This is a genomic window from Marinobacter sp. AC-23 (assembly GCF_001858325.1).
In the GTDB taxonomy this organism is placed as follows: domain Bacteria; phylum Pseudomonadota; class Gammaproteobacteria; order Pseudomonadales; family Oleiphilaceae; genus Marinobacter.
Genome location: NZ_MBPP01000078.1, coordinates 1 through 57,671 on the forward strand (window position 1 = coordinate 1; position 57,671 = coordinate 57,671).

Annotated in this window: 43 protein-coding genes, 1 rRNA gene and 14 pseudogenes (1 of these 58 running past the window's edge); 35 read left to right on the forward strand and 23 right to left on the reverse strand. The window is 53.9% G+C overall.

Annotation, left to right across the window (positions count from 1 at the left end):
- The first annotated feature begins 44 nt into the window (after positions 1–44).
- A 5S ribosomal RNA gene (gene rrf / locus BCA33_RS18105) occupies positions 45–160 on the forward strand.
- Positions 161–271: 111 nt separating this feature from the next.
- On the opposite strand, the gene BCA33_RS18110 is transcribed toward rrf, so the two are convergent.
- The 8 genes and pseudogenes from BCA33_RS18110 to BCA33_RS18145 all read right to left on the reverse strand — a co-directional run bounded on the left by BCA33_RS18110 (position 272) and on the right by BCA33_RS18145 (position 11,657).
- Complete coding sequence (locus BCA33_RS18110; RefSeq protein WP_071268063.1) at positions 272–952, reverse strand: sensor histidine kinase KdpD; 681 nt, start codon at positions 950–952, stop codon at positions 272–274.
- On the reverse strand, positions 949–2,598 hold the full coding sequence (locus BCA33_RS18115) for a tetratricopeptide repeat-containing response regulator (protein ID WP_175469836.1): 1,650 nt from the start codon (positions 2,596–2,598) through the stop codon (positions 949–951). The genes BCA33_RS18110 and BCA33_RS18115 overlap by 4 nt, the downstream gene beginning before the upstream one ends.
- Positions 2,595–6,113, reverse strand: coding sequence for a NahK/ErcS family hybrid sensor histidine kinase/response regulator (locus BCA33_RS18120; protein WP_071268065.1), 3,519 nt, complete (start codon positions 6,111–6,113; stop codon positions 2,595–2,597). The genes BCA33_RS18115 and BCA33_RS18120 overlap by 4 nt, the downstream gene beginning before the upstream one ends.
- A 52-nt stretch (positions 6,114–6,165) precedes the next feature.
- Positions 6,166–6,672 carry a hypothetical protein gene (locus tag BCA33_RS18125; RefSeq protein WP_071268067.1) on the reverse strand — a complete coding sequence of 169 codons (507 nt, stop codon included), beginning with the start codon at positions 6,670–6,672 and terminating at the stop codon, positions 6,166–6,168.
- 98 nt (positions 6,673–6,770) lie between these two features.
- Positions 6,771–8,537: a sodium:solute symporter family protein gene (locus BCA33_RS18130; protein ID WP_071268069.1), complete on the reverse strand. Its 1,767-nt coding sequence runs from the start codon at positions 8,535–8,537 to the stop codon at positions 6,771–6,773.
- A 3-nt stretch (positions 8,538–8,540) separates the two neighbouring features.
- A complete protein-coding gene (locus BCA33_RS18135) occupies positions 8,541–8,804 on the reverse strand; it encodes a DUF4212 domain-containing protein (protein ID WP_071268071.1) in 264 nt (87 codons plus the stop codon).
- A gap of 212 nt (positions 8,805–9,016) precedes the next feature.
- Positions 9,017–9,723 (reverse strand): annotated as a pseudogene (locus BCA33_RS18140) (PolC-type DNA polymerase III).
- Between the two features lie 18 nt (positions 9,724–9,741).
- A pseudogene (locus BCA33_RS18145) lies at positions 9,742–11,657 on the reverse strand (putative nucleotidyltransferase substrate binding domain-containing protein).
- Between the two features lie 144 nt (positions 11,658–11,801).
- Here BCA33_RS18145 and smrA point away from each other — a divergent pair.
- From smrA to BCA33_RS18190, 11 genes and pseudogenes are all read left to right on the forward strand, one after another.
- Positions 11,802–12,383: a DNA endonuclease SmrA gene (smrA, locus tag BCA33_RS18150; protein ID WP_071268073.1), complete on the forward strand. Its 582-nt coding sequence runs from the start codon at positions 11,802–11,804 to the stop codon at positions 12,381–12,383.
- A 75-nt stretch (positions 12,384–12,458) separates the two neighbouring features.
- On the forward strand, positions 12,459–12,650 hold the full coding sequence (locus BCA33_RS18155) for a membrane lipoprotein lipid attachment site-containing protein (RefSeq protein ID WP_071268075.1): 192 nt from the start codon (positions 12,459–12,461) through the stop codon (positions 12,648–12,650).
- A gap of 91 nt (positions 12,651–12,741) precedes the next feature.
- Positions 12,742–13,250 (forward strand): annotated as a pseudogene (locus BCA33_RS18160) ((2Fe-2S)-binding protein).
- A gap of 1 nt (position 13,251) precedes the next feature.
- A complete protein-coding gene (locus BCA33_RS22345; protein ID WP_254774596.1) occupies positions 13,252–13,803 on the forward strand; it encodes a molybdopterin cofactor-binding domain-containing protein in 552 nt (183 codons plus the stop codon).
- A complete protein-coding gene (locus BCA33_RS22350; protein ID WP_254774597.1) occupies positions 13,800–14,081 on the forward strand; it encodes a hypothetical protein in 282 nt (93 codons plus the stop codon). Before BCA33_RS22345 ends, BCA33_RS22350 begins: the two co-directional genes overlap by 4 nt.
- Positions 14,078–15,454, forward strand: coding sequence for a xanthine dehydrogenase family protein molybdopterin-binding subunit (locus BCA33_RS22355; protein ID WP_254774598.1), 1,377 nt, complete (start codon positions 14,078–14,080; stop codon positions 15,452–15,454). Before BCA33_RS22350 ends, BCA33_RS22355 begins: the two co-directional genes overlap by 4 nt.
- The gene (locus tag BCA33_RS18170) at positions 15,447–16,472 is read left to right on the forward strand and encodes an XdhC family protein (protein ID WP_083394824.1); all 1,026 of its coding nucleotides are present in this window, start codon (positions 15,447–15,449) and stop codon (positions 16,470–16,472) included. Before BCA33_RS22355 ends, BCA33_RS18170 begins: the two co-directional genes overlap by 8 nt.
- 3 nt (positions 16,473–16,475) lie before the next feature.
- Positions 16,476–17,102: a methylthioribulose 1-phosphate dehydratase gene (locus BCA33_RS18175; protein ID WP_071268077.1), complete on the forward strand. Its 627-nt coding sequence runs from the start codon at positions 16,476–16,478 to the stop codon at positions 17,100–17,102.
- Entirely contained in the window at positions 17,099–17,659 is a 561-nt protein-coding gene (locus BCA33_RS18180; protein ID WP_071268079.1) for an acireductone dioxygenase, read from the forward strand. Before BCA33_RS18175 ends, BCA33_RS18180 begins: the two co-directional genes overlap by 4 nt.
- A pseudogene (gene mtnC / locus BCA33_RS18185) lies at positions 17,656–18,347 on the forward strand (acireductone synthase). The gene BCA33_RS18180 and the pseudogene mtnC overlap by 4 nt, the downstream one beginning before the upstream one ends.
- Positions 18,348–18,386: 39 nt before the next feature.
- Entirely contained in the window at positions 18,387–19,442 is a 1,056-nt protein-coding gene (locus BCA33_RS18190; RefSeq protein ID WP_071268081.1) for a DUF3080 domain-containing protein, read from the forward strand.
- A 40-nt stretch (positions 19,443–19,482) separates the two neighbouring features.
- Here the strand turns inward: BCA33_RS18190 and BCA33_RS18195 are convergent, their stop codons facing one another.
- The 4 genes from BCA33_RS18195 to arsC are packed head-to-tail and all read right to left on the reverse strand — an operon-like array spanning position 19,483 to position 22,729.
- A complete protein-coding gene (locus tag BCA33_RS18195; protein WP_071268083.1) occupies positions 19,483–21,297 on the reverse strand; it encodes a GspE/PulE family protein in 1,815 nt (604 codons plus the stop codon).
- Between the two features lie 29 nt (positions 21,298–21,326).
- Complete coding sequence (locus BCA33_RS18200; protein WP_071268085.1) at positions 21,327–21,686, reverse strand: DUF2069 domain-containing protein; 360 nt, start codon at positions 21,684–21,686, stop codon at positions 21,327–21,329.
- A 53-nt stretch (positions 21,687–21,739) separates the two neighbouring features.
- Positions 21,740–22,345 carry an NAD(P)H:quinone oxidoreductase gene (wrbA, locus tag BCA33_RS18205; RefSeq protein WP_071268087.1) on the reverse strand — a complete coding sequence of 202 codons (606 nt, stop codon included), beginning with the start codon at positions 22,343–22,345 and terminating at the stop codon, positions 21,740–21,742.
- A gap of 30 nt (positions 22,346–22,375) precedes the next feature.
- Positions 22,376–22,729 (reverse strand): arsenate reductase (glutaredoxin), encoded by a 354-nt coding sequence (gene arsC / locus BCA33_RS18210; protein WP_071268089.1) that lies wholly within the window; start codon positions 22,727–22,729, stop codon positions 22,376–22,378.
- Positions 22,730–22,860: 131 nt separating this feature from the next.
- Between arsC and BCA33_RS18215 the strand changes: the two genes are divergently transcribed.
- The 18 genes and pseudogenes from BCA33_RS18215 (at position 22,861) to BCA33_RS18295 (ending at position 41,710) form a co-directional block, all read left to right on the forward strand.
- Entirely contained in the window at positions 22,861–23,265 is a 405-nt protein-coding gene (locus BCA33_RS18215; protein WP_139173059.1) for a TlpA disulfide reductase family protein, read from the forward strand.
- A 77-nt stretch (positions 23,266–23,342) separates the two neighbouring features.
- A pseudogene (gene dnaE / locus BCA33_RS18220) lies at positions 23,343–26,824 on the forward strand (DNA polymerase III subunit alpha).
- A gap of 158 nt (positions 26,825–26,982) precedes the next feature.
- Positions 26,983–27,936: an acetyl-CoA carboxylase carboxyl transferase subunit alpha gene (gene accA / locus BCA33_RS18225; RefSeq protein WP_071268093.1), complete on the forward strand. Its 954-nt coding sequence runs from the start codon at positions 26,983–26,985 to the stop codon at positions 27,934–27,936.
- On the forward strand, positions 27,920–29,134 hold the full coding sequence (gene tilS, locus BCA33_RS18230; protein ID WP_254774601.1) for a tRNA lysidine(34) synthetase TilS: 1,215 nt from the start codon (positions 27,920–27,922) through the stop codon (positions 29,132–29,134). The genes accA and tilS overlap by 17 nt, the downstream gene beginning before the upstream one ends.
- A 212-nt stretch (positions 29,135–29,346) precedes the next feature.
- A pseudogene (locus tag BCA33_RS18235) lies at positions 29,347–30,974 on the forward strand (CTP synthase).
- A gap of 2 nt (positions 30,975–30,976) precedes the next feature.
- Positions 30,977–31,820: pseudogene (gene kdsA, locus BCA33_RS18240) on the forward strand (3-deoxy-8-phosphooctulonate synthase).
- Between the two features lie 194 nt (positions 31,821–32,014).
- Positions 32,015–33,310, forward strand: a complete 1,296-nt coding sequence (gene eno / locus BCA33_RS18245) for a phosphopyruvate hydratase (protein ID WP_071268095.1) — start codon at positions 32,015–32,017, stop codon at positions 33,308–33,310.
- A 158-nt stretch (positions 33,311–33,468) separates the two neighbouring features.
- Entirely contained in the window at positions 33,469–33,741 is a 273-nt protein-coding gene (locus tag BCA33_RS18250) for a septum formation initiator family protein (RefSeq protein WP_071268097.1), read from the forward strand.
- 150 nt (positions 33,742–33,891) lie between these two features.
- On the forward strand, positions 33,892–34,593 hold the full coding sequence (gene ispD / locus BCA33_RS18255; RefSeq protein WP_071268099.1) for a 2-C-methyl-D-erythritol 4-phosphate cytidylyltransferase: 702 nt from the start codon (positions 33,892–33,894) through the stop codon (positions 34,591–34,593).
- A 27-nt stretch (positions 34,594–34,620) separates the two neighbouring features.
- The gene (gene ispF, locus BCA33_RS18260; RefSeq protein ID WP_071268101.1) at positions 34,621–35,100 is read left to right on the forward strand and encodes a 2-C-methyl-D-erythritol 2,4-cyclodiphosphate synthase; all 480 of its coding nucleotides are present in this window, start codon (positions 34,621–34,623) and stop codon (positions 35,098–35,100) included.
- Positions 35,101–35,213: 113 nt separating this feature from the next.
- Positions 35,214–35,602, forward strand: a pseudogene (truD, locus tag BCA33_RS22365) (tRNA pseudouridine(13) synthase TruD); the annotation flags it as partial.
- 250 nt (positions 35,603–35,852) lie between these two features.
- Positions 35,853–36,194 (forward strand): hypothetical protein, encoded by a 342-nt coding sequence (locus BCA33_RS22370; protein WP_254774624.1) that lies wholly within the window; start codon positions 35,853–35,855, stop codon positions 36,192–36,194.
- Between the two features lie 48 nt (positions 36,195–36,242).
- Positions 36,243–37,012: pseudogene (gene surE / locus BCA33_RS18270) on the forward strand (5'/3'-nucleotidase SurE).
- Positions 37,009–37,665 (forward strand): protein-L-isoaspartate(D-aspartate) O-methyltransferase, encoded by a 657-nt coding sequence (locus BCA33_RS18275; RefSeq protein ID WP_071268103.1) that lies wholly within the window; start codon positions 37,009–37,011, stop codon positions 37,663–37,665. The pseudogene surE and the gene BCA33_RS18275 overlap by 4 nt, the downstream one beginning before the upstream one ends.
- Positions 37,666–37,739: 74 nt before the next feature.
- A pseudogene (locus tag BCA33_RS18280) lies at positions 37,740–38,659 on the forward strand (DUF368 domain-containing protein).
- A 311-nt stretch (positions 38,660–38,970) separates the two neighbouring features.
- Positions 38,971–39,765, forward strand: coding sequence for a peptidoglycan DD-metalloendopeptidase family protein (locus BCA33_RS18285; protein ID WP_254774603.1), 795 nt, complete (start codon positions 38,971–38,973; stop codon positions 39,763–39,765).
- 154 nt (positions 39,766–39,919) lie between these two features.
- Positions 39,920–40,930, forward strand: coding sequence for an RNA polymerase sigma factor RpoS (gene rpoS, locus BCA33_RS18290; protein ID WP_071268107.1), 1,011 nt, complete (start codon positions 39,920–39,922; stop codon positions 40,928–40,930).
- A gap of 207 nt (positions 40,931–41,137) precedes the next feature.
- A complete protein-coding gene (locus BCA33_RS18295) occupies positions 41,138–41,710 on the forward strand; it encodes a chalcone isomerase family protein (protein WP_071268109.1) in 573 nt (190 codons plus the stop codon).
- Positions 41,711–41,779: 69 nt separating this feature from the next.
- Here BCA33_RS18295 and nth read toward each other — a convergent pair whose 3' ends face one another.
- The 8 genes and pseudogenes from nth to metG all read right to left on the reverse strand — a co-directional run bounded on the left by nth (position 41,780) and on the right by metG (position 50,008).
- Entirely contained in the window at positions 41,780–42,418 is a 639-nt protein-coding gene (gene nth, locus BCA33_RS18300; RefSeq protein ID WP_071268111.1) for an endonuclease III, read from the reverse strand.
- Positions 42,419–42,445: 27 nt separating this feature from the next.
- A complete protein-coding gene (locus BCA33_RS18305) occupies positions 42,446–43,159 on the reverse strand; it encodes an electron transport complex subunit E (protein ID WP_071268113.1) in 714 nt (237 codons plus the stop codon).
- Positions 43,160–43,161: 2 nt separating this feature from the next.
- Positions 43,162–43,862: pseudogene (rsxG, locus tag BCA33_RS18310) on the reverse strand (electron transport complex subunit RsxG).
- 3 nt (positions 43,863–43,865) lie between these two features.
- Positions 43,866–44,917: pseudogene (gene rsxD / locus BCA33_RS18315) on the reverse strand (electron transport complex subunit RsxD).
- Between the two features lie 22 nt (positions 44,918–44,939).
- On the reverse strand, positions 44,940–46,763 hold the full coding sequence (gene rsxC, locus BCA33_RS18320; RefSeq protein WP_071268115.1) for an electron transport complex subunit RsxC: 1,824 nt from the start codon (positions 46,761–46,763) through the stop codon (positions 44,940–44,942).
- A complete protein-coding gene (gene rsxB / locus BCA33_RS18325; RefSeq protein WP_071268117.1) occupies positions 46,763–47,341 on the reverse strand; it encodes an electron transport complex subunit RsxB in 579 nt (192 codons plus the stop codon). The genes rsxC and rsxB overlap by 1 nt, the downstream gene beginning before the upstream one ends.
- Positions 47,342–47,356: 15 nt before the next feature.
- Entirely contained in the window at positions 47,357–47,938 is a 582-nt protein-coding gene (gene rsxA, locus BCA33_RS18330; RefSeq protein ID WP_071268119.1) for an electron transport complex subunit RsxA, read from the reverse strand.
- A 36-nt stretch (positions 47,939–47,974) separates the two neighbouring features.
- Positions 47,975–50,008, reverse strand: coding sequence for a methionine--tRNA ligase (metG, locus tag BCA33_RS18335; RefSeq protein ID WP_071268256.1), 2,034 nt, complete (start codon positions 50,006–50,008; stop codon positions 47,975–47,977).
- Positions 50,009–50,147: 139 nt separating this feature from the next.
- On the opposite strand from metG, the pseudogene apbC reads away from it, so the two are divergent.
- From apbC to BCA33_RS18355, 4 genes and pseudogenes are all read left to right on the forward strand, one after another.
- Positions 50,148–51,247, forward strand: a pseudogene (gene apbC, locus BCA33_RS22375) (iron-sulfur cluster carrier protein ApbC).
- 184 nt (positions 51,248–51,431) lie between these two features.
- Positions 51,432–51,998, forward strand: coding sequence for a dCTP deaminase (dcd, locus tag BCA33_RS18345; RefSeq protein WP_071268121.1), 567 nt, complete (start codon positions 51,432–51,434; stop codon positions 51,996–51,998).
- A complete protein-coding gene (locus tag BCA33_RS18350; RefSeq protein ID WP_071268123.1) occupies positions 51,995–52,594 on the forward strand; it encodes a DUF416 family protein in 600 nt (199 codons plus the stop codon). Before dcd ends, BCA33_RS18350 begins: the two co-directional genes overlap by 4 nt.
- A 76-nt stretch (positions 52,595–52,670) precedes the next feature.
- The gene (locus BCA33_RS18355; protein ID WP_071268125.1) at positions 52,671–53,948 is read left to right on the forward strand and encodes a valine--pyruvate transaminase; all 1,278 of its coding nucleotides are present in this window, start codon (positions 52,671–52,673) and stop codon (positions 53,946–53,948) included.
- Here BCA33_RS18355 and BCA33_RS18360 read toward each other — a convergent pair.
- The 3 genes and pseudogenes from BCA33_RS18360 to purM form a co-directional block, all read right to left on the reverse strand.
- Complete coding sequence (locus BCA33_RS18360; RefSeq protein ID WP_071268127.1) at positions 53,945–54,697, reverse strand: DUF3108 domain-containing protein; 753 nt, start codon at positions 54,695–54,697, stop codon at positions 53,945–53,947. The two genes, BCA33_RS18355 and BCA33_RS18360, sit on opposite strands and share 4 nt — an antisense overlap.
- A gap of 84 nt (positions 54,698–54,781) precedes the next feature.
- Positions 54,782–55,443: pseudogene (purN, locus tag BCA33_RS18365) on the reverse strand (phosphoribosylglycinamide formyltransferase).
- Positions 55,440–56,504, reverse strand: a complete 1,065-nt coding sequence (gene purM / locus BCA33_RS18370; protein WP_071268129.1) for a phosphoribosylformylglycinamidine cyclo-ligase — start codon at positions 56,502–56,504, stop codon at positions 55,440–55,442. Before purM ends, purN begins: the two are co-directional and overlap by 4 nt.
- A gap of 140 nt (positions 56,505–56,644) precedes the next feature.
- On the opposite strand from purM, the gene BCA33_RS18375 reads away from it, so the two are divergent.
- Positions 56,645–57,671: the 5' portion of a DUF2066 domain-containing protein gene (locus BCA33_RS18375; protein ID WP_071268258.1), read on the forward strand. Its footprint extends 302 nt past the window's final position; only the first 1,027 of its 1,329 coding nucleotides appear in the window; its start codon is at positions 56,645–56,647; its stop codon lies off the right edge, out of view.

Genomic DNA, 57,671 nt, shown 5'->3' on the forward strand with positions numbered 1-57,671 from the left:
ATMAATCACAGCTCTATCTCATCCCCCAGTGATCAACCGTTTTGTCTGACGACCATAGCGGCTTGGAACCACCTGATCCCATCTCGAACTCAGAAGTGAAACAGGCCAGCGCCGATGGTAGTGTGGCATTTGCCCATGTGAGAGTAGGTCATCGTCAGACTCTTAATTACGAAAGCCCCGATAGCTTATGCTACCGGGGCTTTTTTTTGCCCCAAATTTAGCGCTTAAACGCGTATAGGAGCGTGCTCCTTAAGGCTATCGTTCGGCTATGTTATGGAAGCCAGATTTCAAATACACCGCCACCAAAGGGCCCACCATTGTGGAGCTTGATGTAACCCGTGCGTGCGCCCTCGCTGTGAAGGTCGGCGATCGCAGAGACAAAGAATAGGCCAAGGCTTGTACTGCCGGTGTTGAAATCCAAAGATTTGAAGCTAAACGTTCCCGTATGCTGCATGTTATCAGGGTATCCCTCGCCGTCATCTTCTACACCTATAACAAGATAACCGTCTCGTTTAGCAGCTGTTAGCCTGATTCTGGCTTTGGTGTAACGAATGGCATTATTGATTGTGTTATTCAGCGCGCCAGTAAGTAGATCGGCATCAAAAAAACCATTTATATCTTCTGCTTCAATGCACCAGTCGATTCCCAGTCCTTTGAGAAGCGGTGTGTGCCTAGCAATATGGTCAGATAGGAAGTCAGGTACAAAATGCTCTTCTATGTGTGCGGAAAGGTTGTTTTCACCCAATCTATAGATCCCAAGGAGTTGTACCAAATCGTTATGTATTCGCTCAGCTTCGTACTGGAGGGTGTTGAACTTGGAAGAATCGTTAAGTTTGTCTTCGTTCTCCATCCTTAGCTCATCCAGGGAGTTTAGTAACATCCCTAATGAATTTTTCATATCATGTACGGTTGATGCCAGAACCATGGAGAAGTCGATATTTCGATTTTTCATTGGTTCAGTTCCTTCAATTTACGTTGCAGGGCAAGATAACGCCGATATTGCCCATGTTGTTCAGGGAGGCCGGCTAACCGGTTTAGATGATACTGACAGAGCTCCTTTAGAGCCTTGTTTCCTGCGTTGACTTCATACTCTTTGATGAGCACTTGAACCTGGTTCAGGTTCAAAGCAGGGTGGTTCGGTATCATCTCCAAGGCATTAATGAAGATGTTTCGAGCCTCTTTAAGGTTACCTGATTCAAAGGCTGCTATGCCCTCCCGGTTAAGGCGACGGGCTTTGATTTTTGTGCGGAAGCTAACGGGTTCATCAAGCAAACTTTCTATTTTTCTGACGGCGGCAGAGTTGTCACTAAACTCGTCGGCCATCTCTCCAAGCAATGATTTTGCTTCGCTTCCGTAACCAAGGCTGTAGAGTGTCTTCGTGTAATCAAGGCCCGTCTCCAGGCCTACCGAACGAATATTGTTTAGTTGCGGCCGAACACTTTCCAGCACTTTTTCCGCTTCTTGTAAGTTTTCTTGGCCTGCGTAGATTCGGCATTGAGTAATCCTGCTGCGAAGTTCAAGAATGTGGTTGCCGGGAAATCGCTTTTCTAACTCGGCAAGAGTTGAGAATGCTTCTTTGGCAATTGCCTTACCTTCTCTACTCGTATTGCCATCGCTCAGTTCGCACAAAGTGTTACTCAGGGAAAGGTAGTGGTCTGCACTGTCATGAATGGAGTGTGCCCCAAGGTTGACGGTTTTCCGCCATGCCTGCACAGCGGTTTCCATGTCCTGATTTGACTCTGCCAATTCAGCCAAGTGTTTCTGGCGAGGCAATGCGTTGGGCGAATAACGGGTGGCCTGTTCTAGAATTTTTTGAGCCTGTGCTGGGCGATTCTGACACTCAAGGCCTTCTGACAAGAGGTCATAGGCTTCCATGTAGTCAGGATGGTCGGCTACCAGTTGTCGTAAACACTCCACTGCTTCCTCGTAATGGCGGTTGGCCAGTAATACTTTGCTACGGCCGTGCTTGGCCCAGGGCAACTCACGTTGTGAGAGAATCTCATCATAAATCTTAATGGCATGGGAAAGATCGCCTAGCTGGAAATAGAGCTCTCCAAGCGTTTTCATAAGCCATGTTTTATAGCGTGGAAGTCGGGGCAGGGCGTTTATACAGAGTGAGATGGCTTCCGGATAATTTTCTCGATCGATTTCCCGGTTGATCGGAAGTAAAGCATTACGTTGGTTGATCAGACTACCGAGACGCTTCTCAAGCATGGCTAAATTAATCGGCTTTGTCAGATAGGCGTCGGGTTGGTTTTCGCGGGCCCCCATAACCATCTCTCTGGAGCTCTCTGAAGTCACCAATAAAAAAAGTGACGTTCGTTTGAGAAGCTTCTTGTGGCGGAGTTCTTCCAGAATATGTTGGCCATTCATGCCGTCACCTAAATTGTAGTCGCATAGCACTACGTCAACATGATTGTAGGTGCAGTACTCAACGGCAGGCCTAGCATGGGCAACCAGTTCAATATTGTCAGCACCACAGCCGCGAAGCATATGGCGCATTGAGAGTCGGAAGTTCTCAAAATCGTCGATCACGAGATAGGCGAGACTCCCAAATACGCCGCGGTCTGAAGCGGAATTTGTCACGACGGTATTCATGAACGTTTTTGTTTAAGCAGTTTGTTTACCATAGCTCTTAAAGCTGCAGGTTTAACCGGCTTATAGAGGATCTGATACCCGCGATCAATCGCGTCGTCGCGGACTTCGGGAGCCATATACCCGGTTATCAATATGCCCGGCATGTTGTACCCGAAGGTCTCTCGTAGAGCGTCCATTGCATCCAGCCCATTCTTGTCATTATCAAGTTGATAGTCTGCAAGTATAATATCGGGTTGCCTACCTTGAAGTTGCAATAGGGAGTCTTCCAGGCTTTCAGCCGCAGTGACATCGCACTTCCAGTTCCCCAAAAGCGCGACCATACCCTGCAAGATAGCGGAATCGTTGTCGATGCATAATACGTTCAGGCCGCCAAGGCTAGAAACGCGTCGTGCGCTAATACTCGAAGTTTCTGCAGTTTGGTACGTCTGATCGGCTTGAGCCAGGGGAACTGTTATGCCAAAAACGCTACCTTTACCCTGAACCGATTGAACGGTTACAGGGTGGTTTAGCATGCCACTGATTCGGTCGACGATCGCGAGACCCAGGCCTAGGCCTTTTTTGTCCCGGCCGTGTTGGAAGCGCCGGAACTCTTCGAAAATAAATGTCAGTTGATCGTCTGGAATGCCAGGGCCTGTATCCCATACTTCTATTCGCAGATATCCTTTCAGGCGGCGGCAGCCCAGCAATATTTTCCCGTCTGGGGTGTAGCGTATGGCGTTGGATAGAAAGTTTTGCACAACCCGGCGCAGCAGTTTGGAATCTGAGTGAATCCAGGCGCTGCTTGGTACCACATGAAGTTTAAGACTCTGATCTTCCGCAATGGCAGTAAAGTCGTTGGCCAAGTGGCGCATAATATCGTTAACCGGAAATGCGCTAAGATCCGGCGCCAGCGCTCCTGCATCGAGTTTGGAAATATCGAGAAGGGTGCTGATAATTTCTTCTGCTGCACCAAGTGAGCTGTCGATATGATCCACAAGATCTTTCGTCTCTGTGTTATTAGCCTTGCCTGCAAGAGCCGATGTAAACAAGCGTGCGGCATTCAATGGCTGCAGCAGATCATGGCTCGCCGAAGCTAGAAAACGAGTCTTGCTCTGGTTTGCCTGCTCAGCAACGGACTTGGCTTTGAGCATTTGTTCATTGATAACCTGCAGTTCTTGTGTGCGCTCTTTAACTCGCTGCTCCAAATAGGTATTGGTTTCTTTAAGCGCCTGCTCAGTACGGCGCATCGCTGTAATGTCCTGGAATGTGGTGACATAGCCGCCACCTGGGATTGAGCTTCCGTCGACGCGAACCACCGTTCCGTCTGGCCTCTGGCGCTCATAAGAAATAAGCTGACCTTCACGCATGCTGGCGTAATGATTGGAAATAATTTCATCGATACGTCTGGCCGGCAGGTTGGCATTGGTCAGGTTATAACGCATCAGCTCTTCTGCCGGGCGCCCGACTCTCACAAATCCCTTGGGGTAGGGGAAAAGCTCCAAGTAGCGTTGATTCCAAACCACGAGTTGTTGCTGTTGATTAACCACGGATACGCCCAGGCTTATGTTCTCTATAGCCGATTGCAGCAGCTCACGGCTGAAGGTCATGGCTTGTGAGGCCTCATCAACGATGCTGACCACGTCCTCAATCTGCATGTCTCGGCCGGTGAGGGTCGATTCCAGCACTACCCTTGCGGTAGAAGCTCCAATCACCGATGCCAACTGGCGCTCTATGTATTTCATCAGGTGAGAGGACGCTGGGCGGTGCGGGTGCAATCTTGTAGCATTGCGCCGCTCATAATTTCGGAAAACAACTTCTGAGCGTTCTTCCCCCATGAATCTGTCAGTGAGGGCTTGAAGGTCCGATGTCAGTATCTCGCCCTGCCAGCTTTGATGCTGAACTGTATCCGCCTTCGGGTGGGGATCCTGAAAAAACGAGGCAATCTGAATTTTTTCACGTACTCGCTGACGAGTTATCAGTGAAAGCACAATGTAGACTAGCGTATTGATGCCCAGGCTCCAGATAATGCCGTGGCTGGTCTGGTCGAGATCCAGTCCGAATAGCGCGGTTGGCCTTGTCCAGTGAAGTCCCCAGACACCTTGGTTGATCAACGAATCGGTAAACCAGCCAGTGGATGCCAGCGCAGGCAAAAGCAGTGTGTAGCACCATAAGAAAAAGCCGAGCCCCAGACCCCATGCTGCTCCTGTGGCATTGCCGCGACGCCAGAGGATGCCGCCAACTAACGCCGGCCCAAACTGTGCTGCTGCCGCAAACGACAGAAGCCCGAATGAGGTTAGGCTGTAATCTTCTCCTGCCATCCGATAAAAGCCGTAGGCAGTCAACAAAACCACAAAGATCGCGACCCGACGAATGCCTAGTAATAGAGAGCTGAGGTCAGCTTGTCGGTTCATCCGTGGCCGAAAAAATTTGAGCAAAGCTGGCATAATTATTTCATTGCTTACCATCGTAGCAATGGCGACAGAGCAGACGATAACCATAGCCGCAGCTGCGGAGCCACCGCCCAAGAATACAAGAATGGCTAGCCATTCTTTGCCAGCCATAATGGGCAATTGAAGGATAAGGATGTCGGGATTGCTGGCCATGGTTTCTGGAGCCAAAAGACCAGCGGCGGCAATAGGTAGCACGAATGCGCTGGCCACAATAAGATAAATCGGCATGGCCCACCGGGCAACTTCGAAGTCCCGGTGATCCGTGTTTTCTACCACCATTACGTGAAACTGTCGTGGTAGGCAGATAATAGCCAGCATCGCAACGAGGGTTTGGGTTATGAACGCAGGCGCCTCAATGGCATCGGTTGTAAGAATGCCGGTCAGATCTGCCTGCTTTACGTTTTGGAGCAGATCGCCAAAGCCGTTGTAAAGCCCGTATCCAACAAACAGTCCCACGGCGACAAAGGCAACAAGTTTGATCAGTGATTCGAAGGCCACAGCTTGAATCATACCGCGATGGTGTTCCGTAGATTCCAAATGGCGGGTACCGAAAAGCACGGTAAACGCTGTCAGCGCCAGAGTGATGTACCAAGCCGCATCGTTCCAGGCTGCGGTACTCAGTTCTTGGGAACCAGTGCCTGTGCTGGACAGAACACTGAAGCCCATGGCGATCGCCTTTAGTTGCAGGGCAATGTAGGGCACGCTGCCAATTAAAGCGAAGGCTGCGATCATGGCAGCCAGCAGCTGGGATTTTCCATACCGGGATGCAATAAAGTCAGCGATGGAGGTGCTGTTGTTGCGCTTGCTTATATAAATAATCCGACGTAGCAATGGCGCGCCGAAGACAAAAACCAGTAAGGGGCCAAGATAAATGGGGAGAAAGCCTAAACCTTCCTGAGTGGCCCGGCCCACTGCGCCGTAGAAAGTCCAGGAAGTGAAATAGACCGCCAGTGACAGTGAATAGACATGCGTTCGCGCCAAGCGGCGCCGATACAATCCGGGATGTTTATCCCCCGCCCAGGCGATGACAAACAGGACCGAGATGTAGGTGATGGAAATGAGAACCAGCAGCCAGACACTAATCATATTTATACACTTCCGTCAGGTGGGCGGTTTACCTGGCCTTGTTACCGGAATATCAGTACACGCATACACTGGATAAAAGCGGATCGTTCAGGTTCAGAACTTTGAGGTTGTCTACCCGGGGTGTTCCATCAGAGCCAAGAGGAACCACCTCTTGGGAAACACAATTAATAATGTGAACCCGGTGTGAAACTGTGTCCGTTAACTTCTGTTCAAAGCGGTAGAGGGTGAACCTGATTATATCCGGGTTGTTGGTGTCCCGGGCGATGCTGTCCGTGTCCACAGTGGAGAATGCGGTTACGTACGGGTAAGCCAAAGACCAAGGGCGCCAAAAAATCCCTTTGCTCTCTGTGCTCACGACCACAGCCTCTTCGGGCAAGCGTGACTGTTTATGGTCATACCACGTGTACTCTCCGTGGATCAGGTAGCCAAGCATACCTGCACCGGCAAAGACGGGAATAATCCATTTGGGCGCCATGTTGCGGGTGACAGCCCGGATTCCCAGAGCGATGCCAGCGGCGCCCAGCCCGCAAAATACAGTGGCGACAAGAGTCCAGAACATAAATGCGTTTCCTTAAAAAAAGAACGGGCTCCCTCATAGAGGAAGCCCGTTCAGTAACAACCTGTCCACTCAATCAGTGAAGCAGGCTGGATTGTTGCTTAGTGGTCTTGGGCTTGTCCAGCACCACGAGGGTAACGGACGCTTTCAACCAGCTCCTGAATCTCAACGGGCGGCTCTTCAGTTGCATTGGATACAGCAAAGGCTACCGCAAAGTTGACGACGGCACCAATTGCACCGATAGACAGTGGAGAGATACCGAGTACCCAGTTGGCAGGGGTGTCAGCAAGGTTTGCGGTGCCTGGGATGAAGAACCATCCTTTGTACACGAAGATGTACGAAAGGGTGAAAACCAAACCACACAGCATGCCCGCAACCGCGCCGGTGTTGTTAACGCGCTTGGAGAAAATGCCCATCATCAGGGTTGGGAACAACGAGGCGGCTGCGATACCAAACGCCAGAGCTACAACCTGAGCTGCGAATCCTGGCGGGTTGGCGCCAAGGTATGTCGCTACAACAATCGTAACGGCCATCGCGATACGGGCTGCCATCAACTCTCCCTTCTCCGTAATACCCGGATTAATCGAGCCCTTGATCAAGTCGTGACTGATTGCCGAAGATATAGCCAGCAACAGGCCTGCTGCTGTCGATAGTGCGGCTGCCAGACCACCTGCGGCAATTAACCCGATAACCCATCCTGGAAGATTGGCAATTTCGGGGTTAGCCAGTACCAGAATGTCACGGTTTACGTCCAGCTCATTGCCTTTCCAGCCGCGAGTGTCAGCTTCAGCTTGGAAGGAAGGGGCATCGTTATATAGCTGGATGCGACCATCTTCGTTTTTATCAACGAATTTGATCAGGCCCGTGACCTCCCACTCTTTAACCCACTGCGGGCGGTTGTCATATTCAATGGGCTCGGCGGCAGTGCCGTCCGGGTAAATGGTTGTCATCAGGTTCAGTCGAGCCATGGACGCAACAGCCGGAGCTGTGAGATACAGAAGCGCGATGAATACCAAGGCCCAGCCAGCTGACCAGCGAGCGTCGGCAACTTTGGGAACGGTGAAAAAGCGGATGATGACGTGAGGAAGACCAGCGGTACCGATCATCAGCGTCAACGTAAACAGCACCATGTTCAGGTGGCTATCGACGTCTGCGGTGTACTCGTTAAAGCCTACATCGGTAATGACCTGGTTCAGCTTGTCGAGAATTGGCATTCCAGAATCGATGTGGGTGGAGAACAGACCCAACGCTGGAATCGGGTTGCCGGTTAACTGCATTGAGATGAACACCGCCGGAATGGTATAGGCAATGATTAACACAACGTACTGAGCAACCTGTGTATAGGTGATACCTTTCATGCCACCAAGCACGGAATAGATAAAGATTACGACAGCGGCGATCATTAGGCCTGTGGTGGAATCAACTTCCAGGAAGCGGGAGAAGGCGACACCAGCACCAGCCATCTGGCCGATAACGTAAGTCAAAGATGCAACGATAAGGCAGATAACAGCCACTAGTCGGGCTTTCTTGCTGTAGAAGCGATCACCGATAAATTCCGGAACCGTGAACTTGCCGAACTTGCGCAGGTAGGGCGCCAAAAGCATGGCCAACAGCACGTAGCCACCGGTCCAGCCCATCAGGTAGGCTGAGCTTGCATAACCACTGGTGGCAATAATGCCCGCCATAGAGATAAAGGAAGCCGCAGACATCCAGTCGGCACCAATCGCCATACCGTTGGTGATAGGGTGAATACCGCCGCCGGCCACATAGAAGTCTTTTGTACTTCCGGCTTTGGCCCAGATAGCGATAAGGATGTAGATGAGAAATGATCCACCTACAAATAGGATGTTGATTGCAAATTGACTCATATGCTACTCCTCGTCCACGCCGAATTGCTTATCAAGCCTGTTCATGCGCCACGCGTAGTGGAAAATCAGTGCAATGAACGTGAGAATAGAGCCCTGTTGAGCGAACCAGAAGCCTAGATCCGTGCCGCCGATGGGAATACCGGATAGCATTGGGCGCAGAACGATTCCGAAGCCATAAGAAACCAAAGCCCAGACAATCAGGCTCCCAAATATCAGGCGAAGATTCGCCTTCCAGTACTTTTCAGCATCGTAGCTATGACCTGACATAGGATTACTCCTGTCTTGTTGTTGTTGAACTATGGTGGTTTTCCGGTGAGCTGAGCGAGTCAGAGAGTTTATTATTCATATTAGTACTTCTCCTACTTGTTCTCTTCTATGACTCTACCCATCGATCGATTTATAGATATTGGCAAAAAGTCTAATTCTGGGTTTTTTTTGGTGGGAGGCGTCTTTTTTGTGATGCAGGTCAGCTGGTTAGGCTACATTCGGTGTATGTTTTTTAGCCGGCGGTGGTAACGTAATTTATCGTGCAATTCCCTGAGGGTTTTTAGGCCACCCTTGTGAGCTTTGTTTAAAGCAATCAGTGTCAGTTCTGCGGTCGCAAGCGCATCGGAAGCCGCGTGATGCCTTGCACTGACCTCAAGACCAAAGAAATCAGCCAGTGATCAAGTCCTTTGCCACCTGTGGGAGCATTCGGAAAAAACGCGGGTAGCAGGTCGGCTACATCCAGCCAGGTATGGTTCGCGGTGTATCCAAGCTCAGTTTTCAGGGTTTTTTCCAGAAACTTCTGATCGAATGCCGAATGATATGCAAGAACCGGGTCGCCATTCATCCATTCCAAAAGAAACAGCAGCGCATCTTCGGTTTCATGGCCCTGGGTAAGGGCTTCCGTCCCAATACCGTGAATTAGCACTGTCTCGGTGATGTCCAGTTCAGGGCGCCGCAAAATCAGGTCAAACTGATCGCTGAGATCGATTGCCCCGCCGTTGATGGCGACTGCGCCAACGGCTATAACCTGATCCTTGTTTGTATGCAGGCCGGTGGTTTCGAGATCCAGCACTATCAGGCGGCATTCCGAAAGTAACTGATCCCCGGGGTTTTTGGGGCTAGGCATGTTCTCTGGCGCTTTATTGCCTTTCGGGCCGGCGTGGCGACGTTCAATCCACTGTCTGATCTGTTCCAACATAGTGCGAAGGCCTGGGTGTCAGAGTTGGTAGGTAACTTCGAGCTTCTGTTGCAGGCGCTGAGCTGCCGGAACGATTCGCGGAGAATGCGCCTGTCCAGTGGGTTCAGGTCATCAGGATCTATGTAGTTGGTGAGCTCCTCGCCTTTGTCGAGCATTTCCTGATGGGATCTCATACGAATGGCCTGAATAAGGCTGTAGGCATCTTTCCAGGCATTGGCATCTTTGATATCAAAGATGCCTTTCTGGGCAAGCTCGCTCATCCTCTCAAGTGTGTTTGCGCTTTCCACTCCGTTTGCTAGGGCAAACACGCGCACAGATTCCACAAAAGGTGCCAGGCCCTGGCGCTTTAGGTCCAGGCTGTGCTTTTTGTCATCAGACACATAGCGAAAGTTTCGGAACATGGTCAGCGGTGGCTTCCTTTGAAATGCATTGCCCGCCAGCATCTTTTGGAACAGATCGTTTTTACGGATTCTGGTGAGTACTTTTTCAAGGAGTGCGTGTACAGAATCGGTGGGGCCGAACACGGCCCTCATATCCAGAAAGATGGATGAGTAGACCAGGTTTTGTGGGGTGGAGGCATCAATGAAGCGGATGAACCAGTCATCCCATTCCTGATCGCTCAGGCACAGCTTCGGGTTGCTCGCCATTATATTACCCTTGCACAGGGTAAAACCGCACTCAGCAAGCTCGTCGTTGACGGTCCGAGCGAACGGCAGCAGCCTCTCACGCGCTTGATCTTCGGTCATGCCTTCCGGAGTTTGAAACAGGATACCGTTATCCTGATCGGTCAGCAGAGTTTGTTCCTGTCGGCCTTCGCTGCCAAACGTGAGCCAGGTGAAAGCTATGCCTGGGTCATTTTTCTTGATGTTCAGTTCAAGTACGCGTCGCACCGTTACGTCGTTGAGTGTGGTAATGATTTTCACAACCTGGCCTGAGGCCGCCCCGTGAGCCAGCATGGCATCGACCAACCGGGAGACGTCAGAACGCAGGCTGACCAGCGTGCGCAAATGCGTGGCGGTACTGATGGTGCGGGCGAGATTCACCAAATCGACCCGTTGCAGGGAAAACAGATCCCGTTCCGATACCATTCCAATCAGCCGGTTGTCCTCATCCACTACGCAAAGATGCGCAAAATGGTGTTCTGCCATTAGCATGGCTGCGTCAAATGCATCTGCCTGCGCGGGCAAGCAACAAGGATCTTTCGTCATTATCTGACGGACCGGTGCGTCTAAAGGGCACGTGTCTTCTGCAATCATGGTACGCAGGTCGCGAAGGGTAAAAATGCCGGTGGGGTGCCTGCCGTCATCGGTGATTACAATGCTGCCGACGTTATTTTCATGCATGCGGGCGACCGCTTTGCGCACCGGGAGGTCCGGAGAGCACACGATGGGATTGCGCAGCGCATAGCGCTCTAGAGGCGTGCTCAGAGATATGCTTGAGCCCATGGACGCCATGGCGCCCGTTTGTATGCGTTGGTTCACCTGGTCCAGAAGGCTGCTGACACCGCGCATGCAGAAATCGCGGAAAGACTCGCTTTCGGAAAACAGGGTGACGAAGGCGTCCTGTTCAATACTTAAACAAAACGTGTCCCCAGCTGCGCGATGCAGTGTTCGCGTGGGTCGCTCACCTATGATAGCTGCCAGTGGAAAACATTCGCCCAGGCTGATCTCAAAGGTTGTTTCGGTTTTGTCAGCTTTTTGATTATGGCGCTCGCCACGAATCCGTCCTTGTTTGACAACGTAAAACCTTCGAACGATACCGTTGTCAGGCGACAGAACCACGTCTCCGTCGGCATAAAAACGCAGTGTGGCGTGTTCAGCAAAATGGGCGAGGTGATCCTCGCCCATGCTGGAGAAGGGGGCATGCGCCTGTAAGAAGCCCATAATGGAGCGGGTATTCTGGGGGCGTGTACTTTCCTGGTTTGCTGATGCCATAGCCTGTTCCGCTTGATCGTTATTAATGCCATCTTACATTGTAGAGCACGTGAGCGAGTGTTCGCGTAATTCCTCTGCATTCTTTATGGAGGGCGGGCCGAGTGGTAAAGTTCGTCTACTCAACAGGTTATTGAAAGCACGGCCATGACAACCAAAAATGATCGCCTCAGTTTTCTTGAGGAAATGAAAGATGTCCGGCGCATTCGAAAACCCAATCGCGCCGAGATAACCACGCCCCGTGAGCTGACGCCCGGCCACCTGGAGCGCCAGCGTGCTGCTGTGGAAAAGCCGCTCAGAGACGCTAACCCGCTAACTTCTGAGATGGTGGAGCCTTTAACAGCGCACGATATCCTCTGCTGGCAGCGCTCTGGCATCCAACATGGAGTGTTTCGTAAGCTCAGGCTTGGGCAGTATCCCATTGAAGCAAGGCTGGACCTGCACCGTATGACGGTTGAGCAGGCGCGCAGGGAAGTGTTTCAGTTTATCGGAGATTGTGTCCGCTACGGTTTACGATCCGTCATAATCCTTCACGGGAAGGGGGAGCGTAACCCTGATGGCATAGCTCAGCTCAAAAGTTATCTGGCTAAGTGGCTGCCAGAGCTCCCGGATGTAATGGCGATTCATTCGGCCCAGAAACACCATGGTGGAACTGGGGCGGTGTATGTCATGGTGCGTAAAAGTGATCGGAACAAGCAGCATAATCGCGAACTGTATGGATCCGGCTAGCACTGCTCTTTGCGCTTTTTACGCACTGGGAGCGTCAGGCAAGCCTTCACCCTGAATTGAATTGAGGAATTTATTATGAAGAGAATCGCATTGGCGTTGTTTGTTGTTTTAGCCCTGGCCGGCTGTAAAGACCGTGTAATCTGGGACGACAAGGGCAAGATTGATGAAAAAACCGAGAACCGCGAGGTATGGGACTCCAACGGAAAAATGAACACCGAAGATCGCGAAGTTTGGGTAAACAAGGATGGCGAAAAAGTTGTGAAATAACGCCTTGGCAGAAGGCAATGAAAGTCCTCCGGACATATAAAACAAAGAGCCTGGAGAGTGCAGCCGGGACAAAGAGCGGGAGAGAGCAGGAATGGCACTGAGCCTTACAGTTAACGGCGAGCAGCGCTTGCTGGATATTGAGGGTGATACCCCCCTTTGTGGGTATTACGTGACGAACTGGGGCTCAAGGGCACCAAATTTGGTTGTGGTGTTGGCCTCTGTGGCGCCTGTACGGTGCACCTGGATGGGCAGCCGGTGCGTTCCTGCTCAACCCCGGTGGAGTCGGTAGCAGGTGGTGACGTGACCACCATCGAGGGTCTGACAAATGGTGATCAGTTGCACGCCCTGCAAGAAGCATGGATTGCAGAGGGTGTACCGCAGTGTGGCTACTGCCAGTCCGGGCAAATAATGAGCGCTGCTCATCTTCTGGCAAGCAATCCGGCGCCTGCCCGAGACGAGATTGTGGCTGCTATGACGGGCAACCTTTGCCGGTGTGGTACCTACTCGCGAATCATTGCCGCGGTTGAGTCGGTGGCTGGAAGCTCTTCAATAGAAGGTTCTCTGGCATACGATGCAGTGGCCGTCGGGGAGGCAAACTGATATGGCGATGAACCGACGCAACTTTCTTAAGGTAAGTGCTGGCACGTCCGGCTCCTTGATGCTGTCCCTCTCGCTCCCCGGTTGCTCAGGAATGCCGACCGGCTATACGCAGGAAACCGGTGAGTGGAAGCCGGATGCCTGGCTTGAGATAACAAATAAAGATGAGATTCACTTTACTTTGTCTCGAGTGGAAATGGGGCAGGGAACCTATACCGGGCTTACCACCCTGATTGCAGAAGAGCTGGAAGTGGATCCCGAGTCGATTATGCCCAGGTTTGCGCCTGTGGCGCCGGAATACCGCAACCCTTTATACAAACTGCAGCTGACCGGCGGCAGTACCAGCATCGCAACCAGTTGGGAGCCGCTGCGCACAGCCGGTGCTTCGGCAAGGCAAATGCTCATTTTGGCGGCCGCAAGAGTGTGGCAGGTAGATGCAGCCGAATGTTCGGCGCACCAAGCCGGGTGTTGCACCCCAATGGCCTGGATTCCATGCGCTACGGGCAGCTGGTGGAGTTGGCATCCAAGGAAATCATACGCGGTGACATTGCGTTGAAACCTGCCAGTGAGTGGAAGTACATCGGCAAACAGCGGGGCCGGCTTGATGCCCGTGCCAAATCCACTGGTACAGCGGTTTACGGCATAGATGTTGAACTTCCCGATATGGTTTACGGCGTGGTAAGCCGTCCGCCGCGATACGGTGCCCGGGCCAAGACCTTCAATGAAAGTGACGTCCGCGCTATGGCGGGTGTTCTTGATGTGTTTGAAATCGAGCGCGGCGTGGCTATTGTTGCCGACAAGTACTGGCGTGCCCGAAAAGCCAGGATGCCTTGAACGTAGAGTGGGATTACGCAGATGCCCTGTCGCTTTCCACCGACGAGGTGTTTGCCTCCTACCGACAGGCTGCCGATGAGGATCGCGGAGAGTCCGAGCGTAGCGAAGGCGATTATGAAGCGGCTGTTGGTGAAGCAGGGAAGGTGTTCGAAGCGGAATACAGTCAGCCTTACCTGGCCCACTCAACCCTGGAGCCCATGAATGCAACGGCGTGGTATCAGGAGGGCGGCATCGAAGTATGGGCACCCACGCAGGCTCCGGATCTTGGCCGCATAGCAGCCGCTCGGGTAACCGATCTTTCCCCCGATGATGTCACCATCAATACCACCTTTCTCGGTGGCGGGTTTGGCCGTCGCCTGACCCAGGACTACATCGAAGAAGCTGCGGCGGTCGCTTACCGCGTCAAAAAGCCGGTGAAGGTGATCTGGTCACGGGAAGAAGACACGCAGCACGACTTGTTTCGCCCGGCCATGCTTCATCGTATGCAGGCTGGCCTTGACGGCAATCAGTTGACCGGCTGGCATCACCAGATCGTTGGCCCCCAGCTGCTTGACTGGTATGTGCGAAATGCTGCGCCCGCCCAGTATCCCTGGGCGCCCAAGTTCATGTATGACACCCTGGGTAAAGTTGGCTTGCTTGCCGAAGGTATTGCAACGCCCAAGGATATGTCCGCCATTGAAGGGGCCATAGAGTATCCCTACAACGTGGGCAATATAGATATCCGCCACACCCATACCGACCCCGGTGTACCGGTGACCTTCTGGCGGTCAGTGGGTTACTCGCACAATGGTTTTGCCGTTGAAACCTTTATGGACGAACTGGCTCACGAAACCGGAGAAGATCCCTATCAGTTCCGCCGCAAACTGCTGGCGGGTCAACCCCGGCACCTGGAAGTGCTCGATAGAGCGGTGCGACTAGCGGGCTGGGATGTGCCGGTTGCGGAAGGCCGCGGGCGAGGCATAGCCTTGTTCAAGAGCTTTGGAACCTTTGTCGCGCAGGTGGTAGAAGCGGGCGTGGAGAATGGAGCCATCAAGGTTTATAAGGTGGCCTGTGCCGTGGATTGTGGCCAAGTGGTTAACCCGCGCATTGTAGAAGATCAAATCGAGGGTGGGATCGTCTTTGGGCTGACAGCCGCGCTGTACGGCGAGATAACCTTCGAGAATGGTCAGGTGAAGCAGAGCAACTTCCACGATTACCAGTTGATGCGACAGTATGAACTACCTGAAGTAACGGTGGATATCGTTCAGAGCACTGAAGCTCCAACAGGTGTCGGCGAGCCTGGAGTCCCTCCGGTTATTCCGGCCTTGGGCAATGCGCTGTTTGCTCTTACGGGCAAGCGCCAGCGCAGTTTGCCCCTGAAAGCCGATGCCTGACACCTCAGCCGCACTGGTGGTCAGTGGCCATGAATCGGTGATCAAGGATGTTTTGGCATGGCTTGAGCAGGGCAGGCGGGTGTGGTTATGCACCATTGTGGAAACCTGGGGCTCATCGCCCCGGCCGGCAGGTTCGTGGCTGGCGGTGAGTGACTCGGGGCAGTGGAGTGGTTCGGTGTCCGGCGGCTGTCTGGAAGAAGATCTCCTGCGCCGCACCGCCGGAGACGGCGCTGACTCCCCGGTCGTCATCGATTACGGAATTACCGATAATGATCGTGATGATTTTCAGCTGCCCTGTGGCGGCCGTATCCGGTTGTTGGTAGAGCCACTGGGTGATGCATCAGAAAAAAGCAGCGCAGCAATCGAGCATGTGCGACAGCTGGCTAAAGCTTTGATCCACCGTGAGCCGGTAACCCGCAAGGTCAGCCTGCAAGGTGTTGTGGCACTGGAACAAGCGGTATCTGCTGCTCGCCCAGGTGTTGTATTTGATGGAAAAGAGCTGCTTCACACGCTACAGCCTGAGTGCAGATTGCTGCTGATCGGGGCCGGAGAGGTAGCGCGTTACGTGGCGGAATTTGCGATCGCCGCTGATTTTACCGTGACCCTTTGTGAGCCGCGGGAAACGTTTGCGTCTGGCTGGGGGCACCAGCACCTGCCACTTGACCGTCGCTTGCCGGACGATCTGATAGCAGAGTCTTTCAACGACATTTGGTGCGGAGTGCTGGCACTGGCCCATGATCCGCGAATCGACGATATGGGCTTACTGGCTGCGTTGCAGTCACCGGCGTTTTACGTGGGTGCTATGGGCTCAAAACGAACATCCGAGACACGGCGGGAACGCCTGGCATTGCTGGGGCTTGAGGAGGCGGCATTGCAGCGCTTACGGGCGCCGATTGGCGTGAACATTCCCAGCAAGACCCCCGCAGAAATTGCCATTTCTGTTGTTGCTGAGCTGATTGCGGCGCGGCATCATTTGCGAACAACCCATGAGCCATTACTTTCACCTTATGGAACCTAAACTGTGTTTGATGTAACCCGATACGCTGTCGCTGCCAAATCCATAGTGGATGCCGGATGTTTTCTATACGGGCGCGGCTGGTCGCCGGCCACAAGTAGCAACTATTCCGCCCGCATAGACAGCGAACACCTTGCCATTACCGTATCCGGTCGCCACAAGGGGCAACTGAGTGCAGGAGATGTCATGGTGGTAGACCTTCAAGGCAGGCCTGTGCAAAGTGATTGCCGCGCCTCTGCAGAGACCCTGTTGCACACGGCGCTGTATCAGGTGTTTCCGGATGCTGGGGCAGTCCTTCATACACACTCTGTTAACGCGACCGTGCTGAGCCGGCTGGTACTAGCCGGGGAACTTCTTACGTTTGAAGGCTACGAACTGCAAAAAGCCTTTGACGGCGTGGATACGCACAATTCAGTCGTGACGGTACCGGTTTTCGAGAACACCCAGGACATTGAAGCGCTAGCCCGGGAAACCCGGGAGTGGTTTCTGGAGCACCCTCGGCAGCCTGGCTACCTGATTCGCGGGCACGGACTATACACCTGGGGCAAAACCATGGCGGATTGCCTGCGGCATGTGGAGGCTTTTGAATTTTTGTTTGAATGTGAGCTTGCAACCATGAGGATTCGCCCATGACGACTCTGAGTATTTTTGACGCACATAACCCGGAAGCTGCTCCGGCTGTAACCGAGGACGCTGGTGAAATCGGCCAGTTGCTGCAGCGCAAAGGTGTCCGCTTTGAACGCTGGCCAACCCAGGATTTAGCGGCGGATGCAACGCCGGAACAGATTCTGGAAGCCTACAGCCTTGAGATTGCAAAGCTGAAGGCCGAGAGAGGGTTTCAAACCGCAGATGTGATTAGCTTGAATCCGGATAACCCCCAGAAAGAGGCTTTCCGAAAGAAGTTTCTGGATGAGCACACTCACAGCGAAGACGAGGTACGCTTTTTCGTACGCGGGCAGGGCATATTCTATCTGCATCTTGGCGACCAGGTGTTTGCGGTTCAGTGCCAGAAAAACGACCTGATCAGCGTGCCTGAAGGCACCCGGCACTGGTTTGATATGGGGCCCGAACCGGAGTTTACCTGCATTCGCCTGTTTACCAACCCGGAAGGCTGGGTAGCAGAGTTTACCCGTGAAGATATTGCAGGGCGCTTGCCGCGCTTTGAGGCGTTAGAAGGGGCGACCGTATGATACGGGTGATTCTAACGGATATTGAGGGTACCACCAGCTCAATATCTTTTGTGCACGATGTCCTGTTTCCCTATGCGGCTGAGCACCTGCCAGGATTTATCCGTGAACAGCAGGGTAACCCTGAAGTGTCGGGGCAGCTTGATCTGGTCGCGGACGAAGCCGGCGCAGACCGAGGCGATATTGATGCGCTGATCGAAACGCTGCAAGGGTGGATTCGCGAAGACCGTAAGACAACGTCACTGAAAGCGCTTCAGGGTATGGTCTGGGAGCAGGGGTACCAGCAGGGTGAGCTTAAGGGCCATATCTACGAAGATGCCGCACAGTACCTGCAGCAATGGCATGACCGTGGCCTGCGTTTATATGTCTATTCTTCCGGTTCGGTTAAAGCCCAGAAGCTGATTTTTGGCTTCACTACGGCCGGTGATTTCACGCCGTTTTTCTCCGGCTACTTCGACACCCGGATTGGTGGCAAGAAAGAGCCGGAAGCCTACCGCAATATTCTCAGTGAGCTTGGCGTAAAAGCTCGACGATTCTGTTTCTCTCAGATGTCGAGGCCGAACTCGCGGCCGCTGAGGCTGCCGGCATGAAAACCGCCTGGCTGGTTCGGGACGGGGAGTTGCCAGAATCTGGGCATTTTGTGGCCCGGAATTTCGCCGAAGTGGATGCTGCTCTGCTGCAAAAGCGGTAGCTGTTCGCCAGCGAATGCGGTGGGTGCCAGGAGGTAAACATGTCAGCACTCCGATCTGCCCGACTGCTTGGCTCCGCTGTGGTCGTGTTGCTGCTGGTTGGTTGTAACCCCTTTTCAGGTGCCCGTTCAATGATGGACGAATACGTGGAGCGTGTTGGCCGGGTGCTGGATGCAAAGCCAGAGTTTTCGGAGATTCCTGCAGCAAAGATTATACCGAGGCGTCGTAACCGCGTACTGCCGATGCCGGACCTGGAATTGGGTATGCTGGATTTCCTGTCGTTATACGGCTGCGAACTACAATATGTGGTGGGTGAGAAAAACTCCGTCATGGGCAAGGTGATGCAGCCTCTTAATCGCCTGCGCTATGAGGTTCGTTTTATTCGGGCCGCCGGCGAGTGTCTGAAAACGGTAGACAATGAAGAGCTTCAGGATGTTTTACAAAAGGCTATCGTCAGCAAGCGTGAATCACTGCCGATTGCCATCTGGAACGCAACCTGGGGCGTGGAAGAAGTAGAAACTCTGTTCACGCTCGCCAAAGGTGAGTACCCGGTTGACGTTCAAGACCCACTCACGGATCTTGCCCGGGATGCTCGCCAGTTAAACAAATCAGTGGCGGTGCTTCTTGAGCAGAATCTTGAAGTGGATCTGGGTTTTTGGGGCAAGGTGCATCAGCGTTGGCAAGCGGAATACCGGGCTGGCCAGTTGATCAACAGCGCCCGGCTGGTTACTGCTCGCCTCGGGGATGCCACCCGCCTTATTCGCCAACGTCTGGACAACCGTCCGCTGTGCCTCAACGGCAAATCCAATAACCAATCCGACATTGTTCAAGGTATGTTTTTCAGTATTTATATTGGGAAAATACAGCCTTACCTCGCCGATTTGCGGCGTGCCCGTACGGATTTTATAGAACCCTTATCTGAGCTGGCGGTTATGCAGTCAGAGGTCATGCCGCCAGGTTTTCAGGAGTGGAGTCGCTCAACGCTGGCTCTGGGTGGCCCGGAAAGCGTGTGGGCTAATCTGGATAACGCCGTAAAAACCCATACCAAGGCCTGGCAAGCGCTGCTGGAGCAGTGTGGATTGAGGCCCGGGGCATAGCCGCAACTTTCCTTGGGCTCGCTCCCAACTTGTCCCGCTGTCAGCGTTGGCTTGCCGGCGTAACCCTGAGTATTTCTTCAACGGTAGTCAGGCCACTGGCCACTTTCTGGGCGCCGCTTAAACGCAGTGATTTCATGCCTTCCCGGTAGGCGTCCAGCCGCAGCTGTTCCAGCTCGCAGTGGTCAGTAATCTGGCTTGTCAGTGCACCCGAAAGCGTCATGATTTCATACACTCCCGCACGGCCAAGGTAGCCGGTATTGCGACATTCCAGGCAGCCCACGGGTTTATGGAACTGTTTTGGCGGCGGAGCTTTCCAGGGCTTGGTCAGGGTTTCCCAAGCCTGGATGTCAACGGGAGTCGGGGCTTTGCAGTGTGGGCACAGAGTTCTAACCAAGCGTTGTGCCATAACCCCTAGCACGGTGGCGCGAATCAGGTAGGGCGGGATGCCCAGCTCCATCATTCGGGTAAGGGCGCTTGGGGCGTCGTTTGTGTGCAGTGTTGAGAGTACCAGGTGCCCGGTCAGCGCTGCCTGTACCGCCATTTCGGCGGTTTCCAGGTCGCGGATTTCACCAATCATAATGATGTCCGGGTCCTGCCGCAGAAGGGCCCGGACGCCGCCGGCAAAGGTCAGATCAATATTGGTCTGAACCTGCATTTGGTTGAACGCCGGCTCAACCATCTCGATGGGGTCTTCGATGGTACAAACGTTCAGCTCGGTAGATGCGATCTGTTTCAGGGTGGAATACAAAGTGGTGGTTTTGCCCGAGCCCGTGGGGCCGGTTACCAGCACAATTCCGTGGGGCTTTGAGGTTGCCTCCTGCCAGCGCTCCCGGTCTTCGCGGCTGAAACCCAGCTGTTCGTAGGATTTTAGTAGCACATCCGGATCAAATATCCGCATCACCATTTTTTCCCCGAACGCGGTCGGCATGGTGGCCAGGCGCAGCTCCACTTCACTGTTGTCGGGTTTGCGGGTTTTCAGGCGGCCATCCTGGGGCCTGCGTTTTTCAGCGACGTTCAACCGCCCCAGAATTTTGAGCCGGCTGGTAATGGCCATGCCCACATGCTCAGGGAACTCGTAAACGCTGTGCAATACGCCATCAATGCGAAAGCGGATGTGGGTCAGCGTGCGTCTTGGTTCAATGTGAATGTCCGATGCGCGCTGATCAAACGCGTACTGTAGTAGCCAGTCGACGATGCGTACAACATGCTGGTCGTTTGCATCCGGGCTGTCACTGGCACCCAGGTCCAGCAGTTGCTCCAGATTCTGGTGGCCGGCGTTGTTGCCCAGGGCCTGGCCGCCGCTGGCCTTACTGACAGAGTTTGCCAGCTGATAAAACTCGACGCAGTAGCGGCGGATATCTTCGGGATTAGCCACTACCCGGCGGATATCCTTGCGCACCGCCTGGCGCAAGTTGCCCTCCCAGTCACTTTTGAAGGGTTCGGCACTGGCTACCAGAATTTCGTCGGGCCCTATCTCGACCGCCAGAATGCCGTGCCTTTGTGCAAATGCGTAAGACATGACCCGGGCAATCGCAGGCGTATCTATTTTCAAAGGATCAATGTGGTAGTAGGGCTGGTCTGCCCAGTAGGCTAGCCATTGGGTCAGCCGTTCGATATCCAGGGTTTTACCGCTTTGGTCACTCGTGAGCGCTGCAATAGCAACCAGTTCGAGAGGGTGACGCTTTGCTGTCTGGTTGCTGGCGGCGCCGAGGTTGGCAGAAAGAACCCGCTCTGCGTTTTCTTGGCTGATTTCGCCGTCGCCGACCAGCGCCGTGCAGATATCCCGCAGGGTCAGAGTGCTTCGTAGCGGCACAGGTGGCCTTGATGAACGCTCTGTTTTAATGGAATCGGGCATAGGGTGTCACTTTCCGGTATTGAAACATGTCAGCCTGTAACCGGCCGGTTCACTTTCAGATGAATCAGCGCCATGGTGAATAACAGGAAGGTCAGTGTCATGAGGATAACCGGGCCAGGCGCACCCTGACTAAGCCATGAGGAAACCACTGCTTGGGTGAAGTAAAAAATCACGACAAAGGCTAACCAGATATAGCCGCGGTTGTTGCCACGGAACACGGGTAGCACCAATGCCAGCAGTGGGATTAGCTTGACCGATAGAATCAACGCTATGGAAACCCCTTCAACCGGTGCAGGGTAAAAGGTTGTAAGCAACAGGGTTGCCAGTACTGTCAGATAAAGAAATTGGGTTGCCCGCGCAGTGTGCCGGGCTTTGTGGTTATGGAGCATGGTCGGATTCCCGAAAAGTATAAAGTGCTTTACGTTGCGCGGCTGTGTTGGTGTCAGTCTGCCAATTTGAGCGCCAGGTTTGCGAGGCGCTCGCCAAAGAGCTGGCAAAGTGCTTTTTCATGCTTGCTCAGGGGCTGCTGCTCAGCGGTGCCGGCCCAGTGAGTGGGGCCATAAGGCGTACCCCCTGTTGTCGTCTCGCTGAGGTTTTTATCTGTATAGGGTAGGCCACACAACACCATGCCATGGTGAAGCAGTGGCATCATCATGGTGAGCAGCGTGATTTCCTGGCCTCCGTGCAGGCTTCCAGTTGAGGTAAACGCGCCCGCGGGCTTGCCAACGAGGGCCCCGCTGAGCCAGAGATCACCCGTGGTGTCCAAAAAGTGTTTGAGCGGCGCTGCCATATTGCCGAACCGTGTAGGGCTGCCGATAGCCAAGCCTGCGCAGTTGGCGAGGTCGGACTTACTGGCGTATGGAGCGCCCGCATCCGGAACCTGTGCCAGCGTGGCTTCAGTATCGGGTGAGACCACGGGAACGGAACGCAGCTTAGCCTCAATCCCCGCCACCCTTGCGACACCCCGGCCTATCTGGCTTGCCAGTTCCGCAGTCTGCCCGTTGCGGCTGTAGTAGAGGATCAGAATATAAGGCAGTTGCTCAGACACTTTGGCTTCCTTTAGTCGGCGGTCGTACAATTAAAGAATCGTGAGAATGTTTTCCGGTGGCCGGCCCACGGCAGCTTTGCCATTGGCAAGTACAATTGGCCGTTCAATCAGTTTCGGGTTTGCTACCATAGCAGCAATGAGTTGTTCGCGGCTCAGATCTGGGTTGTCCAGGCCAAGTTCCTTGAATTCGTTTTCGCCGGTGCGCATCAGTTCGCGGGGCTGGTAGTTGAGCGCCACAAGAATATCGGAAAGTTCCTGCTCTGTCGGAGGTGTTTCCAGGTAGCGTATAATCTCCGGCTCAATACCCTGTTCTGAAAGCAGCTCAAGCGCCTGACGAGATTTTGAACAGCGGGGGTTGTGGAAAATTTGGATGGGTTCTGTCATGTTCGTGCCTGTTTGTTGAAATGGAGCTGCAATTGTTTGTGGCGAGCAGTCTAACAGGAGGTTTTCCCTTGCAGAACCCTGTCATCCGCCGGTTACCCCGGCGGGCAGTCGTTATAGTAGCGCTGATTTTTATGGCTTTACTGGCGGGCTGTCAAAAAGTTGAGCTGGAAAGGGCGGAAGGCCCGAAACTGGCGTGGAACGATCTGCGCGGCCAGTGGGTATTGGTTAACTATTGGGCTGAATGGTGCAAGCCCTGCCTGGAAGAAATTCCGGAACTGAATGAGCTGGACAAGTCACCGGACATTACCGTTCTTGGGGTAAATTTTGACGATGTAAAGGGCGAGGCTCTGGTGGATCTGGGCAAGCGTATGGGTATTGAGTTCACCATGCTCGCACAAGACCCTGGCCCTGAATTTGACTGGAAACTCCCGGTTGCCCTGCCGGCAACGTTCATTGTGAACCCCGATGGAAATCTTCTGGAAGCCCGCTTTGGTCCCCAGACGGAAGAAGATATACGCGCATTGATTGGCGGCTGAATGCCGCAGGCGTTTTTTTAGCAAGCACTCATTTTCAGATTTTCCAATGAATATACATGCAGGAACCAGCTGACGTTATGTCGCAGACTTTTGTACACCTTCGCGTGCACTCCGAACACTCCATGGTGGACGGCCTTGTTCGGGTCAAGCCGCTGGTCAAGCGCGTTGTAGAGCTGGGCATGCCCGCCGTCGGGCTTACAGAACAGTCCAATATGTGCTCCCTGGTTCGGTTTTATAAAGCGACAACCGGTGCAGGTGTGAAGCCCGTCATAGGTGCGGATCTTTGGTTGGAGAACCCCGACGAACCTGAGAATCCGTTCCGCCTCACGCTACTGGCGCGGGATAATCAGGGCTATCTCAATCTCACAGAAATTATTTCACTTGGGTATACCCAGGGACAGCGCTACGGCAAGCCGATTATTCAGCGCGAATGGCTGGAGAGCAGGGCTGGCGGCCTTATTGCCATGTCTGGCGCCAAAATGGGTGATGTGTGCAAAGCGTTGCTGGCTGACAAGCCAATGCTTGCAAAAGCGCGAGCTGAGTATTGGATGAACCTTTACCCGGGGTCTTATTATCTGGAGCTGCAGCGAACTGGCCGGCCAGGTGATGAAGACTGCTTGCACATGAGCGTTGAGCTGGCGGAAAAACTCGGGCTCCCTGTTGTCGCAACGAACGACGTACACTTTCTGGAAGCCGACGACTTCGAGGCCCATGAGGCCCGGGTCTGCATTGGTGAAAGCCGGGCGCTAGACGATCCACGCCGTGATCGACGCTTCAGCGATCAACAATACCTCCGCAGTGCGGAGGAAATGATCGAATTGTTCAGTGATATTCCTGAAGCTATTGAGAATACCCTGGAGATAGCGAGACGCTGCTCGGTGACCGTGCGTATGGGCGAGTACTTTCTGCCTAATTACCCGGTGCCCGAAGGCATGACCATGGACGATTACTTTCGCCAGGTCTCGGAGGAAGGGCTGGAAGATCGCCTGGCCAAAACCCTCCCCAAGGACGACCCCGAATACGACAGCAAGCGCGAAGCCTACTATAAGCGGCTGAATTTCGAGCTGGATATCATCATCCAGATGGGGTTCCCTGGCTACTTCCTGATCGTGATGGACTTCATTAAGTGGGCCAAAAATAACGGTGTGCCGGTGGGGCCAGGCCGTGGTTCTGGTGCCGGTTCTCTGGTGGCTTATGCCCAGCTGATTACTGATTTGGATCCGCTGCAATACGATTTGCTGTTCGAGCGCTTCCTGAACCCTGAGCGGGTATCCATGCCCGACTTCGACGTCGATTTTTGTATGGAGGGCCGGGATCGCGTTATTGCCTACGTGGCTGAGAAGTACGGTCGGGAAGCGGTTTCTCAGATTATTACCTTTGGAACCATGGCCGCCAAGGCGGTGGTGCGGGACGTTGCCCGGGTTCAGGGCAAGTCCTATGGCCTTGCAGACAAATTGTCTAAAATGATTCCCTTCGAAGTGGGCATGACCCTGGTCAATGCCGTTGAGCAAGAGCCCGCGCTTAAAGAGTTTCTGGAGCAGGATGAAGAGGCCCAGGAAATCTGGGAAATGGCGCTCAAGCTTGAAGGTGTGTGCCGGAACGCCGGCAAACACGCTGGTGGTGTAGTGATCGCGCCCACCAAGATCACCGACTTCTCGCCGCTGTACTGTGATGATGAAGGCGGCAGCTTGGTGACCCAGTTCGACAAGAACGATGTGGAAGAAGCCGGGTTGGTTAAGTTCGACTTTCTGGGTCTGCGAACACTGACCATCATCGATTGGGCCTTGAAGATGATTAACCCACGGCGGGAAGGCCGTGGCTTGGCACCGCTGGATATAAACGAGATTCCTCTCGTAGATGCCCGCTCATTCGAGATGCTGAAAAAGGCCGAGACCACTGCCGTATTCCAGCTGGAATCCCGCGGCATGAAGGATTTGATCCGTCGGCTCCAGCCAGATTCCCTTGAAGATATGATCGCACTGGTAGCGTTGTTTCGGCCTGGACCGCTGCAATCGGGCATGGTTGACGACTTTATCGACCGTAAGCACGGCAAGCAGCCGATGTCGTTCCCGCATCCGGATTACCAATACGAAGGCCTGAAGCCAGTTCTGGAGCCCACCTACGGGGTCATCCTTTACCAAGAGCAGGTTATGCAGATTGCTCAGGTAATGGCCGGCTACTCCCTGGGTAACGCCGACATGCTGCGCCGCGCCATGGGTAAGAAAAAACCCGAGGAGATGGCAAAGCAGAAGCAGTTTTTCCTAGATGGTTGCAAAGGTAATGGCATCAATAAGACCCTCGCGGAAAACATTTTTGATTTGGTTGAGAAGTTTGCCGGCTACGGCTTCAACAAATCCCACTCTGCGGCCTACGCGTTGGTGTCTTATCAGACCCTGTGGCTGAAGGCCCACTACACGGCCGAGTTCATGGCTGCAGTACTGACTGCAGATATGCAGAACACGGATAAAGTAGTCACGCTGGTTGAGGAGTGCCGCAACCTCAAGCTGGACTTGGTGCTGCCAGATGTAAGCCGTTCGGAATATACCTTCACCGTTAACGATGAAGGTCAGGTTGTTTATGGTCTTGGTGCCATCAAAGGGTTGGGAGAAGGGCCTATTCAGGCCATTGTAGATGGCAGGGCCGACGGCGAACCCTATCTGGACATATTCGACTTCTGCCGCAAGGTAGATCTCAAAAAAATCAACAAACGTGCTATGGAGGCCATTATCCGTTCTGGCGCCATGGATAAGCTTGGCGCCAGTCGCGCACAGCTTATGGCTAGCGTTCCGAAAGCGGTGCAGCAGGCGGATCAGCAATCCCGCAACGAATCCGTGGGTATGATGGATATGTTCGGGGAAATGCTCGAAGCCAGTGATGGAGGCGACCCGTATGCAGATGTGGCCGATGTGCGGGAATGGCCTGAAAAGCAACGCCTGAAGGGTGAAAAAGATACCCTTGGCCTCTACCTCACAGGGCACCCGTTCGACGAGTACGAGCGGGAAGTCCGGCGCTTTGTGCGCTCATCCATTGCCGATCTCAAGCCCAATAAATCACCGCAACGGGTGGCGGGGCTGGTGATTGCGCAGCGAACCATGAAAACCCGCACAGGTTCAACCATGTGCTTTATTACCCTGGATGATCGTAGCGCGCGAATTGAAGCTACGTTGTTTTCCGAGGCTTTTTTTGAACACCGGGAACTATTGCAATCAGATCAAGTGATTGTGGTTGAAGGCCAGGTGAGCCACGATGATTATTCTGGCCAGATGAAAATGCGCGTTAACTCCGTAATGGATGTGCCAGTGCTCGCAAGCAGTTTAGTCGGGGCTTGAAGTTGAACCTTCAGGCGGACCAGCTGCAGAACGGTCTGCTGGATAAAATCGATAGCACGCTGCGGCCATTTCGTTGTGAAGGTAGCCCGGTCTGGATCGAATACAGCAGCCCCGAAGCCAGCACGCGAATCGAGCTGGGAGAAGCCTGGCGTGTGCAGCCGGACGACAATCTATTGTTGGAGTTGAAGCACCTGGTGGGCGACCAGTGCGTAGAACTGGTCTATGATTGAGTGAGTAAGGCAAAGAATTGCACGGAAGGTTAAATTTTTGTCAGATTGCGGACTCATACCAATGTCCGCTTTAGCCATGACCCGGGCACTGCTATCTTTGTTACAAATTCTGTACTGGCGGCGCGTTGTCCCGCCTGGCGATAAAATGATGGAACATCATGAACCCTAACTATCTGGATTTTGAACAGCCGATTGCCGACCTTGAAGCCAAAATTGAAGAGCTTCGTATGGTGGGCAACGACACAGACATTAATATTTCTGATGAAATTACACGGCTGAAAAAGAAAAGCGTCAGCCTGACGGAGAGCATATTCTCTGACCTGCACCCTTGGGATGTCGCCCGCCTCGCGCGGCACCCGCGTCGGCCTTATACCTTTGATTACATCGATATGATCTTTGAAGATTTCGATGAGCTCCACGGCGACCGGCGCTATGCAGACGACCAAGCCATTGTGGGTGGTACAGCTCGGCTGAATGACAAGCCTGTGATGGTTATCGGCCACCAGAAGGGCCGGGAAGTGCGGGAGAAAGTGAAGCGCAACTTTGGTATGCCGCGCCCTGAAGGTTACCGCAAAGCCTTGCGCCTGATGGAAATGGCGGAACGCTTCAGAATGCCCATTCTTACGTTTATAGACACTCCAGGCGCCTATCCTGGCATAGGTGCTGAAGAGCGAGGCCAGAGTGAGGCTATTGCGTTCAACCTGGCTGTTATGTCTCGGCTCAAAACACCCATTATTTCAACCGTAATCGGTGAGGGTGGTTCTGGCGGTGCATTGGCCATTGGCGTTTGCGATCAGCTGAATATGCTGCAGTATTCCACCTATGCGGTTATATCGCCGGAAGGTTGTGCGTCCATTCTCTGGAAAAGTGCCGAGTATGCCTCTTTGGCTGCAGAAGCTATGGGGGTGACTGCTGATCGGCTTAAGGCTTTGGGGTTGGCTGATAATGTTATTACTGAGCCCCTTGGTGGAGCCCATCGGAACCCTGAAAAAACGGCCGAAGCTCTGCGTGAAACCTTAGCCAACGGTATGGCAGAGCTTAGCCGTTTACCTCTGGATGAGTTGGTATCTCGGCGGTATGAGCGGTTAACCCGCTATGACACCGGGCGCTAAGCCCGCCTCCGGGTACGTTTTTCCGGAGGCTTTGAGCACGTCGGTGAAGGCCGTTTCTGGCTACCGGCGGCTCTGGGTTGCCCTCAGTGGCGGCCTGGATTCTACCCTCCTTCTACACCTCACCGCGCTTTACCATTCAGACGTGCAAGCGGTGCATATCAATCATCAACTTCAAGCCAATGCCGGCGAGACAGAAGTCTTCTGCCGCGACCTGTGCACCGAGTTGGGCGTGCCTCTAACTGTCCGGCCGGTGTCGGTTCAGCTGGGCGCAGGCCCAAGCGAAGGTCTTGAGGAAGCAGCACGCAAGGCTCGCTACAGTGCGTTCGAAGCGCTTCTGGAATCTGGCGACGTTCTGCTGATGGCCCATCATGGAGATGATCAAGCCGAGACCGTTCTTTTTCGAATGTTCCGTGGCAGCGGCGTGGCAGGCCTTGCCGGCATGCCCGAGAGTCGTCCGCTGGGGAAAGGCTACCTTGCTCGGCCGTTGCTAGGCTTTGAGCGATCAGAGCTCGAACGCCACGCACAGTTGGCTGGCCTCTCGTGGATTGAAGATCCGAGCAATGTAGATCAGCGATTTGATCGCAACTTTCTTCGCCTTAGCATTCTGCCAGCCGTAAAAAAACGCTGGCCGGGACTGAATCGCCGCCTTCAGCACAGTATGGGCGCCTGTCTGGAGAGCGATTTTTTAAGTCAGAGGCTGGCGGAATTGCAGTGGCAAATGTTGGGAGGGCATAGGCGGCGCCTTCCGGTCGCAGGCCTGAACTCCCTTGCTCAAGCGGAGCAGAAAAACCTCCTGCGCTGGTGGATCCAGCAGGCAGAATACCGGCCCCCCTCAATTCGCGACTGGACGCAGGTGCTGCATGATCTATTGCAGGCAGCGGACGATCGGTCTCCTGAATTGCGGGCACATGGTTACAGTCTGCGGCGCTTTCGAAACGAACTGTACCTGGTGCCTGAGCAACCTGATTTACCGGAAGGGCCAGTAGTGCTTGAGCCGGGCCAGTCAATAGTCTGGGGCGAGTGGAGGGTCGAGCTGGCACCTGCAGCTACTGTGAAAACGGACGCGCCGCCAATACGGATATGTACGAGGCAGGGTGGAGAACGTATCCGTTTTTGTGCAGAAAGCCCCTCTAAACCACTAAAAAAATGGCTTCAGGAACAAGCCATTCCGCCATGGGAAAGGCACCGCCTACCCTGATTTTCGGGGGATTGGAGGGTGAGCGCGAACTGATCGCTATTGGCGATTTATGGCGATCTGAACAATACTGCGGAAGCGCCCCTGCGGCCGGCTGGCAGCTGATTGTAGAGCGGGATTGTAATTGAGTCGCTGAGGGCTTTCTGGTAGTCTGGCGTCCCATCTTGAGATGACAATCTCCCTCCTTCACAGAACCTGACAATCATGGAATCTGCATGACGCGTTATATTTTCGTCACCGGCGGTGTTGTGTCCTCACTTGGGAAAGGAATCGCATCGGCCTCCTTGGCTGCGATCCTTGAGGCGCGCGGCCTGAAGGTCACTATGCTCAAGCTGGACCCGTACATCAACGTGGACCCAGGTACCATGAGCCCGTTCCAGCACGGCGAAGTCTTCGTTACCGAAGACGGTGCTGAAACCGACCTCGACCTTGGTCACTATGAGCGCTTCATCCGTACACCGATGAGCCGTCGCAATAACTTTACGACTGGCCGTGTATACGAAGAGGTCATCCGCAAAGAGCGTCGCGGTGATTATCTTGGTGGAACCGTGCAGGTGATTCCCCACATCACTGACGAGATTAAACGTCGTGTGGTTGAAGGCGCCGCAGGTGCCGATGTGGCTCTGGTTGAGGTGGGCGGTACCGTTGGCGATATAGAATCCCTGCCGTTCCTTGAGCTTGCCGCCAACTGAAAGTTGAGGTGGGCTCCACCCGTGCACTGTTCATGCATCTTACATTGGTGCCTTACATTGCCACGGCTGGCGAGATCAAAACCAAGCCGACCCAGCATTCTGTGAAAGAAATGCGCTCCATAGGTCTGCAGCCAGATGTTTTGCTGTGCCGCTCCGATCATGACGTAGACGTTAGCTCACGCCGAAAAATTGCGCTGTTCACGAACGTGGAAGAGCGTGCTGTTATCCCCATGCGCGATGCGAAATCCATTTATGCAATTCCACGGATGTTGCACGAGCACGGTCTGGATCAGCTTGTTGTTGAGCGCTTCAACCTTGATGCACGCGAGGCAGATCTCAGTGAATGGGATAACGTCGTTGAATCACTGATGAACCCAGAGCACGAAGTGACCATTGCCATGGTTGGCAAGTACATGGAGCTGCTTGAGGCCTACAAGTCACTGATCGAATCCCTGCTTCATGCCGGCATTAAGACCCGGACCAAAATCAAGATTAATTACATTGATTCTGAAGACATTGAGCGCGATGGCACTCAGGTGCTTGAGAGTGCAGATGCTATTTTGGTACCTGGTGGCTTTGGCGAACGCGGCGTGGAAGGTAAAATCCGTACTGTACAGTACGCTCGTGAGAACAAGGTTCCGTACCTTGGTATTTGTTTGGGCATGCAAGTGGCCGTTATTGAGTACGCACGTAACAAGGCCGGCCTGGTGGATGCCCACAGTACTGAGTTCCGTGAGCACACACCGGAGCCTGTGGTTGGATTGATTACAGAGTGGCTGGATGCAACCGGTGAGCGCGAAGAGCGCACCGACGCTTCTGATCTTGGCGGTACGATGCGCCTGGGTGCACAGGACTGTGTGCTTACCGAAGGCTCAAATATTGCCAACTGCTATGGCAGAAAAACCATTCGCGAACGCCATCGTCATCGCTACGAGGTGAACAACCACTTCCTGCCGCAACTGGAGGCAGCAGGTCTGCTGGTTTCCGGGCGGTCCACCGACGGTAAGTTGGTAGAGGTTGTGGAAGTTGCCGATCACCCGTGGTTTGTAGCTTGCCAGTTCCATCCGGAATTTACCTCTACGCCTCGCGATGGTCACCCGCTGTTCAAGGGCTTTGTGGAAGCAGCATTGGCGAACCGTAAGGAATCCTGATTATGGCTCAGAGCACCGTTACTGTTGCAGATATCGATATCGCCAATCACAAGCCGTTTGTACTGTTTGGCGGTATGAACGTGCTGGAATCCCGGGATCTGGCATTTGAGGTGGCTGAAAGCTACGTTGAGGTTTGCCGTAAGCTGGGCATTCCTTACGTATTCAAAGCCTCTTTCGATAAGGCGAACCGTTCTTCTGTGACCTCCTTCCGGGGACCGGGACTGGACAGAGGCCTGCAGATATTGGCCGATATCAAGAGCAAGTACGGTGTTCCGATTATTTCAGATGTCCATGAAGCAGCACAGGCAGCGCCTGTGGCTGAGGTGTGTGACATCATCCAGCTACCCGCATTTTTGAGCCGCCAGACTGATTTGGTTGTGGCCATGGCAAAGACCGGCGCGGTGATCAACATCAAGAAGGCTCAGTTTCTGGCGCCGCAGGAAATGAAGCACATTGTTAGCAAGTGTGCAGAGGCAGGAAACGACCGGGTAATTTTGTGCGAGCGGGGCAGTAGCTTCGGGTACAACAACCTTGTTGTCGACATGCTCGGCTTTGGCATCATGAAGTCCATGAATGTGCCGGTTATGTTTGATGTGACCCATTCGCTGCAAATGCCAGGCGGTCGTGCAGATTCTGCCGGTGGCCGTCGTGCCAGGTGACCGATTTAGCGCTGGCTGGGATGTCTCAGGGTTGGCGGGATTGTTCCTGGAGGCCCACCCGAACCCGGATGAAGCCAAATGCGATGGCCCTTGTGCGCTTCGCTTAAGCCAGTTGGAGCCGTTCCTGCAGCGCGTGAAAGCCGTTGATGATCTTGTAAAGAGTTTTAAACCTATCGACACCGCCTGAATGGCGGTGTTTGTGTTTTAGCCTTGGTGGCACGAGCAAGCTGGTAGGGCCTTACGAAACACGCTGTGAATACGTCCATGTACGCTTGGCTACGCCATCCATGGCTTCGCACAGTTTCGTAAGGCCCTACCAGCTTGCTCTTGATCTAACTTTCTTAATGACCTTTGTAATTGAACACTTGGAGACTCCTTAGAATGACCAAGATTGCCAATATTAAAGCCCGTGAGATTCTGGATTCTCGTGGCAACCCTACCGTAGAAGCAGACGTGATTCTGGAAGATGGAACCCTTGGCCGCGCTTGTGCACCGTCTGGCGCGTCTACAGGCTCTCGCGAAGCGCTGGAGCTGCGCGATGGTGATGCGGCCCGTTATTTGGGTAAGGGTGTACTTAAGGCAGTTGAGATCATTAACGGCAAAATCTGTGATGCGCTGAAAGGTAAAGATGCCGCAGACCAGCGTGGGCTGGATAACATTATGCTGGAGCTGGATGGCACAGAGAATAAAGCCAATTTGGGTGCGAATGCTATTTTGGCGGTGTCGCTGGCAGCAGCAAAAGCGGCAGCTGAGTCTCTGGGTAAGCCGCTTTACGAACATATTGCTGACATCAACGGCACCTCTGGTAAGTTCAGCATGCCTGTGCCGATGATGAATATTCTGAACGGTGGTGAGCACGCGGATAACAACGTGGATATCCAGGAGTTCATGGTGCAGCCGGTTGCTGCCAAGAGCTTTGCAGAAGCTCTGCGCATTGGTGCCGAGATCTTCCACAGCTTGAAGAAAGTGCTGAAAGCTCAAGGCCTGAACACGGCGGTGGGTGATGAGGGCGGTTTTGCGCCCAACTTGCCTTCAAACGAAGCGGCTCTGGCGATTATCAAGGAAGCTGTTGAAAAGGCGGGTTACAAGCTTGGTACAGACATTACCCTGGCTTTGGACTGCGCGGCGTCTGAATTCTACAAGGACGGCCAGTACGTATTGGCTGGCGAAGGAAAGAGCTTTGATTCGGCAGGCTTTGCCGATTACCTGGCTGGCCTGGCCGAGCGTTATCCCATTGTGTCTATAGAAGATGGCATGGATGAGAGCGACTGGGACGGCTGGAAGGTTCTGACTGACAAAATTGGCAGCAAGGTACAGCTGGTGGGTGATGATCTGTTTGTCACCAATACCAAGATTCTCAAGCGTGGTATCGATACGGGTGTGGGCAATTCCATTCTGATCAAGTTCAACCAAATTGGTAGCCTGAGCGAAACTCTGGATGCCATCAAGATGGCGCAGGATGCCGGCTTTACGGCGGTTATTTCTCATCGCTCTGGTGAAACCGAAGATACGACCATAGCGGATCTAGCGGTAGCCACTTGTGCCGGCCAGATCAAGACAGGCTCTCTTTGCCGTTCGGACCGGGTTGCCAAGTACAACCAGTTGCTGCGTATTGAAGAAATGCTGGAAGGTAAGGCGCCTTATCGTGGTTTGAGTGAAATTAAAGGACAAGGCTGATATTAAAGGCTGTCGCGTTTTGAATGAAGATTTATTCACGATGGCCTTTTTTACCAATCAGTTAGAAGAATTTGTTGCTAATCTACTCTAAGGTCTATACTCAACGCCTGACGTTGAATTTTTGATCGGTAAACTCCTGAACGGAATCGGTATAGATAATGAAGTTGCTCTGGGCTTTCATGGTTGTTCTCATTCTCCTGCTGCAGGTGCGCCTGTGGGTCGGGGAAGGCAGCTTTGCGCAGGTCTGGACACTGGAGCAGTCGATTGCCGAGCAGCGTGAGGAGAATGCTGAGCTGTCTACCCGCAATGAGCGCTTGTATGCGGAGGTGCGAAACCTTCGCAATGAGCAGGGTGCGGTGGAAGAACGGGCTCGGATGAACCTTGGGTTGATTCGCGACGACGAGACCTTTTTTCTTGTTGTTGAGCAGTGATTTCCGGGTTTGGAGTTCAGAGCGCCGGGTAAGCCTTTTCCGGGAAACGCTACGAGCACATCCATGTGCGCTTGACGGAGGCCATCCCTGGCCACCGACATTCCCGGAAAAGGCTTACACGCCGCTCTCCAAGCATTGTGCGAAAACTCTATGACCTCTCCAAAACTCTGGTTGATTGTCCCCGCCGCTGGCATTGGTCAGCGCATGCAGGCCGAGTGTCCCAAGCAATACCTTCGTATTAATAGACGCTTTATTCTGGATATCACGCTATCTCGATTGTTGGATTCCGGTCTTTTTGCTGGATGTATGGTTCCGTTGAACGTTGCAGATCATTGGTGGCTGAACACCGAGGCCATTAAAGATGACCGTATTCAGACCTGCGGCGGTGGTGCGGAGCGGGCGAATTCTGTTCTCTCAGCACTGCACGCACTGGAAGAGCAGGTTGCTGCAGATGATTGGGTGTTGGTTCATGATGCGGCTCGTCCTTGCATTCACCCATCCGATCTTGAGAATCTCGTTTCAACACTGTCTGACCATCCTGTGGGTGGTCTTTTGGCTGCACCGGTTTCAGATACGCTTAAAAAGGCGGAAACGGGCCGCTTGCCTGAAGTTATCAAAACAGAGGATCGCCGCCAGCTTTGGCGGGCGCTTACGCCTCAGATGTTTCGTTACTCCATGTTGGTTGATGCGCTGGAGGCGGCTTTGAAGAAAGGGCTGCCGGTTACGGATGAGTCCTCTGCCATGGAGTTTTCCGGTAACATGCCGGTTCTTGTGGAAGGTCGGCCGGATAATATCAAGATTACCGTGCCCGCTGACCTGGATCTTGCTGGCTTTATTCTTAGCCGGTTCTGAGTTTTCTGGATTTCCCCGGAGTTATTTATGCGAATTGGTCAGGGCTTTGATGTTCATGCCTTCGGCGAAGGCGAGGCCGTTATTCTTGGCGGCGTTTCCATACCTTACAGCCAGGGCTTAAAAGCCCACTCTGATGGTGATGTGTTGCTGCACGCTCTGGCGGATGCTCTGTTGGGTGCGGTTGCGCTGGGAGATATTGGTCATCTGTTTCCGGATACCAGTAACGAGTGGGCTGGAGCGGATAGCAGGGATCTGCTGCGCCGAGTTATGGCTCGGGTGGCGGAAGAGGGCTTCGGCGTTCTGAATGTCGATACGACAATCATTGCCCAGGCACCCAAAATGGCGCCACATATTGAGGCTATGCGCTTGAATATTTCGGAAGATTTAGGCATTCCGGCCAGTCGTGTGAGTGTAAAAGCGACCACTAGCGAGAAGCTGGGTTTTACCGGGCGTGGCGAGGGTATCGCTTGCCAGGCTGTGTGTTTGCTTGAGCCGGTGGCGTTGTGAGCGATTCCGAGGCTAATGCAAAAAGCTGGCGGTTAGACTGGCCTGTATCAGGTGGTTCGCGGGTAGCTCGGGTTCAGTTGAAAACTGCGCCGGAAGATTTCAGGGTTAGTGAGGTGTTGGATGAATTCCCGGAACAAGGGGAGTCATCCGGTGACATTAACGTTACCGGTGAGGGTGAGCACCTGTGTTTGCGCATTGAGAAAACCGGTGATAATACAGAGTTTGTGGCGCGTGAGCTGGCTACCATCGCGGGCTGTAGATCATTTGATGTTGGGCTTTGCGGGCTCAAAGATCGCCATGCGGTAACCAGCCAATGGTTCAGCCTTTATCGTCCCGGTATGATGGACGATGATACGGCGTTGATTGAGCAGATTTTGGAGCGCTGGCCGGTAAAAGCGGCCCATCGTAGCGTACGAAAATTGCGCCGTGGCGATCATCAGGCAACCACTTTGTGATCACACTTCGACAGGTAAGCGCAGAACGCGAGGCTGTTGAACACGCGCTTGAACGTTTGAAGATGCAGGGCGCGCCTAATTACTTTGGCCCTCAGCGTTTCGGCTTTGCCGGTGGCAATCTTGATCAGGCGGTTCATATTGATCCTTCAGCACTGAACCGCCGTGGCGGGCAGGGTAAGCGCGGGGGCCGGGGGAAGGGTAAATCGGGCGGTGGCAGAGATGACCGGAAAAACGTATTGTACTTTTCGGCGGCCCGCTCTTGGTTGTTTAATGAGGTTCTCGCGTCACGAGTGGCGGATGGCACCTGGCAGACACCCATGTCGGGCGAACCGGGGAGCGCGCGACTGGCCCCTGTGGGGCGATGGTGGCACAAGTGCCAGCGACGAGGCAGAGCAGTTAGAGCGTGGCACCGTGGCACAGACACCGGAACTGGCTTGCCTGTTTTCGGTAACCCGAATGAAGCCCGAGCGTCGCCCGTTGGTGGCCATGGCAAAAGGTCTCAGCTGGATCTGGCTTGATGATGGCGGATTGAAACTGGACTTCTTTCTTGAACCAGGCCAGTACGCCACCACGGTTTTAGGTGATATTTTTGAGCTCGAGGACATGAGCCTCAGCCAACATAACAAACAACACGGCTAGCTGTTTTTGGTTGGCTATCGTGTGGCTAGCTAATATCTGGAGAGTACTTTGCGTATTCTGTTATCAAACGATGACGGTGTTCATTCACCGGGGTTGGTCGCCCTCTATGAAGGCCTTAACGGCTTGGGTGACCTTGAAGTGGTTGCACCGGATCGGGATCACAGTGGGGCGAGTAATGCCTTGACGCTTAACCGCCCACTAACGGTTGAGAAACATCCCAATGGTTTCCGGTCTATCGACGGTACGCCTACAGATTGTGTGCATCTGGCGGTTAACGGGCTGTTTGATGAGCCTTTCGATCGGGTGGTTTCGGGCATCAATACCCACGCTAATCTGGGTGACGATATTATCTATTCCGGTACCGTAGCGGCTGCAACCGAAGGTCGCCACCTTGGGTTACCGGCTATTGCCGTGTCTTTGGTAAGCGAGGGGCGTAATCATTACGACACTGCAGCCAGGGTCGTACGCATGCTTCTCGAAAGCGAGAGTCCATTTGTTTTAGGGCCACGTTCCATTTTGAATGTGAATGTGCCAGATATCCCCTGGGAAGAGCTTGCAGGTTTTCGCGTAACCCGGCTGGGCGATCGCGAGCGGGCGGAGGGTGCCGTGCCAATGACCTGCCCGCGGGGTAAGGAGCGTTACTGGATAGCGCTGCCGGGAAAGGCGGTGACGCTGGCCCCGGAACCGACTTTCACGCGGTTTCACAAGGGTACGTCTCGCTTACGCCGGTTCACATTGATATGACTCGCCACGAAGCGCTAGTGTCTCTCAGAGCCTGGGTGGACTCCCTTCAGGCATCCATGGGGGATGGTGCGTGAGTGGTGCGCTTCAAGGTATAGGGATGACATCCCGACGCACGCGTATGCGCTTGGTGCAGCGCCTCAAAGAATCGGGCATCGAGTCAGACCGCGTGCTGGAAGTTATGGGGCAGATACCGCGCCATATTTTTCTGGATGAAGCACTGTCGCATCGGGCATACGAGGACACGTCGCTGCCAATTGGTTATGGCCAGACCTTGTCTCAGCCTTACATCGTTGCTCGAATGACCGAGCTGCTGCTCAGGCATGAGCCCGCCAGGGTGCTGGAGTTGGGCACAGGGTCTGGTTACCAGACCGCCGTGTTATCGCAACTGTTTGATCAAATATACAGTGTTGAGCGCATCAAGCCCCTTCAGGATCGCGCCCGGGATCGGCTGCGTCAAATGAGTATCCGGAATGTCATGCTCAAACATGCGGATGGTGGCATGGGGTGGCCAGAAAGAGGGCCGTTTGACGGAATTATTGTTACCGCCGCTCCCATGGAGGTGCCAACCGAGCTACTGGATCAGCTTGCAGATGGTGGCGTTTTGATTGCACCGGTTGGTGAAGAGCATCAGGTGCTTGTTGAGGTAATCCGTAACGGGGAGAAATTTGAGCGTCGCGAATTGGAGCCTGTTCGCTTTGTGCCCCTTCTGGGTGGGGTTGTCCGTTGATCGACACTCAGCGGGAATCTCATAAGCAAAACGTCGACCGCACACAACATCCCGCTTCGGTGTTTTTGAGAGGCATGGCAATGGGCGCGGCGGATATCGTCCCCGGAGTGTCCGGCGGCACCATCGCGTTTATAACGGGTATATACTTTCGGCTTCTGGAAGCGGTTAATGCTGTCCCTGGTGCCATAGTCCGGCATCTAATCCGGGGTAGGCTGGTAACCTTTTGGCAAGCCTGTGATGGCACCTTTCTCAGCACCTTGTTGATGGGAATTCTTGTCAGTATTGCAACGCTGGCTTCTGCCATCGGTTTTTTGCTTGCTGAGTATCCCATCTTGATCTGGAGTTTTTTCTTCGGGCTCATTCTGGCGTCGGTTTGGCATATTGGCCGTCAAGCACGGCACTACCGTGCCACACTGCTTATACCTCTTGTTGTCGGCATTGCTGCGGCCTGGTGGATCACAACCTTGTCTGTTGGCCAGCTTGACCCCTCTGCACTGGCATTTTTTGCCGCCGGCGCTGTGGCCATATGCGCAATGATATTGCCCGGGATTTCCGGCAGTTTCATTCTGGTTATTATCGGCATGTACACACCTGTTCTCGCGGCCATCAAATCCTTTGATATCGGCTTTTTACTGCTATTCATGGCAGGCTGCTTAGTAGGGCTGCTGTCCGTCGCCCGGCTTATTACGTGGGCATTTCAAAAGTATCACGACCCTGTACTTGCTCTGCTTACGGGCTTTATGATTGGCGCACTGAATAAGGTCTGGCCCTGGAAGGAAACCCTCAGTTGGCGAACCAACAGCTCAGGTGAACAGGTGCCGCTGAGTGAGGTTAGTATCAGCCTGGTGCATTTGCAGATATTTCCGGTCAGGATCCGCAGATTGCTTTGGCTGTGGTCATGGCCTTTGCTGGCATTGTACTTGTTTTGCTGGTTGAGTGGTTTGGTGGACGCCACCAGCAGAAGACCTCGTCGGTACCTGATAGCACCCCATAAGATGGTGTTACCTTTTGGGGCATGAGGGTGTTCCTGCCCGTAACAAAGGATGGGGCGGGTAACAGAGATGAGCGGTGAGTAACTTGGATTTGTTTTTAAAATATGCAATAAATTAGCGAGTTACTTTTGAAACTTCAGGATCCTCTTTGAACAGATACAGAGCCTATACACATCTCTAATAACCGGGCAGTGTTAATCCTGTGAGATTACTACGTGGGTCAGCTCTAGCCGCGTTGTCGGCCTCCCCGCGGTTCCCCTTCGGTGCCCGGCTTCTCTTGTGGGTTTCTGAAACGGCTAGGTTTTCGTCCGTTTTGCTCGCACTGCTGCTTCTTTTTGGTGCCATAAGTGGCTGCAACACCCAGGCGCTTCACCAGGACGATATCTACAACCCGCCGGTATATTGGGGCCGTCATGTGGTGCGTCAAGGCGAGACGCTGTATGGCATAGCCTGGACTTACGGGCGAGACTACCAGGAGCTGGGTCGAGCGAACGGAATGGCTCCGCCTTGGACGATTCGTGCCGGCCAAGTGCTTCGGCTAGATGTTCGTGGCGCTGCACAATCTGGCAGTGGTGCCCGTGCAACGGCAAAGACATCAAGGCCAGCGGCGAACCCGTCCGCCAGGACGTCACGCGCCAAGCCAGCTAGACAAACACAAGCGAATACTCGAAAGCCAGCCGTCACTCGTAAGCCGGATTCCTCCGCACCATTAGCCTCTCGCTCACAGACAGTAGCCAGCATTCCATGGCGCTGGCCGCACTCTGGCACTGTAATTGCAGGATATTCAGCATCCGGAAAAGTCAACAAAGGCATTGATATTGCGGGAAAAGCCGGGGATGCTGTAAGGGCCGCCGCAGATGGAAATGTGGTCTACGCCGGCAATGGTTTGCTTGGTTATGGTAATTTAATTATTGTGAATCATAACGAGCATTATCTGAGTGCGTACGCTCATAATCGAAAGATCCGGGTAGGCGAGGGAGAAAAAGTAAAAGCCGGGCAAGTTATCGCAGAGCTTGGCAGCAGTGGTACAGAAAGGCCTAAGTTACATTTTGAAATCCGTAAAAATGGAAACCCGGTCGATCCAGCCCATTATCTGCCACCACGCTAGCGATAGGCGCGGTGTTTCAAACAAGAAAAAAAGGTGGCTTAAGCGAATACTCGGGCCATTGAAGAAGTCCTGAATAGAAAATAAATAACCAATGCCCGCAATAAAAAGAAGTATCGGGCGAAAATCCAGGATTGTTGAAAGGCGGGGCAAAGATATGTCAGCAGAACAAGAAAGTATGATTATCGATCGTATAACAGACGTTGATGGCTCTATAAATGTTGAGGACTCTGAAGATCAGTTGCTAGCAGAAGAAAAAACCGACAAGGTCGCCCCAGAGGCTGCCGAAGTTGATGGAGGATTTCCCCCCAAAGGGCGTTATTACAGCAGTTCAAAGCAACTGGACGCCACACAGCTTTATCTCAATGAAATTGGCTTTTCACCACTTCTGACTCCAGAAGAAGAGGTTTACTTTGCCCGTTTGGCGCGCAAGGGTGAGGAGTCTGGCCGTAAACGAATGATTGAGAGCAACCTGCGCTTGGTTGTGAAAATTGCACGTCGCTATGTGAACCGTGGGCTTACGTTGCTTGATCTGATTGAGGAGGGCAACCTGGGGCTGATTAGAGCGGTTGAAAAGTTTGACCCGGAGCGCGGCTTTCGGTTCTCCACTTATGCAACTTGGTGGATCCGCCAGACAATAGAGCGGGCCATTATGAACCAGACCCGTACCATCCGGCTGCCTATCCACGTAGTAAAGGAGCTGAACCTTTATCTGCGGGCCGCTCGCGAACTTACGCAAAAACTCGATCATGAGCCTTCTGCGGAAGAAATCGCCACTATGGTGGATAAGCCGGTTAAAGACGTGAAGCGCATGCTGGGCCTTAACGAGCGTGTTGCCTCCATGGATACGCCTATAGGCGCCGGCGGTGAAAAATCCCTGCTGGATACCGTGGCAGATGAAGGCGCGTCTGATCCTGCGGATGTGCTGCAGGACAACAATATGAGCGCCTGTATTGGGAAATGGATAGACCTGCTCAGCGAAAAACAGCAGGAAGTGCTGTCCCGGAGATTTGGGCTCAGAGGTTATCCAGTTAGCACGTTGGAAGAAGTGGGGCAGGAAATTGGCCTGACCCGGGAGCGGGTTCGTCAAATTCAGGTGGAGGCGCTGCGGCGCTTGCGTGAAATACTGGAAAAAGAAGGATTAACGGGCAACCTACTGTTTAAATAGCTTTTCTGACGCAGCATTTGAAACGCCGGCCATGTCTCATGGCTGGCGTTTTGTGTTTTAGTGGTTCTGTAAAAGTAACCCCGCAAATGAGAACCAGGTTGTGCCTCGCACCCTGAGGTCGTTGTTAGAATAGCAACGCCGGGGTCGCGCGGATTCGTACCTGGTGACGAATGAACTCTCATAATAATGACTGAAAAGGAAAGGACTATGAAAAAGGCATTTTTGACGGGCTGTGCATCTCTGGTGCTGGCTGCCACTCTCTCAGCTCCTGCTTTGGCGTTATCCGTTGGAGGTGTCGACGTTCCGGATACCTATACTGCAGGCAGTACAGAGCTTCAGTTGAATGGCGCGGGCACTCGCTCCAAATTTTTCATGGATCTGTATGTTGGTAGTCTTTACGTCCCGCAGGCACAGCATGATGGTAATGTGGTAGTTGAAGCCGATGAACCCCAAGCAATTACCCTGCATATTACATCTGGCATGATTACCAGCGATCGAATGACTGAGGCAACCATGGAAGGCTTCGAGGCCTCCACAGGTGGTGATATGTCTTCGGTTAAGGCAGATATTGATCAGTTTATGTCTGTGTTCAAAGCGGAGATCAAAGAAGGCGACGTTTTTGATCTTGTCTATGTTCCGGAGGAGGGTGTTAAGGTACTGAAAAACGGCGAACAAAAGGACACAGTGGGTGACCTTGAGTTCAAAAAAGCCCTGTTTGGTATCTGGTTGTCTGATGAGCCTGCCCAAAGCAGCCTGAAGGAAGACATGCTGGGCCAGTAATAACCTGGTATTCAGGTGCACATAGAAAAGCCGGCTCACCGCCGGCTTTTTTGGTTCTGACTCTGTCGCTTACAGGTAATCATTTTTCTGTTTGAATTCACACAAGTCCTCAATAATACATGCACCACACCTGGGTTTTCGGGCTATACATGTGTAGCGTCCATGTAGGATAAGCCAGTGATGGGCGTCTAGCAGAAACTCTTTGGGCACCAGCCGCATCAGGCGACTTTCCACTTCCAGCACGTTCTTGCCCGGGGCGATACCGGTACGGTTCGATACCCGGAAAATATGGGTATCCACCGCCATAGCTGGTTGCCCAAACGCGGTGTTCAAAACCACGTTAGCAGTTTTACGTCCAACCCCGGGCAGGGCTTCCAGATCTTCACGGTTATCGGGAACAATGCTGTTGTGCTTCTCAATCAGTATGCGGCAGGTCTTTACAACGTTCTCTGCTTTGCTGTTGAACAGCCCGATGGTCTTGATATAGCTCTTCAGGCCGTCAACACCCAGCGCAAGTATAGCCTCTGGGGTGTTGGCGACTGGGTAGAGCTTGTCTGTCGCTTTGTTGACGCCTACATCCGTAGCCTGCGCCGAGAGAATAACCGCAATGAGCAACTCGAACGAATCGCTGTAGTTGAGCTCCGTTGTCGGGTTGGGGTTGGCTTCCCGCAAGCGGGAGAATATTTCAAGACGCTTGGCTTTATTCATGGTGTTTATTACGACTCTGGCCGCGAATTAGGAGACGTTTCCGGTCACTCGCACACGCTTGCTACCGGGCGTTGCTACTGGCTGGGCCGCCTTCTGGCGCTCTTTGAGGTGGTTGTCGATACCGTTTTTCAGGGCAATCAGTAAGCCCAAGCCAACAAAGGCGCCGGGCGGCAATACCATAAACAGCATGTCTGGGTAATTAGCAAAGGGCTCAACAACCCAGTTCGCTGCCATAGGGCCTAGCAACAGATGCATATCTACAAACAACGTGCCCTGGCCGATCAGCTCTCGCATGCCGCCAAGAATAACAAGCACGATCAAGAACCCAGTGCCCATCATGGCCCCATCGAGTAACGCGGGGCCAGGCGCATTGCGCGAGGCGAAGGCATCCGCACGGCCCAGAATGGCGCAGTTGGTGACGATGAGCGGAATGAAAATACCGAGTATTTGATACAGCTCATAGGTGTACGCCTGCATTAGCAACTCGGCGCAGGTTACAAACGAGGCAATGATCATCACGAACGCGGGCAGGCGCACAGATTCAGCGACAAAATTCCGAATCAGCGAAACCGCCAGATTAGACCCCACCAGCACCAATAGGGTTGCGAGCCCCAGGCCAATGGCATTGACGACCGTACTGGTGACTGCAAGAAGAGGGCATAGCCCTAGCACCTGAACCAGGGCTGGGTTGTTGTCCCAAAGCCCGTCACGAATTATTTCACCGGAGGTCTTAGTGGCCATGCTCAGGGTTGCTCCACGCTTAGGGATTCATCTGTCAGGTCCCCGGGGGTAACCGCAGGGCCATGCCCTGACGGGGGTTTGTTCAGTTGAGCTTGGATAATCTGCTGGTGCTGCCGGAAATAGATCAATGATTTTTGTACCGCTTTTACAACGGCCCTGGGGGTGATAGTAGCACCGGTAAACTGGTCAAAAACGCCGCCGTTCTTTTTGACGTTCCATTCCCGCGGCGCCGGGTTGCCCAGTGAGCGCCCCTCAAATTCCGTAACCCAGTTGGATTTCCGGGTTTCGATCCGGTCGCCCAGCCCCGGGGTTTCCTTGTGGCCTATCACCCGAACGCTAGAACAGCACCTTCAAGATCAATACCCACAAGCAGCTTTATAGTGCCTGAATATCCATCTGGCGCAACGGCAGGCATGATCATGCCAACAGGTTTGCCGTCTTGACGCGCTACCCAGACCGTCACTGGGCCCTCGGTAGCTAGCCGGTCACTTGCAGGTAGGGCTATCGTGTCCCGAAGCAAATCGTTGTTGTGGTCGCTTTCAGGAATAATTTCAAACAAAGCTTTGGCTTCAGCTCTGGCGGCTTGCTCCGTGATGCGTTCTTCCGTCAGTGCCTGGGTAATAGCAATGGTGCCGCCGGTAATAATCGCAAAAAGGCCAAGCCCGATGGCACTGCGACGAATGGACTGGGTCATAGTCGCCATGATTCAGCTCCTGCCTCGGCCGGGCAACCCACGACGAGCTTTGTGGTGGCCATAGGTTCTTGGTGGCGTGTAGTGATCAATAAAGGGCACGGCGAAGTTCATGAGCAGCACGCAGAACGCCACGGCATCGGGATAGTTACCCCAGGTCCGGATAAGATAAATAAGTACGCCAATCCCAGCCCCGTATATCAGTTTACCCTGATGGCTGGTGGCGGCAGACACGGGATCGGTTGCAATAAAGAAGGCGCCAAGCATGGTACCTCCCGCCAAAAGGTGGAGTGACAGTGGGGCATACTGATCTGCGTTGCTGCCAAATGCCAGGCTCATAACAACCAGCCCGCCCAAAAAAGCCGCGGGAATATGCCAAGTGATAATACGCAGGCCAATCAATACCAGCCCGCCGGCCAGGAATGCAGCATTAACCCACTCCCAGCCTTTGGCAAAGCCTTCACCGAATGTGGGGTGAGCCAGAACCTCGGCGGCCGTGTGGGTGGCAATCTTGTGTTTGTATTCGTCCAATGGGGTGGCCATGGTCCAGCCATCAACCGCAGTTTGCTGCCCTGAAGCGATGGCAGCCAGGGTATCTCCAAAGCCGGGGGCATTGTTCCAGAGTAGCGCCGGTTCCGCCCAATTGGTGGTCATGGCAACCGGGAATGAAATCAGGACCAGTGCGTAGCCCACCATGCTGGGTTGAAAGGGTTGGAGCCCAACCCGCCATACAACTGCTTGGCAATCACGATGGCTGAAATAACCGCCACCGCCGACACCCAAAAGGGCACAAACTGCGGCAAGGAAAGCCCCAGCAATAGGCCAGTTACAGCGGCGGTATTGTCCCTGAGAACAACCGCGACGGGTTTGCTGCGCAGTTTGAGGATAGCCGCTTCTGAGGCCAGAGCAATAGCAACACACCAGGCAACATTAACCAGGTTGCCCCAACCAAAAAACAGGGTCTGCGCCAACAGGCCGGGCAGTGTTGCGAGTATGACCCAAAGCATCACCTTGGATGTGGGGCGCGCTTTATGCGCGTGGGGTGAGGACTGTTGAACAAACGCCATGAAGAATTGGGCCTGATTCGAATTATTTGGTGGGCTGGGGTTCAGCCGCCAGTGTTTTGCGAGCGTCGGCCAGGGTATCTTCCGCCTGTTTTACCCGGTCATGATTCTTGGCAACAGCCCGTTCCAGTTTTTCCACGTTGTCTGCCTGCTGTGCTTTTGCGTCTTCGAGCATCGCTTGCATGGTTTCCAGCTTGGCTTGCGCCTGGGAAAACTGCTTTTCCAGTGCGTCTATATCGGGCTTCTCTTGGGCCGGCTTTGCGGGTGCCGCAGCTTTTGCGTGGCTGGCTTCGGTGCTGGCCTTTTTGCGCGCCAGGGCCTGCTCCACCAAGACTGATTTTGCCGCGCGCTCGTCTACAGCCTCTCCGCTTGCGACGGCCTTTTCAGCGTTTGCCTGCTTTTTAGCCTGAGCTTCTGCTGCCGCCCGAGCACGCTCTTTGCGGCGGAGCTCTTTCTCTTGCTGCTCGCGTTCAAGCCGTTCTTGACGTGCTTCAAAGCGCTCCCTGGCCCGGTCTGCTTTAACCTGTTCTGCGCGCTGAACACGAATCTCACCCTTGGCATAGCGGTAATATTGCACCAGCGGGATAGAGCTTGGGCACACGTAGGAGCAGGCTCCGCATTCAATGCAATCGAACAGGTTCAGGTGCTCGGCTTTCTCAAATTCCGTTGCCTTGGCGTGCCAGAACAACTGTTGCGGTAGCAATTCCATGGGGCAGACTTCTGCGCACTCTCCGCAGCGGATGCAGGCCTGTTCCGGTGGCGGTGCAGGTAACTCGTTGGCGGTAGCTGCAATAATGCAGTTGCTGGTCTTGATAATCGGTACCGCCGTGGAGGTCAGGGTGTAGCCCATCATGGGGCCGCCCAGAACCAGGCGGCTGGCACAGCTTGGCTGCAGGCCTGCCTGCTCCAGCAGATACTCCACGGGGGTGCCCAGCAAAACATCAAAATTGCCGGGCTTTTCAACTGCCTCACCAGTAACGGTTACAATACGACTAATGAGTGGCGAGCCTTCAAAGACCGCTTGGGCCACAGCCACGGCGGTGCCAACGTTTTGGCACATAACCCCTATATCGGCAGGAATGCCACCGCTGGGTACTTCCATTCCAGTGAGAATCTGGATCAGCTGTTTTTCACCACCGGAGGGGTACTTGGTTGGGATAACAGCTATTTCAATTTGTGTGCCTTGAGTCGCTTTACGTAGTGCTGTCGCAGCTTCCGGCTTGTTGTCTTCAATACCAATCACACAGCGCTCCGGGCGCAGAAGCCAGGCCATGATCTTTAACCCGGCAACAACCTCGCTCGCTCTCTCGCGCATGGTCATGTCATCGGCGGTAATGTAGGGCTCGCATTCGGCGCCGTTGAGAATCAGTGTATCGACTTTTCGATCCCCGGGCGGTTTCAGCTTGATACTAGTGGGGAAACCGGCGCCGCCCATGCCAGAGATACCAGAAGATTGGATAATGCCAAGAACTTGATCCCGGTCGAGCGAGCGATAGTCGTTGGTTGGGTAGCGTTCGCACCATTCATCTTTGCCGTCAGGGTTCAAAACGATGCACTTATCTACCATGCCGGAAGGGTGTGGTACTGGTTGGTCGCCAATACTTACAATCACGCCGGATGTTGGAGCATGCACCGGAACGCCCATGCCTTGGCTCACGTCGGCTATTATCTGGCCCTTTAGTACTCGGTCGCCAATCGCCACTGCGGGCTCTGCGGGTTCACCAATGTGTTGCTGCAAAGGCAGTACCAACTGCCCAGGAACACCTGCGGTTTGGATTGGCTGGCCAGTGGAAACTTGTTTGTTTTCTGCGGGGTGAATGCCTCCGCTAAAGTCCCGGATCTGGGTCATCAGGAGTTGGCCTCCTGCCGGTCTGTGGCGATAATTCCAGGTGCAGGTTGAGACCACATCCAGCCCCGGATATCAGGTTCAATAGTGATCATGTCAATGCAATCAACAGGGCAAGGCTCCACGCACAGGTCGCAGCCGGTGCATTCACTTTCGATAACCGTATGCATGTGTTTTGCGGCGCCCAGAATGGCGTCCACTGGGCAGGCCTGGATGCATTTGGTGCAACCTATGCATTCGTCCTCACGTATAACGGCGACGCGCTTGGCCTGCTCTTGCCCGTGTTCGGCGTCCAGCGGTTGTGGCTCAATATCAAGCAGATCTGCCAGTGCCGTGATGGTAGATTCGCCGCCGGGCGGGCATCTGTTGATGGCGTCACCATCGGCAATGGATTCGGCGTAAGGGCGGCAACCGGGAAACCCGCACTGGCCGCACTGGGTTTGTGGCAGAAGTGCGTCGATTTGCTCCACCAGCGGGTTGCCTTCAACCCGGAATCGCTCAGAGGCGAAGCCCAGCAACGCGCCAAACACCAAGGCGAGGCCGAGCAAAGCCAGAACAGCGATAATAATGCCTGTCCACATACAAACGTGTCTCCGTTAAACGCTGACCAGGCCGGTAAAGCCCAGAAACGCCAGTGACATCAACCCTGCGGTAACCATGCCAATCGCTGCGCCCTGGAACGACACAGGCACGTCGGCCACGGCAATGCGCTCACGCATTGCCGAAAACAGCACCAGCACCAGCGAAAAGCCGGCAGCGGCACCAAAACCGTAGAGTACTGATTCAACGAAGTTGTTGTTTTTATTAAGGTTAAGCAATGCTACGCCGAGTACGGCACAGTTAGTGGTGATCAGTGGCAGGAAGATTCCCAGTACCCGGTAGAGCAGGGGGCTGGTTTTACGCACCACCATCTCGGTGAACTGAACCACCACCGCAATAACCAAAATGAAGGTGATGGTTTTCAGAAACGCCAAATCCAGAGGCGCCAGCAAGTAGGTGTAGGCAAGATAGCTGCACACTGAGGACAGAGTCAGCACAAATGTGGTGGCCAAGGACATACCTATGGCTGTTTCCAGCTTGCCTGAAACCCCCATAAAGGGGCACAGGCCGAGAAACTGCACCAACACGAAGTTGTTCACCAAAATGGTGCTGACCAATATCAGTAAATAGTCTGTCATGGTTGCGTCATCAGCGCGCCTTGCCTTGATCTTTGTTTACATCACCCGCATGCCAGGGGTCGAGCCTGAATCTGGCGATAGGAGGAAGATATCCTTGCCACCTGGGCCCGCCGCCAGAACCATGCCTTCCGACATGCCGAACTTCATCTTCCGGGGCTTGAGGTTGGCTACCATTACAGTCAGGCGCCCCTCAAGATCCTCAGGGTTGTAGGCAGACTTAATGCCAGCAAACACGTTGCGTTCGCCGTGCCCCACATCAAGTGTAAGGCGAAGAAGCTTGTCGGCTCCTTCAACATGGTCTGCTTTGAGGATCTTAACGATCCGTAGATCCACTTTCGCGAAGTCATCAAATTCTATTTCATCGGCAATGGCTTCACTTTTTTCAGGTTCGGCCGGTTTGCCAATTGCCGCAGGCATTTCTTCTTTCGAGGCATCCAGCATTTTTTCGATTTGCACCATGTCCACTCGGTTCATCAGCGGCTTGAACTTATCGATTTTGTGGTTTTCCAGGCGCGCGCTGCGGTTGTTCCAGTCGAGCTTCGTGTTCAGGAAAAATTCGGCGGCTTTGGCGGTTTCCGGTAGAACTGGCGCAAGGTACGTCATCAGCAGCTGGAACATGTTGAGGGCGTTGGTACAGATGGCCTGTAGATTTTCGTCCTGACCTTCCTGCTTGGCAATCACCCACGGCTGCTCATCATTCACATATTGGTTAGCTATGTCTGCCAACTCCATGATGCGGCGCATGGCACGGCCAAACTCACGGGCCTCGTAGAACTCTTCCAGCTCTTTACCGGCATCGACAAACTCCTTCAGTTTATCGTGCTCGGTTACGTCACCCAGTTTCCCGTCGAAACGCTTGGTAATGAAACCAGCACTGCGGCTGGCAATGTTGACCACTTTGCCTACCAGGTCCGAGTTCACTCTGGCAGCAAAATCCTCAAGGTTGAGGTCCATGTCGTCCACGCCCCCGGTTAGCTTGGCGGCGAAGTAATAACGCAGGTATTCCGGGTTCAGGTGATCCAGGTACGTGCGCGCCATGATGAAGGTGCCGCGGGATTTGGACATCTTCTTGCCATTAACCGTCACAAATCCGTGTGCCCAAACAGCTGTTGGCGTGCGAAAGCCTGCATCGTAAAGCATCGCTGGCCAGAACAGAGCGTGAAAGTTGATGATGTCCTTGCCAATAAAGTGGTACACCTCAGCGGTGGAATCTACCTTCCAGAAGTGTTCAAAATCGATGTTTTCCCGATTACACAGGTTTTTAAAGCTTGCCAGGTAGCCAATGGGTGCATCGAGCCAAACGTAGAAGAACTTGCCCGGCGCATCGGGGATTTCAAAGCCGAAGTAGGGCGCATCGCGGCTTATGTCCCATTCCTGAAGGCCCGCATCTAGCCACTCAGCCAGCTTGTTGGCCACTTGGGGTTGGAGTGCACCACTGCGTGTCCACTTGCTTAGAAAATCTGCAAACTCCGGCAGTTTGAAGAAGTAGTGCTCCGACTCCTTCTCAATAGGCGTGGCGCCGGATACCGCAGAGCGCGGGTTGATCAACTCGGCAGGTGTGTAAGTTGCGCCGCAAGCCTCGCAGTTGTCGCCATATTGATCGTCAGTTTTGCACTTCGGACAGGTGCCCTTGATAAACCTGTCCGCGAGAAACATGTTCTTCTCTGGATCGAAAGACTGAGTGATCTTACGGGTCGCAATATGGTCGTTATCCTGCAATTGACGGTAAATATACTCGGAGAAATAGCGATTCTCTTCCGAGTGAGTCGTGTAGTAGTTGTCAAAGCGAATATTGAAACCGCTGAAATCTTGCTGGTGCTCTTCACGAATCCGGTCAATCAGCTGCTCGGGGGTAATGCCCTCACGCTCAGCACGGAGCATAATGGCAGTACCATGGGCATCATCGGCGCAAACGTAGTAGCAGTTGTGGCCTCGCATGTTCTGATAACGCACCCAGATATCCGTCTGAATGTATTCCAGCAGATGGCCCAGGTGAATGGGGCCATTGGCGTAGGGCAGGGCGCTGGTAACCAGAATATCGCGCTGTTGCTTTGAACTCGCTTGCGTCATGGTGTGTCCGAACCTTTCGTCAGATAAGGGTTGTATGGTCAGAAACGGCCCCAGATGATACCTTTTGAACAGATAATTTTCACCCGAAACACCTGTTTTCATGCTGAAAAGTCAGTATGAGCTACGCCCGGAGAACGAGATGACACAGATTTCAGAGCAGGCCCTGCAGGCAGCGGTTCGTGAATACCGAGACCCGTACCTGGAAAAGGACCTGTACGACCTGGGTGCTGTAAAGTCGCTGGTGGCCGACGAAGCGGGCAAAGTAACCCTGATGGTGGAGTTACCCTACCCCTCAAAAGGCATTGCCGGCGGCCTGAAACAACTGGTCACCAATGCACTGGAAAACGTGGATGGCGTTACAGCCGCAGACGTTCACGTGGGCCAAAAAGTGCACTCCTACAAAGTCCAGAAAGACCTGCCATCTGTTCCCGGCGTGAAAAACATCATTGCCGTTGCCTCTGGCAAAGGCGGCGTAGGCAAATCTACCACCGCCGTTAACCTGGCCCTGGCACTACAAGCCGAAGGCGTCCGCGTCGGGGTGCTGGACGCCGACATATACGGCCCCAGCATCGGCATGATGCTCGGTGTTCCCGAAGGTAAGCGCCTGATACACGGGAAGAAAAATACTTCGTGCCCATGGAAGCCCACGGCCTCCAAACCATGTCCATGGCCTTCGTAACCACCGACAAAACCCCCATGGTATGGCGCGGCCCCATGGTTAGCGGCGCGGTCATGCAACTCCTGCAGCAAACCCTGTGGAACGAACTCGACTACCTGATCGTCGACATGCCCCCAGGCACCGGCGACATCCAGCTCACCCTGGCCCAGAAAGTCCCGGTGACCGGTGCCGTGATCGTCACCACCCCCCAAGACATCGCGCTGCTCGATGGCAAGCGAGGCATAGAAATGTTCCGCAAGGTCGACATCCCAGTACTGGGTGTTGTGGAAAACATGAGCGTGCACATCTGCAGCAACTGCGGCCATGAAGAACATCTGTTCGGCGAAGGCGGCGGTGAACGCATTGCAGACGAGTACGAAACAACCCTTCTGGGCCAACTGCCGTTGCACATGACCATCCGCGAACAAACTGACAGCGGCCAACCCACGGTAGTGGCAGAGCCAGATTCCGAAGTCGCCCGCCGTTACAGCGACATCGCCCGCCGAGTTGGGGCGGAGCTTTCAACAAGGGAGCGCAACCTGAGTGGCTCTATCTCAAGCATGTCCGTAAAGTCGCATTAAGACAAAGGTGGTTTGCGCGGCGGGTCGCACATGGATGTGCTTGTAGCGGTTTTTGAACCGCCTTTTCTGTGTCTGCAGCCCCAAAGTTCAAGCGGCTTGAAATCACATCGCGAAGCTTCGACAGAGCTCAGGCGAACAGGTAAACTACGCCCCAATTTTCCCCAGTGGCTACGAGACTTCACCCATGAGCATCAAATCCGATAAGTGGATTCGCCGGATGTCCGAACAGCACAGCATGATCGAACCATTCGAAAGCGGTCAGGTTCGTGAAACGGATAGAGGCAAGGTCATCTCCTACGGCACCTCCAGCTACGGCTACGACGTACGTTGCAGCAACGAATTCAAAATCTTCACCAACGTACATTCAGCCACCGTCGACCCCAAAAACTTCGACGAAAAAAGCTTCGTGGACTTCACCGGCGACGTATGCGTTATCCCGCCGAACTCCTTTGCCCTTGCACGCACCGTGGAATACTTCCGTATACCCCGCAGCGTACTCACCATCTGCCTGGGCAAATCCACCTACGCACGCTGTGGCATCATCGTAAACGTCACTCCGCTTGAGCCCGAATGGGAAGGGCATGTGACCTTGGAATTTTCCAACACCACCAACCTGCCGGCCAAAATTTACGCCAACGAAGGCATCGCCCAGATGCTCTTCTTCGAGTCTGACGAGGTTTGCGAAACCAGCTACAAAGACCGAGGCGGCAAATACTTCGGCCAAACCGGCGTGACCCTCCCAAGGACATGAACGCCAACCAGTTTCTTAAAGCGGTTTCACAGCTACAGGGATGGCGCGAGTGCGCCTTCCTGCTGGCTCTTGCCGAGCGCTCATTCCCCAACTACGCGTTGTTTGCCGAAGCGGTTGACCTGAAAACCGGCGGCAAGATGCATCAGATGCTGGATGGCGCCTGGGGCATGCTCCAGGAAGACGTGCCAGAAACGGCTATTCCACAACTGTTGGCAAAACTGGAAGCCCTTTCTCCCGATGTAGAAGCCTATGATGCCTACGGCGTATACCCGGCGTTTGATTTTTGCCAGCTTTTGGAACAGGCACTGCTCAACCGCCTGAATCCCTCAAAACACCGAGCCACAGAGGCCTCACAACTGGCAACCGGCACGGTAGTGAGCTTTATTGAGCTGTCCGAAGGTGAGGGTTTGGAAGAGTACGAGTTGGTTCGCCTGCTTGATTCTCACCCCTTGATGAAAGAAGACAAAGCCTTTCAGCGCGACTTGGTGCTTGCCCTTAAACGCCAACGTACGCCAATAGAACAGTTCATCACAGAGATTCGGGAAGCCGCCGTAAATGAGGGTGTAAGCAATCTTGGCATCTCGTTGGCGGACTGATGGTTCCTTGGTGCTCTGCCATACACTTTTGTAATATCCGTTAAATGTTCAGAACTGGTTGGATGGATGTAATCCCATGAAACTCTCCACGTTTGGTCGCAAGTTTACGGCGGATGCCGGCATAACCTCGTTGATGGATGACTTGGGCAACGCCATGGCATCTGGCGACGACATGATCATGATGGGCGGCGGCAACCCGGGGCACATCCCTGAGATTCAGGCGCGGGTGCAGGAAATTCTTGGTGACTTGAGTCGGAGCGAAAGCGACGTTCGCCGACTGGTGGGTGTTTACGATCCGCCCCAGGGCGAAAAGCAGTTTATTGCCTCGCTGGCAGACCTGCTCAGCCGTGAATACGGCTGGGATTTGAAGCCAGAAAATATAGCGCTTACCAATGGCAGTCAGGCCGCTTTTTTCATGTTATTCAACATGTTTGGTGGCGACTACGGAGAAGGCCAGCGCAAGCACATATTGCTGCCATTGGCGCCGGAGTACATCGGCTACGCAGACGCTGGCATCGAGCCGGGCCTTTTTCATGCGGTGCAGCCAGATATCTCATTCACCGATGCTCACGAATTCAAATACCGTGTGGATTTTGATGCGGTAGAGGTGACTGGGGAAACCGGTGCCATCTGTGTCTCCCGGCCAACCAACCCGACCGGCAACGTGGTTACCGATGAAGAGCTGGCCCGTTTGGAGGACATGGCGCGACAGTACAACATACCGCTGATTGTAGACGGAGCCTACGGCACGCCTTTCCCGAGCCTGTTATTCGTAGATGCGAAGCCCACTTGGAACGAGCAAATCATCCTGTGTCTAAGCCTGTCCAAACTTGGCCTGCCTGCGGCCCGTACGGGAATCGTTATTGCAGCAGAGCCAGTGATAAAGGCGCTGTCTGGAATAAACGCCATCATGAATCTGGCCACCGGTAGCTTTGGTGCCATGCTTGCCGAGCCGCTGGTTCGTTCTGGCGAGATCTTATCACTGAGCCGGGATGTGGTCTGCCCGTTTTATAAGCGAAAAATGCAGCTCGCAGTGGCGGCATTTCGTGAGGCGATGGGCGAGGATAGCTGCCGTTGGTACGTGCATAAGCCAGAGGGTGCCATGTTCCTGTGGCTGTGGTTCCCTGATTTGCCCATTACCAGCTTAGAGCTTTACCAGCGGCTAAAAGCCCGTGGTGTGCTGGTGGTTTCAGGACACTACTTCTTCCCGGGGCTGCCGGAGGACGGCTGGAGGCATCGCCACGAGTGCCTGCGTGTGACCTATTCACAGGACGACGAGCGTGTGGCACAAGGGCTACGACTGATTGCGGATGAAGTTAAGGCCGTATGGGCTGAGGTGGATCGGGAGGTTTAACCTCCTAGGTCCACGCTCTTGAGTTTGAGTTCGTACTTGCTGCCGTCAGGCTCAACTTGAAGCAGGCGCACCAGTACATACTCGTTGTCGGGGTCAAACCACATCAGGGTCTCGCGTTTGGAGTTTTCGCGAACCTTCTCGGCCTTGAGGAGTGATGACTGGCCACCATCGGATCTGCTGGCATCGTCATTCACAACGGCAAACCGCTCGCTATCAATCTTGCCGCGATCCAGAACCTGGTATTCCATCTCCCGTTTGCCGTTAAGGATGTCTTGGTGCAGTTGCACCTGAAAGCCGAGAGGGTCGAGAATGCCTTCTTTCAGTTCTACCTCGAATGGTTTACCTCTGTACTTTCCTGTGGCCACTTTGGCGTTCCAGTCAAAATCGATAGACTGCTCTCTGTCCTTGATAAGAAAGCCAGATAGGCGATACCTGTACCTGAGTGGAATAACTTGGCCGTCTTCCCATTTAAGAATCAGGGACTCATCCAGGTCGGCAATAAAAGATCTCACCTCAGTGCGGTACAGCCACACATTGTTGCCTTGGGACGTAAGCGTGCGCTTGGCGCCACCATTCAGGGATACCCCCTTTTCCATGGAGGCACCATAGCTGACTTCAAAGGGAAACAGGTCGGGGATTGGCTCTGCCTGCGCGGCACTGCCCAGTAGCAGCGCCAGCATGCACAGAAGACTAACTGCAGTGATTCGGCCTGTCTTTAGGGAGGGCGCAATCAGTTGAGCTGGAAGCATTTCTTTGACCTCGAATCCTTCATGTAGGTTGAAAGTTTAGCGGGTCAGCAGATCTCGTGTGGTGACAGTCTGTTAAGGTGCGATTCAATTGTCCGGGAGGCGCATGGGGGCTTTCATAACCTGACCGTCGAACAGCACGTAATCACTTCCTAGCTGGATCCGGCCTTCACAGAGCCAACGTACGACAATCGGGTACAGTAGATGTTCTTTGCGTTGCACTTTGTCTGCGAGGGTTTCGCTTGAATCGTCAGGCGCTACCGTCACCTCAGCCTGGGCGATCACCGGGCCACCGTCGAGTTCTTCGGTTACGAAATGAACAGATACGCCATGGGTCCGGTCGCCGGCATCGAGCGCTCTTTGGTGGGTATTCAAGCCGGTGTATTTTGGTAGCAGTGAAGGGTGAACGTTTATCAGCTTGCCGCGAAACGCACGCACGAAATCCGGTGTTAGGATTCGCATGAATCCCGCCAGTACAATCAGGTCGGGGTTGTGGCGAAGGATGTGAGCCATGAGTGCAGCGTCAAACTCTTCTCGGGAGCCAAATCCCTTATGGTCAACAACAAAGGTTTCAACGTTTGCCTGGGCTGCGCGCTCAAGAGCAAAAGCTTTGGCTGATTGCAGCCCAAAGCAATAACCTGGCCTGGAAAATCCCGTTCACGGCTTGCGTCTACTAAGGCCTGAAAGTTTGTCCCACTGCCGGAGGCCAGCACCAGAACTTTGGGTAGGGTCGGTTGATCTGCTTTCATTCTGACAGGAGCCCCGGCGCATAACGCACCACTGCATCTTCTTCTGTGTTTTCAGCACGCTCAATCACGCCCACTTGCCAAGCATTCTCGCCCAGAACCTTCAGGGCATCCAATGCCAGATCTTTCTGGTCTTCTGGAACGCAAACAACCATGCCAATACCGCAGTTAAAGGTGCGGTACATTTCTTCGCTGGCAACGCCGCCGGCATCCTTAAGCCATTGGAATACTGGGGGTAACTCCCAGCTTGTGGTGTCGATGGCTGCAATCATGCCTTTTGGCAGAACCCTGGGGATATTTTCTGGTAAGCCGCCGCCCGTAATGTGGGAGAGCGCGGTTACATTCACTTGGCGGATCAGCTGTAACACGTTTTTGACGTAGATCCGTGTGGGGGCCATCAGAGCGTCTGCCAGAGAGGTGTCACCGATAGATTGATTAAGGTCGGCGTTGCTGACTTCGAGAATCTTGCGAATCAGCGAGTAACCGTTGGAGTGTGGGCCTGAGGATGCCAGTGCCAGCAGCGCATCGCCCGCCCGGACGTTGCTGCCATCTATGATTTCGCTGCGTTCCACCACGCCCACACAGAAACCGGCCAGGTCATAATCTTCGCCTTCATACATGCCCGGCATTTCTGCCGTTTCGCCACCCACCAGTGCACAGCCGGCCTGTTCGCAGCCTTCGCCAATGCCTGCAACCACGTTTGCGGCTATATCGATGTTCAGCTTGCCAGTGGCGTAGTAGTCGAGGAAGAATAGCGGCTCTGCGCCGCCCACAATAAGATCGTTAACGCACATGGCGACCAGATCAATACCAATGCTGTCATGTTTTTTGAGTTGCATGGCCAGTCTTAGCTTGGTGCCTACGCCGTCGGTGCCTGACACCATAACCGGCTCTTTGTATCCGGCGGGAATGGCAACCATGGCACCAAACCCGCCAAGCCCTCCTAAAACCTCGGGGCGCCGGGTGCGTGCGGCGGTTTCCTTAATACGGCTAACAAGTTCATTACCAGCGTCGATATCAACGCCGGCATCGCGGTAGGTCAGGGAAGGCTTCTGTTCGCTCATGGGGATCTTAACCGTTTGGCCAGTGGGTCAGGCGGCGGATTTTAGCAGCTATTATTGCATATCGGAAACCTGAGTCGGCTACTCAGGCTTCGGGGCATGGTGTATCCTATGCGCCATTCATGCGAACTGTAGGGTATTTCATGCCAGTATCAGACCAGACCCCGGGTTTTAAGCCGCTGCAGGCCCTATGGCTTGCCGCTTTTCTTGCCTTAATGTTGGCCATACTGCCTGCTCCGGCGGCTGCCGTAACGGTGTCCGGGCTTTACTCTGTTGAGGTTCCGGTATCTGGCTCCGGGCCGAGTGCTCTCGCCCAGGGTTATGCAGATGGTCTGGCTCGGGTCTTTGTGCGGATTTCGGGCACCCGTGAGGTACTTGCGTTAGACGGCGTGTCGGCTTTGCTTGCAGACGCAGAATCGCTATTACTGTCTTATCAGGTGCTTCGTGGTGCTAATGGCAAAAACCGGCTGAGCATGGCGTTCGGCGCTGTGGGCGTCAACCGGGCTCTGGCCTCGGTTGACGCGCCTGTATGGGGGGCAAATCGCCCTCTTACCTTAGCTTGGGTAGCGGTAGAAGATCGCGGTGTTCGCGAGCTCGTTACAGGCAATGGTGAAGGCCAGGCTGCGGGTGGTGGAAGCAGCAATTGGTCAGCAGCCTTTGCCGTTGCGGCCCGAGAGCGGGGCCTTCCGGTTACGCTGCCATCAACGGAGTTCAGTGGCAACAGGGAATTGTTATCAGATATCTGGGGACAGTTTACCGGGCGTGTGCGCAAAGCGTCTGAAGGCGTGGAACACGATGTTCTTGCTTTGGTTCGGGTGAGTCGGTCAGGTGGTCAATGGCGTGCAGGCTGGGTGTTTGAAGGTGCCAAACTTAACAGCAGTGAAGAGTCGGTGAGCGCCGATACCCGGGAGGCACTGGCACAGACACTGGTTAATCGTTGGGCAGAGTTGTATGCCGACCGTTACGCTGTTGCGGCGGGTGAGGTGGGTGACTTGCCTCAAGTTGATATCGTACTGCGTGGCGTAACGTCTGTTTCGGACTACGGCAAAGCCAGCCAGGTTCTTGAGGGCCTGACTCCCGTGGTAAACGTTGGCGCGTCTCGAGTTAAGGGGGAGCAGTTAACGTTCACGGTGGCATTTTCCGGCGAACTGGATCAGCTTAAACAGTATA

Coding starts and splice junctions, on each gene's coding strand:
- BCA33_RS18110 (WP_071268063.1), bottom strand. CDS start 952: ATGAAAAATCGAAATATCGACTTCTCCATGGTTCTGGCATCAACCGTA.
- BCA33_RS18115 (WP_175469836.1), bottom strand. CDS start 2,598: ATGAATACCGTCGTGACAAATTCCGCTTCAGACCGCGGCGTATTTGGG.
- BCA33_RS18120 (WP_071268065.1), bottom strand. CDS start 6,113: ATGATTAGTGTCTGGCTGCTGGTTCTCATTTCCATCACCTACATCTCG.
- BCA33_RS18125 (WP_071268067.1), bottom strand. CDS start 6,672: ATGTTCTGGACTCTTGTCGCCACTGTATTTTGCGGGCTGGGCGCCGCT.
- BCA33_RS18130 (WP_071268069.1), bottom strand. CDS start 8,537: ATGAGTCAATTTGCAATCAACATCCTATTTGTAGGTGGATCATTTCTC.
- BCA33_RS18135 (WP_071268071.1), bottom strand. CDS start 8,804: ATGTCAGGTCATAGCTACGATGCTGAAAAGTACTGGAAGGCGAATCTT.
- smrA (WP_071268073.1), top strand. CDS start 11,802: ATGACAACCAAAAATGATCGCCTCAGTTTTCTTGAGGAAATGAAAGAT.
- BCA33_RS18155 (WP_071268075.1), top strand. CDS start 12,459: ATGAAGAGAATCGCATTGGCGTTGTTTGTTGTTTTAGCCCTGGCCGGC.
- BCA33_RS22345 (WP_254774596.1), top strand. CDS start 13,252: ATGGCGATGAACCGACGCAACTTTCTTAAGGTAAGTGCTGGCACGTCC.
- BCA33_RS18170 (WP_083394824.1), top strand. CDS start 15,447: ATGCCTGACACCTCAGCCGCACTGGTGGTCAGTGGCCATGAATCGGTG.
- BCA33_RS18180 (WP_071268079.1), top strand. CDS start 17,099: ATGACGACTCTGAGTATTTTTGACGCACATAACCCGGAAGCTGCTCCG.
- BCA33_RS18190 (WP_071268081.1), top strand. CDS start 18,387: ATGTCAGCACTCCGATCTGCCCGACTGCTTGGCTCCGCTGTGGTCGTG.
- BCA33_RS18195 (WP_071268083.1), bottom strand. CDS start 21,297: ATGCCCGATTCCATTAAAACAGAGCGTTCATCAAGGCCACCTGTGCCG.
- BCA33_RS18200 (WP_071268085.1), bottom strand. CDS start 21,686: ATGCTCCATAACCACAAAGCCCGGCACACTGCGCGGGCAACCCAATTT.
- arsC (WP_071268089.1), bottom strand. CDS start 22,729: ATGACAGAACCCATCCAAATTTTCCACAACCCCCGCTGTTCAAAATCT.
- BCA33_RS18215 (WP_139173059.1), top strand. CDS start 22,861: ATGGCTTTACTGGCGGGCTGTCAAAAAGTTGAGCTGGAAAGGGCGGAA.
- accA (WP_071268093.1), top strand. CDS start 26,983: ATGAACCCTAACTATCTGGATTTTGAACAGCCGATTGCCGACCTTGAA.
- tilS (WP_254774601.1), top strand. CDS start 27,920: ATGACACCGGGCGCTAAGCCCGCCTCCGGGTACGTTTTTCCGGAGGCT.
- eno (WP_071268095.1), top strand. CDS start 32,015: ATGACCAAGATTGCCAATATTAAAGCCCGTGAGATTCTGGATTCTCGT.
- BCA33_RS18250 (WP_071268097.1), top strand. CDS start 33,469: ATGAAGTTGCTCTGGGCTTTCATGGTTGTTCTCATTCTCCTGCTGCAG.
- ispD (WP_071268099.1), top strand. CDS start 33,892: ATGACCTCTCCAAAACTCTGGTTGATTGTCCCCGCCGCTGGCATTGGT.
- ispF (WP_071268101.1), top strand. CDS start 34,621: ATGCGAATTGGTCAGGGCTTTGATGTTCATGCCTTCGGCGAAGGCGAG.
- BCA33_RS22370 (WP_254774624.1), top strand. CDS start 35,853: ATGGCACCTGGCAGACACCCATGTCGGGCGAACCGGGGAGCGCGCGAC.
- rpoS (WP_071268107.1), top strand. CDS start 39,920: ATGTCAGCAGAACAAGAAAGTATGATTATCGATCGTATAACAGACGTT.
- BCA33_RS18295 (WP_071268109.1), top strand. CDS start 41,138: ATGAAAAAGGCATTTTTGACGGGCTGTGCATCTCTGGTGCTGGCTGCC.
- nth (WP_071268111.1), bottom strand. CDS start 42,418: ATGAATAAAGCCAAGCGTCTTGAAATATTCTCCCGCTTGCGGGAAGCC.
- BCA33_RS18305 (WP_071268113.1), bottom strand. CDS start 43,159: ATGGCCACTAAGACCTCCGGTGAAATAATTCGTGACGGGCTTTGGGAC.
- rsxC (WP_071268115.1), bottom strand. CDS start 46,763: ATGACCCAGATCCGGGACTTTAGCGGAGGCATTCACCCCGCAGAAAAC.
- rsxB (WP_071268117.1), bottom strand. CDS start 47,341: ATGTGGACAGGCATTATTATCGCTGTTCTGGCTTTGCTCGGCCTCGCC.
- rsxA (WP_071268119.1), bottom strand. CDS start 47,938: ATGACAGACTATTTACTGATATTGGTCAGCACCATTTTGGTGAACAAC.
- metG (WP_071268256.1), bottom strand. CDS start 50,008: ATGACGCAAGCGAGTTCAAAGCAACAGCGCGATATTCTGGTTACCAGC.
- dcd (WP_071268121.1), top strand. CDS start 51,432: ATGAGCATCAAATCCGATAAGTGGATTCGCCGGATGTCCGAACAGCAC.
- BCA33_RS18350 (WP_071268123.1), top strand. CDS start 51,995: ATGAACGCCAACCAGTTTCTTAAAGCGGTTTCACAGCTACAGGGATGG.
- BCA33_RS18355 (WP_071268125.1), top strand. CDS start 52,671: ATGAAACTCTCCACGTTTGGTCGCAAGTTTACGGCGGATGCCGGCATA.
- BCA33_RS18360 (WP_071268127.1), bottom strand. CDS start 54,697: ATGCTTCCAGCTCAACTGATTGCGCCCTCCCTAAAGACAGGCCGAATC.
- purM (WP_071268129.1), bottom strand. CDS start 56,504: ATGAGCGAACAGAAGCCTTCCCTGACCTACCGCGATGCCGGCGTTGAT.